We start from the raw sequence: 57271 nt of genomic DNA, 5'->3' as shown, positions 1-57271 counted from the left end.
TTTGATGATGAGGACATACCTTTGCGGACAGTAGTGTTAAATGTTCCATCCCGAAGCTCCATGCGCTTTTTGTTTGATAATTTAGATCCTGCACTAAATTATAATCCTGTGAAGAGTTCAGCTGAACAAGCCCGTGCAGCTGGTTATATGCCAAATGGGTCTTTCGTGAGGGTGAACTATCAACAACAAGGCGTGATTACTTCTTCGCCTGCCAACGGTATCATTAAAATTGTTTTGACCGACAAACAGCCACAAAATAAACAAAAAAGCAGAGCGCAAGTTCTTTTGTTTGATGGAAGCGGCAGGTTACAGACTTGTAAGAAATCGGAAATTTTGGATCCCAATAATAAGAAATGCACTTTTTTAGAGAAATGAAGATAATGAAAAAAACGGTCTTACAAAAAATCGGAAGGGTGGGGTAATGGTTACTCAAAAGCAAAAAGGTGCCACGCTGATAGAAGTGTTGATATCCATGTTGATGCTCGGCTTGGGTGTGCTGGTTTTGTTGGCAACACAGCTCAGAACAGTTTCAGGCGTGCGTGAAGCGGAAAATCAAACGATTGTTGCACAAGCCACTCAGAATCTGATTGAAGGTATGCTGATGAACCCTACATTGGAGGAGCGTACCTTAAATCGCACAAATAATGATATGGTGGGTGTTAGGTGGAATAGAAAACAATATGACATCTACCGCAGTAATATTGATGACGTAAATCCAGAAAACTGCACTCCTTTAAATATTGGTAATGATATTAATAAAACTCAATTAGCATTGCGACATATGTGTAATTTCAGACAAACACTAGCAAATAACTTACCTGATGCCGAATTTCGGATTCATATTTGTCGCGATAATAGCGACGGCGAACCTACGTTGGCAAATGGTAATGTAAATTGGAATTGTGCAGAAGCGGCTAGCGTCCCTGCATATACTGTGATTAAAGTTCTATGGCAGATGGATACTGAGAATCAGGCCACACAAACAGGCAGGGGTGTGAATGTTGTTGATGGAAGGGCTGTTTATACTTATCAGGCGCGCGTTACGGATTAAATGAAAATGAAAAATAAATTTTATATTGGCCGTTATGTAAAAAAAACAAAAGGATTTTCTATTATTGAATTTATGGTAGCCAGCCTGCTCAGTATGATTATCTTGATTGCGGTAGGAGCAGGTTACTTTGCGGCTCGTAAAGTTAATGACGTGGCTATTGCCCGTTTGAATGCACAACAAGATATTAGAAATGTTTCAAATATGGTGGTGCATGACGCGCGAATGGCAGGTGGTTTTGGTTGTTTTAATATTAATAGTTTGGATCAGGCTAGGAACATTACGGTGGTTACTGATGAAGAATCTAAAACCGATATCCGTAGATTGGTCGGATTTCAATTTTCAGATACTGTGGAGCTTTCCGAAGGGGTGAAAAGTATTGATAAGAATAGATTTTCGGCTGCAACCGGTATCAATAACTTTACAGCCCAATCAGATGCAGTGGTATTCCAATATGGTGAAGGTTCTCCAGCCGTTACCGAAGTGGGTACGAACACCATTACTATTAATGCAGCCAGTGATGTTGCTACTAATCACTTAGCAAATAATTCTTTTGTAGCTATCAGTACATGCAATACATTGGGTCGTTATTCCATTATTAGTAAAAATCAAAATGTATTGACATTAGATCAAGCACTGCATAATTCAATAATTTCTCCAGCTGTAAGGCATGAAGTTTCACTTGCTAAATATGTGGTTAATATTTATGTTGTAGGTACGCCTACCGGAAGAGAAAGGGGATTTTACCGTATTCGATTAGGTGTTGATGGAAAGTGGGAAACTCCTCAATTGTTATTATCAGGTATTGACCGTATGGATATTTTGTATGGTTATGTGCATAAATGTCAGGGAATTGATCCGGAGATTGACACAGATGTTGTTGCAGCCAGCGCACCCGAAACGTTTAGCTTTACCGACAAACCTGAAGCCACTCGATCTAATCGCCCGTTAGCGAGTATCCGTTTGGTATTAAACCGTAATAATATAGCGGCAGAAGGACAGCTTATGTCTAATGCTGCTTCACGAGAAATTGCGGGTAATGTACATATCTATAATATTGATGCGAACATTCGAGGAGGAAACCGATGCGCAGACCGTTAACCATAGTTCAGCCGACCGAACAAAAAGGTTTTTCCCTTTTTATGGTTTTGGTAATGATGTTTGTGATAGCTTTTTTAGTTATTGCGGCAACACAATCGTATAATACTGAGATGCGTATCAGCAGTAACGATTCAGATCGGAAACATGCATTTTCATTGGCAGAGGCTGCGCTAAGACAGGGGGAAACAGATATTGGCAGCTTTTCGGATGTTACGTTTAGTGCAGATTGTTCCGGAGGGTTATGTGCACAGGCTGATGTCAGTTCTCCAGAAAAAACCATTAATACATCGGAAGTAACTCTAAAGATTACAGCTTGTGAGAAAGAGTGCGCAGGGGTTAACGCGTGGGAACGTAAAGCAGATGACAAAAAGCTCTTGTTTGAAACTAAAATTAAAGATAAGTATAGAACATATGTTGTTTCAGAGGACTTAGCTGAAAAAAATCCACGTTATATTATCGAAGTATTAGGTTCAACGTCACAACCGGACGGTTCGATTCGCGTTATTTATCGTGTTACTGCCCGAGCTTGGGGGAAAAATGAAAATACTTCTGTAACTTTACAATCTTTTGTTGAAGGTGTATACAACAGTTAAATTATTTGCTCAATTTATCCTGTTCCCACTTTGGGATGTAAATACGATTAGGCTTGTTTTGGGCTAGGACGAAAGCAGCCTACTATACAAAATGACGACCAGTAATGCAATTAGGTATTATGATGATAAAAATAAAATCCCAAGGTTTTACTCTGATTGAAGTGTTGATGGCAGTAGCAATATTGGCGATATTGGTAGCGATTGCTATGCCTTCTTATATTCGTTATGTCGAACGGGGGAATGTTACTAACGCAAGAGCGGCGTTAATACAGGTTCAAAGCTTGATAAAAAAAGAAATGATCGCCCATCCAGGTTGGCAACAAGATGATGTTGCAGGATGGCTTGTAGATGCGCGGAGTACCGTAGATCGAACGGTAACAGATAAGTATGATATTGCTTCGGCTGAGAACCATATTGTGGCAATACCCAAAGCGGATACCGGATATAAATATTCAGTAAGAATTGATAGGTTTGGTAATACTTTATTTTGCCAAAGTTCGGAAGCAGCAAGAAGCGATGCCGTGGATCCAAGTAAATGTCGGGCTTCATTAGATGAGTTGTAGGTTGATTATCTTGATATCGCAAATAAACTGAAAAAATCGTCCTGTTATACTTGGCCTTACAGCGGATATCTTGAGTTCTGTTGATTTCAGGAGATGTCCGGTTAGCATGAGTATACTTGGAGCCATGATGAACTAGCGTTGTTGAAGCCTTAATATTGAAACAGCAATGCTTGTTTGAATCATTCAGACAGGCAGAGACCTTTGTAAAATTCCCCACCCAATCCCCTAAATTCCCTACCAAGACATTTAGGGGATTTTTCATAAGCACCTTCTTTCAGCAAACCGCACAAGCCATGATTGCCAAACACATCGATCGCTTCCCCTTATTGAAGCTCGAGCAAGTGATTGGTTGGAGGCCGATCGAGCATTACTTGAATCATCAAAAAACCCGCCACCTTCGAGAACGCCGCGGCTGTCCCGCCTATCCTCCGTTATCCATGTTCAAAGCCATCTACCCGGCCAATGGCACAGCCGGAGACCTTTGCAATAACATAAGTTACTACAATTTTATGCTCAATAAAATTCTCAAAATGAAAAATCTTGCTGATTTTGCCTACTTTTTACTCAAAATAAGAAAGGTTTAGTTAATTGAAAATTTTTCAACACATTTTTATGCGTCAAATTTCGTTAACAGACTATTTTTACAAAGGTTTTAGCCTGTCTGAAAACGTTTCAGACAGGCTTTGTATTGTAAAGATATGATTATGTCAATTTGAAATGGCTATGAAAGCAATTGATTTCAGATGATCTCTGCCTCAAACAACAATATTAACCAAGCGTCCGGGAACCACAATCACTTTCTTCGGCGTTTTACCTTCGGTAAATTTCTGTGCGCCTTGGCTGGCTAAAGCGGCGGCTTCAATTGCTTCTTTAGAGGCATCGGCGGGCACGGTTACTTTGTCGCGCAATTTGCCATTAACTTGAACCATAATTTCGATTTCTGATTTTACCAACGCAGATTCATCTACTTTAGGCCAAGCGACTTCCCATAGAGGGGTATCGTTGCGAAATTCTTGCCATAAAGCTTCGCAGATGTGCGGCACAATCGGCCACAGTAGGCGGGTAACGGCTTCCAATACTTCTTGCGCTACGGCACGGCCTTGTTCGCTTGAAGTGTCTGTTTTGTCGTATTGGTTGAGCAATTCCATCACGGCGGCGATGGCGGTGTTGAATTGTAGGCGGCGGCCGTAGTCGTCGCTGACTTTGGCGATGGTGGCGTGCAGTTTGTGGCGCAGGTCTTTCAACTCTTTGCCCAAGCTGTCGTGGCCGTCTGAAAAGGCTTTGACCGCGCCGCCTCGGTTGATGTATTCAAACACGGTGCGCCATAGGCGGCGCAGGAAGCGGTGCGCGCCTTCTACGCCGGCATCGCTCCATTCCAGCGATTGCTCGGGCGGCGAGGCGAACATCATAAACAGGCGGGCGGTATCGGCGCCGTAGGCATCGATTAGGTCTTGCGGGTCAACGCCGTTATTTTTCGACTTCGACATTTTTTCTACGCCGCCGATTACCACAGGCTGGCCGTCGGCTTTTAAGACGGCTGCGACGGGCCGGCCTTTGTCGTCGGTTTGCACTTCCACTTCGGCGGGGTTGAACCATTGTTTTTTACCGCTTTCCGTTTCGCGGTAGTAAGTGGCTTGCAGCACCATGCCTTGCGTGAGCAGATTGGCGAAGGGTTCTTTTACCGGCACGATGCCTTCTTCATTCATCAGTTTGGTGAAGAAGCGGGCGTATAAAAGGTGCAGAATGGCGTGTTCGATGCCACCGATGTATTGGTCGGCCTGCTGCCAGTATCGGGCGGCTTCGGGCGCAACCATGCCGTCTGAAAACTTGGGCGACATGTAACGGAACTGATACCAGCTCGATTCCATAAAGGTGTCCATGGTATCGGTTTCGCGTTTGGCCGGGCTGCCGCAGTGCGGGCAGGTGGTTTCGTAGAACTCGGGCATTTTGGCCAAAGGCGAACCGCTGCCGTCGGGCACAACATTTTCGGGCAGCACCACGGGCAACTGGTCGGCCGGTACGGGCACGTCGCCGCAGCTTTCGCAATGGATAATCGGGATCGGGCAGCCCCAGTAACGTTGGCGCGAGATGCCCCAGTCGCGCAGGCGGTATTGGGTTTTCGGCGCGCCGGCGTTTAGGGATTGCAGTTTGGCGGAAATGGCATCGAAGGCCGTCTGAAAATCCATGCCGTCGAATTCGCCACTGTTGATCAGTACGCCGTTTTCTTTGTCGGCATACCAATCCTGCCATTGCGTTGCGTCAAATTCGTTGTCGCCCACGGCAATCACTTGCTTAATCGGCAGCTTGTATTTGCCGGCGAACTCGAAATCGCGCTCGTCATGCGCGGGCACGGCCATTACCGCACCGTCGCCATAACCCCACAACACATAGTTGGCAATCCACACTTCCAGCTTGTCGCCATTGAGCGGATTAACCACATAGCGGCCTGTCGGCACGCCTTTTTTCTTCATCGTCGCCATATCGGCTTCTGCCACGCTGCCGGATTTGCATTCGGCGATAAACGCTTGCAGTTCGGGCTTGTCGGCCTCAGCTGCGGTTGCCAGCGGGTGCTCGGCGGCCACGGCAACGTAAGTCGCGCCCAACAAGGTGTCGGGGCGGGTGGTGTACACCTGCAAGTATTCGGCATAGTCGCCTTCCAAACCTTGTTTGCTGCCGCTATCCAGAGCAAAGCGTACTTGCACGCCGCGCGATTTGCCGATCCAGTTGCGCTGCATGGTTTTCACTTGTTCCGGCCAGTTCAGGCCGTCCAAATCATCGAGAAGCTGCTCGGCATAATCGGTGATTTTGAAGTAATACATCGGGATTTCGCGTTTTTCGATCAGCGCGCCCGAACGCCAGCCGCGCCCGTCGATCACTTGCTCGTTGGCCAAAACGGTTTGGTCGACCGGATCCCAGTTTACCGTGCCGTTTTTGCGGTAAATCACGCCTTTTTCAAACAGCTTGGTAAACAAGAGCTGCTCCCAGCGGTAATACTCGGGCGAGCAGGTGGCAAATTCGCGTTCCCAATCAAACGCAAAACCCAAGCTCTTGAGCTGGTTGCGCATGTAGGCGATGTTTTCGTAAGTCCATTTAGCGGGGGCGACTTGGCGGTCGATGGCGGCGTTTTCGGCGGGCATGCCGAAAGCGTCCCAGCCCATCGGTTGCAGCACGTTGAAGCCGTTGAGCAGTTTGTAGCGGCTCAATACGTCGCCGATGGTGTAGTTGCGTACGTGCCCCATATGCAGCTTGCCGCTGGGGTAGGGGAACATGGAGAGGCAGTAGTATTTGGGTTTGGACGTGTCTTCAATTACGTTGAAAAGCTGTGCGTTTTCCCATTTGCTTTGGGAGGCAGGTTCGATTTCGGAAGGGTTGTAATGTTCTTGCATGGCTCTATTCAGAAGCAGATAAAAATAACCCTTAATTATACTCTGTTATTGAGTAGAGTTGGGAAAACCTATGCCTGTCTGAAAATGAATATTGAGTTTTCTCAATTAATAATTATTATTAATTATATATAATTACATAAAGAGTATACTTAAACTCAATCTATCATAAAGTCTTCAAGCGATTGATTAATTATGCAAATAAGATGATATTGCTTGGACAATAATCAAGCTTCACTGTTTTTATTATGATTTTTTTTTATTTACATAGAGAGGATATTTTATGTCTGTCGTACCTTTATCGAGCCTCACTAAAGGTAGTCGGGTGCAAATTGATTCTATTGCGCCCAGTGAGGTTTTCGGCGAGCTGGATCCGTTGGTCAGCCGCCGTTTGGCTGATTTGGGATTTTCTTGTGGGATGCCGCTTGAGGTAATAGCAGTCGGTATATTGGGTAAAGGGCCTTATGCTGTGCGCTTGGGTAATCAATCGCAGTTTTCTTTGCGTCAGGCGGAAGCCAATAAAATTCTCTGTCGAGCTATATAACTAATAATATTTTCAGACAGGCATTCTTAGATTTTGTCCATCTTCGGCAAATGTTTTAAGAATGTTGAAATAAGAGGAATACACAAATGGATTTAAGTTATTTTGCACTGGTAGGCGCGCCTAATTGCGGCAAGACCGTTTTGTTTAATGGTTTGACAGGTTCAAATGCCAAAGTGGCCAATTACCCGGGTGTAACGGTTGACAGGCGCGAGGGTGTGTTTGTGGATGATAAATCCATCCATATTATTGATTTACCTGGCACTTACAGCCTGCGTACAACCAGTTTGGATGAAGCTGTTGCGCGTGATATGGTGCTGGGTAGGCTTGGTCAGCAAATGAGCGGGATTATTGCGGTTGCCGATGCCACCAATCTGCGTATGACTTTACGCATGATTCTGGAATTGAAAACTTTAGGGTTGCCGATGGCTGTGTCGCTGAATCTCAGTGATGTGGCACGTTCGCGCGGCTTGAAAATCAATGCGGCGAAGCTTAGTGAGTTACTGGGTGTGCCGGTGCTGGAAACGGTGGCGATTAGTAAAGAGGGAATACGCGGTGTGCGCGAGGCGGTACGTAATCTGCCTCATTACGGCAAACAGTTGAATGGAGAAGCTGCACTGAAAGCATTGGAAGCTTTAGACAGTAATCAATTATATGCCGAAGTGGAAAGTATTCTTGAGCAGGTGGTGGAAACGAAAATGACCCTGCCCGCGTGGCACAGGAGTTTGGACAATTTTGTGCTGCATCCTATTTGGGGCATGATTGTGCTGCTGGTTATTTTATTGCTGGTATTTCAGGCTGTTTATTCGTGGTCTGCACCTATTATGGATGCGATTGAAGGATTTTTCGGTTCTGTGGGCGAGTGGGTGGCAACGGTTGTGCCCGAAGGGATTTTGCAGGATTTGCTGGTAAACGGTGTGATTGCCGGTGTGGGCAGTGTATTGGTGTTTTTGCCGCAGATTACGATTTTGTTTGCTTTTATCCTGCTTTTGGAAGATTCGGGTTATTTGCCGCGCGCAGCATTTTTGTTGGATAACATGTTGGCAAAAACCGGTTTGTCGGGCAGGGCGTTTATTCCGCTGCTCTCCAGTTTTGCCTGTGCGGTGCCTGCCGTGATGTCGGCACGAACCATCCATGACCCGCGCGAGCGTTTGGTAACCATCGCGATTGCACCTATGCTTACTTGCTCTGCGCGTTTGCCGGTGTATGCGCTGATTATTGCAGCTTTGATACCGGAGAAGACGGTGTGGGGCGTGTTTAACTTACAGGGCTTGACACTGTTCGGGCTGTATGTAGCAGGTATTGTGTCGGCTGGATTAGCGGCATTTATGATGAAATGGTTTGCACGCCGCAAAGGCGGTATGCAGCAGTTTCCTTTGTTAATGGAATTGCCTACGTTCCGTATGCCGAATTTCAAACACATCATTGTCAGCTTGTGGGAGCGGGTGTGGGCGTTCCTGAAACGTGCCGGTACGATTATTTTTGCAGTGAGTGTGGTGTTGTGGTTTTTGGTAAGCTTTCCGGCTCCTCCGGAAGGTGTAACCGGAGCGGCGATCGATTACAGTTTTGCCGGTACTTTAGGCCGTTGGATTCAGCCGATATTCGAGCCTTTGGGCTTCACTTGGCAGATGTGTATTGCCATGATTCCGGGTATTGCAGCGCGTGAAGTTGTGGTGGCTGCCTTGGGTACAGTTTATGCCGTGGGTGCAAATGCATCAGAGGATGCCGTGCAAAATGCCTTGATTCCGATTGTGAATGAAAGTTGGGGTTTGCCGACAGCTTTCGCCTTCTTGGCCTGGTATGTTTATGCGCCGATGTGTGCGGCCACTTTGGCTGTGATTAAGCGTGAGACCAAATCGGCGAAACAAACTTGGATGATTACGGCTTATCTGTTTGCTTTGGCTTATGTGTTTGCCTTTATCGTGTATCAAATTAGTTCAAGGATACTGTGATGGAACAATATATTATTGTCGGTTTAATCGTGATTGTATGCGCAGCTTATCTGATGCGGAAATATGTGTTTAAGCCGAAATCGGATAAAGCGGGTGCTTGTGGCGGTTGTGACCGTTGCGGCGGTAAAAGTGGCGGTTGCCATTAGACTTTGAAGTGGCGGAAAGAGGGTGGAAACGCATTTTCCGCCGCCCCAAGCAAACATTTTTGTGGCATAATCCGCTTGTATTAGCTGTGACTTAACTTTCTACTGTTGTTAGTCGGCTTTAGCCCATAGAGAGGGATTTTCCGAAGCAATAAATCCAGTCCCAATATTATCTGCTGTGGTTTGCCGACGTGAATGAAAATGTGTTTCACAGCTATATTCTTCAGACAGGCATTTGGTTTGAATGCCTGTCTGAAAATGTGTTCAACTCTTGCCGCATGCCTGTCTGAAACCCTAACCATGTGTTTTGAAAATCAGTATATATGGTTAGTGTTTTAGCAGCGGCGGCCTTAATAATAAAAAGGAAACCAAATGTTTAATAAGCATGTTAAATCGTTCCAATACGGTAATCAGACCGTTACTTTGGAAACTGGTGAAGTAGCCCGCCAAGCTGCCGCCGCGGTAAAAGTGTCTATGGGCGACACTGTTGTGCTGGTGGCGGTAACCACTAATAAAGATGTAAAAGAAGGCCAGGATTTTTTCCCGCTGACCGTTGACTATCTCGAGCGTACTTACGCGGCCGGTAAAATTCCCGGCGGCTTTTTCAAACGCGAAGGCAAGCAAAGTGAGAAAGAAATTCTCACCAGCCGCCTGATCGACCGTCCGATTCGTCCGCTGTTTCCCGAAGGTTTTTACCACGATATCCAAATCGTAGCGATGGTGGTGTCTATCGATCCTGAAATCGATTCCGATATTCCAGCCATGATTGGCGCATCTGCCGCGCTGGTGTTGAGCGGTGTGCCGTTTGCAGGCCCGATTGGTGCTGCACGCGTAGGCTATGCCGACGGCCAATATTTGTTGAACCCGACCAAAACCGAGTTGGAAACATCGCAAATGGATTTGGTGGTGGCCGGTACCGCCAAAGCTGTTTTGATGGTGGAATCAGAGGCGCAAGTGCTGCCTGAAGATGTGATGTTGGGCGCGGTGGTTTACGGCCACGAACAAATGCAGGTTGTAATTGATGCCATCAACGAATTTGCCGATGAAGTGAACCCTGAAGTGTGGGATTGGAAAGCGCCGGAAGCCGACACCGAATTGGTTGCCAAAATCCGCGAGATTGCCGGCGGCACCATTGGTGAAGCATTTAAAATCCGTCAGAAGCAGGCGCGTACTGCCAAGCTGGATGAGGCTTGGAGCGCAGTGAAAGAATCTTTGATTACCGAAGAAACCGACACACTTACCGCCAACCAAATCAAAGGCATTTTCAAGCAACTGGAAGCAGATGTGGTTCGCGGTCAGATTCTGGACGGCCAACCGCGTATCGACGGCCGCGACACCCGCACCGTACGCCCGATTAATATTCAGACAGGCGTATTGCCGCGCACCCACGGTTCCGCACTGTTTACCCGTGGTGAAACCCAAGCTTTGGCAGTGGCGACTTTGGGTACTTCACGCGATGAGCAAATCATTGACGCCCTGAACGGCGAATACACCGACCGCTTCATGCTGCACTACAACTTCCCGCCATACTCTACCGGTGAGGTAGGCCGTATGGGCGCGCCGAAACGCCGTGAAATCGGCCATGGCCGTTTGGCCAAGCGTGCTTTGGTGGCTGTATTGCCAGAGCCTGAAGAATTCAGCTACACCATGCGCGTGGTATCCGAAATCACCGAGTCTAACGGTTCTTCTTCAATGGCTTCCGTGTGCGGCGGCTGTTTGAGCCTGTTGTCTGCCGGCGTGCCTTTGAAAGCACACGTTGCCGGTATCGCCATGGGCCTGATTTTGGAAGGCAACAAATTCGCCGTATTAACCGATATTTTGGGCGATGAAGACCACTTGGGCGATATGGACTTCAAAGTAGCCGGTACTACCGAAGGTGTAACTGCGCTGCAAATGGACATTAAAATTCAAGGCATTACCAAAGAAATTATGCAGATTGCCTTGGAGCAGGCCAAAGAAGCGCGTATGCACATCTTGGCGCAAATGAAAGAAGCTGTTGACGGCCCGCAAGAGCTGTCGCAACATGCTCCGCGCCTGTTCGCCATGAAAATCAATCCCGATAAAATCCGCGATGTCATCGGCAAAGGCGGCGAAACCATCCGCGCCATCACTGCTGAAACCGGTACCGAAATCAATATCGATGACGACGGCACCGTAACCATTGCCGCAGTTGCAGGGGAAGCGGGCGAAGCCGCCAAACGCCGTATCGAAGAGATTACCGCAGAAGTGGAAGTGGGCAAGGTATATGAAGGCACCGTGTTGAAAATCTTGGAAAACAACGTGGGTGCTATCGTATCCGTGCTTCCGGGCAAAGACGGCTTGGTGCATGTGAGCCAAATTGCACACGAACGCGTGAACAATGTGGCCGACTATTTGAAAGTAGGCCAAACCGTGAATGTGAAAGCGCTGGAAGTGGATGACCGCGGCCGCGTACGCCTATCTATCAAGGCATTATCGGAAGCACCGGCTCGCGAACCGCGTGAGCAACAGCCGAAAGATTAAATAATCTTAATGGTTAAATGCCTGTCTGAAACTTTTCAGACAGGCATTTTTACTGCGTACTGTTTTTTTAAGTTGATTATAGTGAATCAACTTAAAAATTGGTATGGCAACGAGCGCCGTTAATTTTTATATTCCCGTTATTTTAAGATTGCGCTTCATGGCCGCGCGGCCACTTACTTTCTTTGCTTCGCCAAAGAAAGTAAGCAAAGAAAGGCGACCGCGGTTGCCGGTTTGCTGCGCAAGCTGCCCCCACGGCGCCGGCGGGCAATCAGTAATAGCCAAGGTCGCTAATGATTTAAACGTATGATTTTTTAAGTTGATTGGCTACATATTCAAGCTTTTCTTTTGGTAACTCTGATAATTTGTTAAAATTCACTTTTGCTATTTTTACAAATAGCCGATATGTGTTAGGGAAAATGTATGAAAAAAATTGCAGTATTGGCCTTGGCGGCACTGGCTTTAGCAGCGTGTAATGGTGAAAAGAAACCGCCTGCGGCGCAGAAAAGTAGCGGAGCGGGCAAACCGGTTAAGCCTGTGGCGAAAGAAAGGCCGTTTTTTAACGAAGCTTCACCCAGCCTAGCGGAGGTGGGGTTTAATGCGAATACGAACGTGCAAAAATTTATTGAATATGAAGCGGGCAAACAGCGTTTGAGCAGGGAAGAGTTACAGAGCTTTTTTAACGCTGTTGTGCATCGCGGCAATATTATCAATATTATGAACCGGCCGGGCACGTCGCGCCCGTGGTATGAGTTTAAACAAGGCAATTCAGGCGCGGCAAAAATCAGCGGCGGGCAGAAGTTTTATGCGGCAAACCGTGGTGTGATTGATAAAATCGCGCGTGAATATGGCGTGCCTGCCGAGTTGATTGTGGCGATTGTGGGCATTGAAACCAATTATGGTGCGAACAAGGGCAATATCCGTGTGGCGGATGCTTTGGCTACGTTGGCTTTCGATTATCCGCGCCGCGGTGAATTTTTTCAAAAAGAGTTGGCCGAGTTTCTTGTGATGGCCAAAGAGGAGCAGCGTGATCCGTTGAGCTTTACGGGCAGCTTTGCAGGAGCGATGGGGATGCCGCAGTTTATGCCATCGAGCTTTCGCAAGTGGGCGGTGGATTATGATAAAGACGGCCACAAAGACATTTGGTATAACGTGGAAGATGTTGCCGCATCGGTTGCCAATTATATGAAGGTGCACGGCTGGAAGAGCGGCGGCAGAATGGTGGTGCCGGTTTCGCTAGAGATTAATCCGAAATTGCAGGCGGTGATTGATGAGAAAACGTCGCTGAAATATACGGTAGGCGAGTTGAAAAAAATGGGCGTAACGCCGCTGGAGCCGGTGGCTGATTCGGAAAAAGCGATGCTTTACCGCTTGGAAACCAGCCCGGGTGTGTTTGATTATTATATCGGCCTGAATAATTTTTATGCGGTTTGGCAATATAACCACAGCCGCATGTATGTCACTTCTGTTCGCGATATCGCCAATGCGCTGGGCGCAGGCGGTTTGTAGGCAACGGTTGATGTGAAAAGCCTGTCTGAAGAACACTTTCAGACAGGCTTGTTAAGTTGATTCATTGTAATAGAAATGCCTGTCTGAAAAATTTTTTCAGACAGGCATAGTTTGTTTCGGCTTATTGGATATGCGGTTACACGGTTTTCAGTAAGTTAACTGTGCATAACAGGAAGGCGGATTTTTACTAATAAGCCGCTGGGGTTGATGGCAGAATGATGAAGGCTGATGTTGCCGCCCTGACGCTCGACCAATGTTTTGGCAATGGATAAACCCAAGCCGGAGCCTTCTGTGTCGCTGCCGAGAATTCGGTAAAAGGGGTCGAATACCCGATTGCGTTCGGCAGGGGAGATGCCGGGGCCGCTGTCCTCCACTTCGAACACGCATTCCTGATTTTCTGTTCGTATGCGCAAATCGGCGCGTCCGCCGGGCGGTGTGTAGTTGATGGCATTGTCGGCGAAAGTTTTCAACAAGGTGTAAAGCTCGGTTTCGTTGCAGACAAGCATTACGTCTTCGTTGCCGTCGATGCCGAAATCAATGTTGCGTGCTTCGGCAAGCGGGTAGAGGTCTTGCACAATGCGTTCGCAGATTTTACGGGCGGAAAGTGTTTTGTTGAGTGCTTTATGATCGTCTTGCTGCGCCCTTGCCATGGCCAGCAGCTGTTCTAACAGGTGGCGGTTGCGGCGTATGCCTTCGCGTAGTGTTTTGAGCTGATCTGCGGTGTCGGGCGGTAAATCGCGTTGGGACAAACGTTCGGCCTGAAGCGACAGAGCAGTCATGGGAGAGCGTAATTCATGCGCAGCATCGGCGATAAACCTTTGTTGGCGTTGGATGCTTTCTTTGATTCGGTCAAACAGCCGGTTGATGGCTTGGATAAAACCTGTAATCTCAATCGGAATATTTTGTTCTGAAAGGGGGGAAAGGTCGTTGTCGCTACGCTGTGCAAGGCTTTCAGACAGGCTTTTAACCGGTTTCAGGCTGCTGCGCACGGCAATAAAGGTTAACAAAGCCATTATCGGAATCAGCAGCAGAATCGGCCAGATAACCAGGCTGGCGCTGGTTAATGCCGTGTCTTTGCGCAAGTCGTCTTCTTGTAATAAGGCCAGCCGTTGGCCGTTTTTGTGTTTGTGTATGTAAACGCGGTATTGTTCTTTGCGGTATTCGATATTGTGAAAGCCTTCGTTTAAGCCTGCGGATAAGGGAATATCACCCATGCGGGGCTGGTCTAAATTTTGAATGACGATTCTCACGTCGTCGTCGATATGATTATTGACAGGGTAATCTGATATGGCGGCAAAGGCGGCCGTTTGCTCCAATAATTCATCCTGCAGATCGCCTGCTTCGTAATAAACGGCAACAAATGCGGTAATGCCTGCTGCAACGGCAGCCAGCACCACGGTCGTGGTGAGCCAGAGAATCAGGCGCAGTTGCAGAGACGTGAATTGTTTCATTGTTTTGATATATCGAGCTGGGGTTATTTATCGGCGGCTTTGATGGCTTTAATCAGAGTTTGCCCTTGGGCGTTGCGGATTTCCAAGTGTTGGCCGCTGATTTGATAGGATGCGGTGTTTTCGAAGGCCGCAGACAGACTGTCGTCTAAGTTCATCAGAGAACTTTCGCAGGCTTTCAAGGTGGTTATGGTGTCGAACATTTTGAGTGTGCCTTTGTGCTCTCGGTATTTGCCGAACATGTTGTTGCAGCCGCCGCGTGTGTAAAACCTGTGTTCGTCGGATTGGAATTCAATTGTGGCTAGGTTTTCAGGGCTGACCTGCCCCACCTCTTGAATCTGCCAAACGCCTGTCAATCCGGTTGGCGGGGTGGATGTTGCGCAGGCAGACAGTAGTGTTGCAATTAATAGAGGTAGCGCTTTTTTCATCGGTTTTCCTTTCGGATGATTGGTTTCAGACAGGCATTGGCTGAAGCGGTTTAAGCGGGAGACTTGGGTACCAGCCAGCCGACGCCGCGCACATTTTTAATGCTGTCGGCACCCAGTTTTTTGCGTAGGGCATGAATCAGGTAGTCGATGGCGTTGCTTTCCACCTCTTCGCCCCAGCCGTAGATTTTATCTTCTAGGCTGGTGCGCGACAATATCATGCCCGGGTGCTGCATTAGTGCATAGAAAATGGCGAACTCGCGATTGCTCAGAATAACCGTTTCACCGGTTTCGATATGGCGCGCCTGATAAGTGGCGGGGTTGAGCGACCAAATGCCATTGTCCAGCTCGGTGTTGGCCGAGCCGCTTTGCCGCCGCAACACCGCACGCATACGGGCAAGCAGTTCGCTCATGTCGAAAGGTTTGATAACGTAGTCGTCGGCGCCGCCGTCAAGGCCGCGCAAGCGGCTGTCGATATCGTCGCGCGCGGTCAGAATAATTACCGGCACCTGATTATCCGAGGCGCGCAGTTCTGCCAACACTTCCAAGCCGTCTTTCTGTGGTAAGCCTAAGTCCAGCAGCACCAAATCATATTTTTGGGCATTAAGCGAACTTAATGCGAGCAGGCCGTTTTTTGCCCAGTCTACGGTATACCGTGCATCCCTCAGGCTGCCGGACACGGCTTCGCCGATCATGGCGTCGTCTTCAACCAGTAAAATGCGCATGGCTTAAAAACCTGCTTGGCGCTCTAAATGTTCAACCAATGCATCGTCAAGATTTAAAGCTTGTGAAAGTTGGGAGAGAAACACAATTTCTTTGCGAGCCAAATCACCGCATACCATACGGGCGGCCAGATAAGCTTCGGCAGCTAAAGCAGGATTGGCGCCGATATCGCGTGCAATATCGGCGGCGCTGGCAGGGCGGGTAACTTCGGTGGCAATCCATTGTTGGGTTTCGGCATCATCGCCTACTTCACTGTGAATCAGTTGGCGCTCTGCATCGTCGATCAGACCGTCGGCAGCGGCTGCAGCAATCATGGTGCGCAAAATAACGCGGCTTGCATTTTCAGCGGCGATGCCGGTTGGGGCGAAAGCAGTTTGATCTAGGGCAGGTGAACCGGTGCTTTGGGTGTTTTTATTGTTTTGCCAGCTTTGGTAGGCATGGTAGGCCAATGCGCCCAATGCAGCCATCGAGCCGGCCTGTACGAGGGTTTTTGTATTTTTCTTTTTCAGTAATGATGAAACCAGGCCGAGAGCGGCGGCGCTGCCTCCGATTTTCGCCAAAGCTCCTTTGTTGCCTGAAAGAATGTTGCCCGCCTGACCGGCATTTTTTTGTACGGAACCTAAAACTTGATTAAGCAGATTATTGAAATTCATCATATTTCCTTTTGTGAGATTGGGCAAAATGTATTGATTGAATTGAATATAGTGCCGATTGTTTAAATTACCATACTTTGAAGAAGAATCAGGCTTTCAGCTTGATGCCTGTCTGAACGGTATGTTCAGACAGGCGTTTTCTATAAAAAATACTATAGTAGGCGATGATTGCGGCAGCCAGTGAAACGGCAAATGCGCCTGCTATGTCTAAAGGCCAATGCACGCCGAGGTATATGCGTGCCCAAGCAATAGAAAGCGCGGAGGGCAGCCAAAATATGCCGAACAAGCGGGTTGCCGGCATGAAGCAGAGGGGTAATACGCCTGAGAACATGGCAGTAAGGTGTTTGCTGGGAAATGATGAAGAAGCGCCGTGTTCCAAGAAATTGGTGCCTAAGCCTAGCTCGAACGGGCGCGGATGGTAAAAGCCTTTGCGGATTAAATAGCTGATGCCGATGCCAAGCAGAATGCTGGCAAATACGCTTAAACAAACGCGTTTATTGCGGCGGTGTTTCCATGCAAGATAAATTGCCAGTGAGATAAAAAACATAACCACCAGATGTTCTGCAAGCCATATAGCCAGTTGGATACTGGTAGGGCTTGCATCATGGGGGGGCATTGAATAACAAGAAAACTTGCCGGTTGAAGGTATTCAGGCTTTCCAACATTCGGATTTAAATCCCATTTGATTGAATTGATATAAAGCAAACATAGCTCGCGATGATTATAGCGACGGAAAATTAGGATGGAATTAGGATGATCGGCAAGTGTGGTTTGCGTTGTATTGCCCGTATGGTTTGCGGTGTTATCCTTGTTATTGTGGTTAGGTTTTAAAATTATCAATGCCTGTCTGAATATCGTTTCAGACAGGCATTGGGGTTAAATAGTTCGCGTACGCTCAATTAACCAGGCTTTTGCTTCGCCTTCTGTTAACGGCTCGAGTTTTTCAAACACTGTGGCGTGATAGTTGTTTAACCAGGCGGTTTCTTCGTTTGTGAGCAGGCCGGTGTCGATTAAGCGAGTGTCTATCGGGCATAAGGTTACGGTTTCAAAGCAGAGGAAAGTGCCGAATTCGGTTTCCTGAGGTTGGGCGACGGGGCGGTTTACGATTAAGTTTTCGATGCGGATGCCCCATTTGCCCGATCGGTAGAGCCCCGGTTCGTTGGATGTGATCATGCCTGATTTCATGGCGGTTTCGAGCTGCGGCATGGCACGGTAGGAAATCATCTGCGGGCCTTCGTGCACATTGAGAAAGTAGCCTACGCCGTGGCCGGTGCCGTGGCCGAACTCGCATTGTGCCTGCCACAAAGGCATGCGGCACACTGCGTCGAGCAAGGGCGCGGGCAGGTTTTCGGGGAACACGGCACGGGCAAGGGCGATATGGGCTTTGAGCACTTGCGTGTAATCGCGTTTTTGTTCGCCGCTCGGTGTGCCGACGGGAACGACGCGGGTAATATCGGTAGTGCCGCCTTCATATTGTGCGCCCGAATCAATCAGCAAAAGTCCGTTGCCGCTGATTTGGCTGTGTGCTTCGGGCGTGGCGCTGTAATGCGGCAGGGCGCCGTTGGCGTTGAAACCGGCGATGGTGCCGAAGCTGGGTGAAATATAGCCGGGGCGTCGGCTGCGGTGGGCGGTCAGCATATCGCTGATGTCCAGCTCATTCATTGCTTCGCCGTTTGCCAGCTTGCGCTCGAACTCAGCGAAAAAGCCGCACAAGGCCACGCCGTCTTCTATCATGGCTTGGCGGATGTGTTCGATTTCACTGTCGGATTTGACTGATTTGAACAAAGTGCTCGGATTTGTGTGCTCAATCAGCTTCACGTTTTCAGACAGGCATGCCAAGCTGCTCACGGCCACTTTGGCCGGGCTCAGCAAAAGGCTGCCTGAAAGTTCGGCTATGGCTTGCGGTAATTCATGATAAGCGGCGGTGCGGATGTTTGCTGCTGCAAGCTGCTCACGCTCTGGCTTGCCGAGCTTGGTTTCGTCAACAAACAATACGGCTTGTTGTTCGTCAATCAGCAGATGCGCGAGAAACACGGGGTTGTAGGAAACGTCGTTGCCGCGTAGGTTGGTCAGCCAGGCGATGTCGTCCAGAGCGGAAATCAGATGGTGGATTGCGCCTTTTTCCTGCATAAACGCCCGTACGCGTGCCAGCTTTTCTCGGGCGGTTTCTGCAGTGTAGCGGGCTTGATGGATGTAGATTTTTTCACAGGGCAGGGCAGGCCTGTCTGAATAAAAATCGTTGATGATGTCTTGCCCTTCGCGCAGCGTAATCTTTTTATTGGCAAAAGCTGCTTGAAGACGGCGCTTTTCCGCCAACGAGAGCATATCGGCTGCAATGCCGACAGTGGCGCCGGCGGGTAGCTTTTCGGCCAGCCAGTCGATGTGATTGCCGTTTAACCCGATCTTCTCCAGATGAATCCCGCTGCCCGCAAGCTGTGTTTCGGCTTGCTCCCAATAACGGCTGTCGGCCCATAGTGCGGCATCATCGACGGTAACTGCCAGCGTGCCGGCAGAGCCGGTAAAACCGGAAAGCCAGGCGCGGGTTTGCCAGTGTTCGGGCAGGTATTCGGAAAGATGCGGATCGGCGGTGGGGATAATCCAGGCATCGAAGCCGTGTTGTTTCATGGCGTTGCGCAGTTGGGCCAAACGCTGGGCGGGAGTGGTCATAGAGTTTCCTTTGGTAAGAGCAAGTCTGTAATGCCTGTCTGAAAGGTTTTCAGACAGGCATTATATTTAAGTGAGCCGGAAATCTTAATTGTTTTTTTCTACCGGTGCGCCGCTTTCTTTCCAGGCGCCGAAGCCGCCTTCGATATGGGCGACGTTGGTCATGCCCATGTCTTGGAGGGTTTTGGTAGCCAGTGCGCTGCGCCAACCTGCGCCGCAAAACAGGATAAACTCGGTATCCTCATTGGCAAAAACCGGTTTGTGATAAGGTGAATCGGGGTCAACCCAAAATTCGAGCATGCCGCGCGGAGCATGGAAAGCGCCGGGTACGCGGCCGCCTTGTTCCAGCTCGCGGATGTCGCGGATGTCGATTAAGGTGGCCTTGCCTGCTTCGGCGCTGCGGCGCGCTTCGTCAACACTGTGGGTGGTGATTTGGCTCATGGCTTCTTCCACCAGTTTTTTAAATCCTTTAGTGATGGGCATTTTTTCTCCTTTGCATTGATAAAATTAGGCTGTCTGAAATGATTCAGACAGCCTAATTTAAGCAAATGCCGCTTTAAGATTCAACAGGAATAATGCCGATTTTCGCCTGCCATTTTTTCGGAGCAATGGCGTGAACCGATTGGCCGCTGCTGTCCACCGCTACGGTAACGGGCATGTCTTTCACTTCAAATTCGTAAATCGCTTCCATGCCCAAGTCTTCAAAGGCCACTACTTTGGCTTTTTTGATGGCTTTGGCCACCAGATAAGCGGATCCGCCTACCGCCATCAGATAAACGGCCTTGTTGTCGGCAATGGCTTTGCAGGCTTCTTCGCCGCGTTCCGATTTGCCGATCATGCCCAATAGGCCGGTGTGTTCCAGCATTTGGCGGGTGAATTTATCCATGCGGGTGGCGGTGGTGGGGCCGGCCGGGCCGACCACTTCGTCGCGCACGGGGTCAACCGGGCCGACGTAGTAAATCAGCTTGTTGGTAAAGTCTACCGGCAGTTTTTCGCCTTTATTGAGCATATCGACCATGCGTTTGTGGGCGGCATCGCGGCCGGTGTAGATTTTGCCGTTTAAGAGCAGCACGTCGCCCATTTTCCATGTGGCCACTTCTTCTTTGGTGAGCGTATCTACATTGACGCGTTTGCCATTTTCAGGGTTGTAGGTAATGTCGGGCCAATCTTCCAATGAAGGCGGTTCGAGGTGTACCGGGCCTGATCCGTCCAATTCAAATTCAACGTGGCGGGTGGCGGCACAGTTCGGAATCATGGCAACGGGCTTGGAAGCGGCATGAGTCGGATAATCCAGGATTTTTACGTCCAATACGGTGGTAAGCCCGCCCAAACCCTGCGCGCCGATTCCCAGTGCGTTCACTTTCTCAAACAATTCCAAACGCAAGGCTTCGGTGGTGGAGAGTTCTGCGCCGGAAGCGGCTTTTTCCTGTAATTCGTGAATATCGGCGTGGCTCATTAAAGATTCTTTGGCCAACAACATTGCTTTTTCAGGCGTGCCGCCGATGCCGATGCCCAAGATGCCTGGTGGGCACCAACCTGCGCCCATAGTGGGGATGGTTTTCAGCACCCAATCAACGATGGAATCGGAGGGGTTGAGCATGGCGAGTTTGGATTTGTTTTCCGAGCCGCCGCCTTTGGCCGCGCAGGTTACTTCCACTTTATCACCGGCCACGATTTCCATATGAATGACTGCGGGTGTGTTGTCTTTGGTGTTTTGGCGTTTGCCGGCAGGGTCGGCCAAAACGGAAGCGCGCAAAGTGTTGTCTGGGTGGGTGTAGGCGCGGCGCACGCCTTCGTTCACCATATCGGCTACGCTCATTTTCGCGTCCCACTGCACGTTCATGCCCACTTTTAAAAATACGGTGGCAATGCCGGTATCTTGGCAGATCGGGCGGTGGCCTTCGGCACACATGCGGCTGTTGACCAAAATCTGCGTCATCGCATCTTTGGCGGCAGGATTTTCCTCTTTTTGCCAGGCTTTGTATAAAGCCTGAATGTAATCAACGGGATGGTAATAGCTGATAAATTGGAAAGCATCGGCAATGCTTTGAATGAAATCTTCTTGTTTGATAACGGTCATTGATTGTGTTCCTTTGCGGTGGTTATTTGTTATTGCGATTTAATGTTTCAGACAGGCATTGCATGATGCGGGCAAAGCATGTTTGGCAGAGTATTATATTACATCATATTTCAGGTATTTGATAAGCGGATGCCTGTCTGAAACGGATTAATATTTCATATCGGGCATTCGTTTCTTTGCTATTGCTTTTCCGTTTTGGTTTACAATAACACTATTCGAGTAAACAAAATAATTAAACGTGAAAATTTTAATTCTTGGCAGCGGGCAAGTCGGTTCAACCATCGCCACCAATCTGGCGCAAGATAATGATGTAACCATTATTGATGTGGACGAACAGGCTCTGAAAAAGATAGGCAGCAAGCTGGATGTGCAAACCATCGTGGGCAACGGCGCTTCGCCGGTGGTGCTCGAAATGGCGGGCGCGGCGGATGCGGATTTGCTGCTGGCGGTAACGCGCAGCGATGAAACCAATCTTTTGGCCTGCAAAATCGCCGCGGATGTGTTCAATATCCCCGACCGGATCGCCCGTGTGCGCCAAAGCGATTATATGGAATACGCTTTGGATAAAGACGATCTGGAAAACAGCTTGCAGATTTTCGGTGTAACCGATTCTATCCACCCTGAAGAGCTGGTAACTGAGAGGCTGGTTGCTTTGCTCAGTTATAACAATGCCTTGCAGGTGCTCACGTTTGCCGATGAACGGGCAAAAATGTTGGTGGTGGAAGCGCATAACGGCGGCTTGCTGGTAAACAAGGAAATTTCCGAAATCAACAGCCACCTGTCGGAAGGTGTGGATTGCCAAATTTGTGCGATTTACCGCAACAACCGTTTAATTGTACCTTCGGCCAAAACCATCATTATTGAGGGCGATGAGGTGTGTTTTGTGGCAGACAGCCGTTATGTGAAAACCATTTTGCGCGAACTGCGGCCTTTGGCGCAGCCTACGCGAAGGGTGATGATTGCCGGCGGGGGCAATATCGGTTATCGGCTGGCCAAGCAGGTGGAAAATATTTACGATATCAAAATCATTGAAAACAGGGCAAAACGCGCCGAATGGCTGGCTGAAAATCTGGATAATGCTTTGGTGCTTTCGGGTTCTGCCACAGATGAAAATCTGCTGGCGCACGAATATATTGATGAGATTGATGTGTTCTGCGCATTAACCAATGATGATGAAAACAATATTATGTCGAGCCTTTTGGCAAAAGATTTGGGCGCGAGAAGGGTGCTGACCATCATTAACCGCTCGCGCTATGTGGATTTGCTCGAAGGCAACCAAATCGATACCGTGGTGTCGCCCAATCTGATTACCATCGGCCATATTCTGGCGCATATCCGCCGCGGCGACGTGGTGGCGGTGTATCCTTTGCGGCGCGGTTCGGCCGAGGCGATAGAAGTGGTGGTGCACGGCACGCCGGAAACTTCGGCGTTGGTCGGCAGGCGCGTTTCCGAGGTGAAATGGCCCAACGGCTGCCACTTTGCCGCTTTGGTGCGCGGCGACGAAGTAACCATGGGGCACAAAGAAGACGCGGTAATGGCCGATGGCGACCACATTATTTTCTTTGTATCCCGCCGCCGCGTATTACGTGAGCTGGAAAAGCTGATTCAGGTAAAAGTAGGCTTCTTCGGCTGATGTATCCGCATTTTCAGACAGGCATCGCATTCTAATTATTCTTTCAGACAGGCATCTGAACCATGCCTGTCTGAATACACCAACCACCATGCAAAACCGTAAAATTCTACCCATTATTCATGTGTTGTCGAAACTCGGCGTGTTTTACTCGCTGATTTTGATGATACCCACGCTGTTTTCCTATTTTTATGTGGACGGCACATTTTCGGCTTTTGCCAAAACCGCATTCGTTACGCTTATCGGTTCGGCGCTTGCCTGGATGGCAACTTTGAATTTCCAACGGGAAATGCGCCCGCGCGACGGCTTTACATTGGTGGTGATGCTTTGGATTGGTTTTGCCGCCATTTCAGCCATACCTTTTTATCTTTACCTGCCCGGCATGAGCTATAACGAAGCTTTTTTCGAAGCCATGTCGGGCTTGACTACTACCGGCGCAACCGTTATTTCCAGCCTGGATACGCTGGCACCGACTTTGAATTTCTGGCGCCACATGCTCAACTGGTTGGGCGGGATGGGGATTATCGTGTTGGCTGTGGCCGTATTGCCGATGTTGGGTTTGGGGGGAACCCAGCTTTTTAAGGCCGAGATTCCGGGCATAGACAAAGACAGTAAAATGGCGCCGCGCATTTCGCAAGTGGCGAAAAAATTGTGGATTTCGTATTCCGTGATTACCGTTTCCGCATTTTTTGCATTGCGCTGGGCGGGTATGAGCTGGTTTGACGCGCTGTGCCACGCTTTATCTGCCACATCTTTGGGCGGTTTTTCCACACACGACAGCAGCATTGCTTATTTTAATTCGGTGGCAATCGAAACCGTGTTAATCGTAGTAACCATTTTGGGCGGCATTAATTTTGCCTGCCATTTTGCCGTGGTACGCGAGCGTTCGCTCAAAAGCTATTGGAATAACCAAGAAAGCCGCGTCATGCTGGTGTTGATGGCTGTAAGCATCATCGCATCGAGCTTGTATTTGTGGTACAAAAATTATTATGCGAGTTTTGAAGAAGCATTTCGCTTTGTGAGTTTTAACTTTGTTTCCATCGGCCTGGCCAATGGTTATGCCAATTATGATTTTGCCAAATGGCCGCTGATTGTTTCGCTTTGGATGTTTTTTCTTTCCAATATTTTGGCCAACACCGGCTCTATGGGCGGCGGCGTTAAGATGGCGCGTGTGGTTGCTCTGGCAAAATTCAGCTTGCGTGAAATGCTGTTGCTGTTGCACCCGAATGCCGTGCGCACGGTAAAAGTGAACAAACGCCTGATTTCCGAACGCACGGCGCTGGCCGTGATGGCGTTTATTTTCGTTTATTTTATGACTGTGATTTTTTTCACATTTGCGCAAATGGTGGCAGGATTGGATTTCATTACCGCGTTTACCGCAACCATCGCCTGCATTACCAACGCCGGCCCTGGTTTGGGTAGTGTCGGCCCTGCGCACAATTATGCGGATTTAACCGTGGTGCAGAAATGGCTGTGTTGCATCGTGATGCTGCTCGGACGCTTGGAAATTTTTACCGTGTTTATTCTGTTTACACCGGCTTATTGGAAGAAATAAATCTGCTCTGTAGGGTTTGCTTAGATAAATGCCTGTCTGAAAATTTTTCAGACAGGCATTATTGTGCCGGTTTCAGGAATTTCCATACATTTATCCGGCAAGCTGGGGAAACAAAGCTTTCAAGCCCGCTACCACAATTTCCACAGACACCGCTGCCAGCAGCATGCCCATGATACGGTTGAGAATGGTTAAGCCGGTTTCTCCTAACAGGTTGCTGATTTTGCTGGCGGCTAGAAGAGTAATGAAACAGATAATACTAATAATTGCGCCGGCCGCAACAATAAACAAAGTATCGTGCAGGTTTTTTGCTGCCGAAGCGTAAATAACCACGGTAGAAATGCCGCCGGGACCAATCATCATAGGGATTGCCAGAGGCACTACGGCTACCGAGGCGGCACTTTGGGTGGGATGCTTGGGTTTGACGGTAATTTCATTACTGTCTTCTACACCGATTTCCGGTTTGGCCGGGTTGCTGCCGGCGCTCATCATGGAAATGGCGATTAAAAAGACTAAAAGCCCGCCACCTACTTGGAAAGCACCTGTGCTGATGCCGAAAAGGCGTAGAATCCAGTTGCCTGAAAAAGCGAAAACCGCAATAACGATAAATACGCTCAGTGATGCAATCTGCGCCACTTTTTTCCGCTCTCGCGTACTGTTATTGCGGGTCAGATCAAGAAAAATTGCCAGTGCGCTGAATGGGTTAATCAAAACCATAAAGGCGAGTATGAGTTTGCCGATTTCCATGCCCATTTTTAATGATTCCTAAATTGTTCCTTATTGTTTTCGGTTTGGCTTTGAGCCTGATCTTTGCGTTCTTTAGAAATACCCATCAGAATCGCTAAAATAATCATGACAGAAAGAGTGGCGGTGCCGCCGTAACTTACTAAAGGCAGCGGCACGCCGACTACGGGCAGAATGCCGCTAACCATGCCCATATTGACAAAGGCGTAACAAAAAAACGTCATCGTCAGCGCCGCTGCCAATGTGCGGCTGTAAAGAGAATCTGCTTGTGCGGCAATATAAAGCCCGCGGCCGAGTATCAGCAGATAAACCAAAAGCAGCAGCAAATTACCGACTAAACCGAATTCTTCACCATAAGCCGCTAAAATAAAATCGGTAGTGGCTTCGGGTATGTAGTCGAGATGGGTTTGGGAACCGTTTAGCCATCCTTTTCCCCATACGCCGCCGGAGCCGATGGCAATCATGGATTGCAATATATGGTAGCCGGCGCCGAGAGGGTCTTTGGTTGGGTCGAGCAGTGTTAAAATCCGGGTGCGCTGGTAATCGTGTAGGCCGTAATTCCAAATTAATGGGAGTGATGCGGCAAAACCGGCAAGCGCCAGCAAGATGATTTTCCAAGGCAGGCCGGCAAAGAAAATCACAAACATACCCGAGGCCATAATTAAAACGGCTGTACCTAAGTCCGGTTGTTTGAGAATCAGTGTAACGGGTACGGCGGTGATCAGAAGGGCGGCTAAATAATGAAACCAGCACAGCCTATCTTCATAACGTTGTAAAAACCATGCAATAGTCATAGGGAGGCCGATTTTCATAATTTCGGAAGGCTGTATGCGGGTAAAGCCCAAATCAAGCCAACGGGTGGAGCCGTTTACGGTAATGCCGAAAAGCTCCACGCCAACCAGCATCAGCACGCCGGCGATATAAATCGGTAAAGCAAATTTTGACAAGGTTTTAGGCTGCTGCCAAGCTATGATCCAAAGCAGGATAAAGCCGATAACGGTATGTACTGTTTTGTTTTCAAGTTGGCCGAAGGTCTGTCCGTCGGCCGAATAAAGCAGGAACATACTCATTATGTAAATGGCGAGCATGGCATACAGCAGCCAAGCATCTATCGGCTGCCAAATGAAGTGTAATGCTTTTTGCAGCTTGTTCTGCAATTCTCGGGTTGATTTTGCTTTGTTCATGGTAATGTTGATCCCGGATTATCTTCGGGAAAAATGCCTGTCTGAAAACCAGGCAGCGGTGCCAACGGTGTGGTTTGTGCTGGGCCGTTGATAGCCGGAGCAGATGCTGAAAGCTGATTGGTTACCGCGGCTTCGACAGTCGTTTGATTGCCTAAGCCATTCAGATTCAAAAGATAATAATCCATCAAACGGCGTACTAAAGGCGCAGCGTGCGCACCCCAGCCGCCATTCTCCAAAATCAAAGCAACGGCAATTTTAGGATTTTCTATCGGCGCAAATGCAATAAACCATGCGTGGTCGCGGTGTTGTTCGCGCAAAGCGGCGGCATTGTAGCGAGCTCCTTGTTTGATTTGCACAACTTGTGCAGTACCTGTTTTACCGGCGAGCGGATAAGGCGCGCCGCCGATGCGCCAAGCCGTGCCGCCAGGGCGCGTTACCTTTTGCATGGCCTGTTTCACATATTCAAAGTTTTCCTGCTTAAACGGAATCTGTCTGCTCGCCTGCGGCTCAATCACAAATTTTTCTTTGTTGGCATAATCCAGAATTTCTTTGACCAGATGCGGGCGGAACACTTTGCCGTTATTGGCTAATGAAGCTGTGGCATGGGCCAGCTGCAATGGGGTATAGGCGTTATATCCTTGGCCGATGCTGACCGATACCATTTCGCCGGGTCGCCACTTCCGTTCGGCGGCAGGCAGCTTGGCAAAGCGTTTTTCTTTCCATTCGGGGGAGGGCAGAATGCCTCGATATTCGTTTGGAATATCGATACCGGTTTGCTGGCCGAAACCGAATTCGGCTAAATATTTACCCAGTCTTTCGATACCTGTTTCATAGCCCAGTCGATAAAAAAAGGTGTCGGATGAAACCTGGATGGCTTTGCTTAAATTGGCGGAACCGTGGCCTCTGCGCACGGAATCGCGAAATACATGGCGGCTGCCCGGAATGCTCCATGCTCCGGGAGCCGGCACAACTGTGGTTTGCGTAATTTTCCCGCTTTCGAGTAAAGCCATGCCCATAAAAGGTTTGAAAGTAGAACCGGGCGGATACAGGCCTTGGGTAACGCGGTTAAGCAGCGGACGCTGCCAGTCTTCATTCAGCGCCTTCCAAGTGGCGGAATCAATACCATCGATAAACAGGTTGGGGTCAAACGAAGGCTTAGACACAAAAGCCAGTACGCCGCCGGTTTGCGGGTCAATTGCAATGGCGGCACCACGCCTGTCTGAAAAAATTTGGTCAACTTCTTGCTGGAGGCGGATATCCATAGCCAGTTTGAGGGTTAGGCCGTTTTTAGGTTCCACATTATTCAAAACACGCACAATATTGCCGTGGGCATCTTTTTCTACCCGTTGATAGCCGGGTGCGCCATGAAGCTGGTTTTCATAATAATTTTCCAAACCTGTTTTGCCGATATGCGTGCTGCCGCGATAGAGCGCCCGCCGGTTGTTTTCATCCAATTTTTCTTGGTCGCGATCGCTGATGCGGCCAATGTAGCCTAAGAAATGGGCGGTTAGTTTACCATAGGGGTACTCGCGAAATGTACGGGTGTTGATTTCAACACCCTGAAAACGTGAAAGGTGTGGCGCAAGGCGGGAAGCTTCGTCTACCGATAGTTTGAGCTTGAGCGGTACTTTTTCATAGGAGCGGTATTCAGCCCGAAATTTTTTGAAACGCGCCAAATCGTTTTCGGTGATGTCAACATAAGATTTGAGAGCTTCGATAGTGGTATCGATATGTTTGTTACCGATGGTTTTCGGATTTAATTCCAAAGAAAACACGGGATAGTTGCGTGCCAGAACCACACCGTTGGCATCCACGATTTCGCCACGTACAGGCGGGGTAGGAATCAGGGAAATGCGGTTGGAAGCTGCTTGAACCAAATATTCTTCATGCTTAAATATTTGAAGATAAACGAAATTGGCTGCCAATATGCAAAATGAAAGAACAATCACGCAGAAAGCAACCCCCAAGCGGCGGTTGAAATCTTTATTGGGCATGCGTGTTTCAGCTGCCTGTTGGGTAGCTGTTTTTTTCATTTCGTGAAGCGGTTAAAGAAATATTTCAAAATTTTATCAACTAAGGGCCAAAGCAACATGCCGCTTAATGCAGCAAGCATGCTTTCAAGGTGGACTAACTGCCGTTGATTGACTGCATGGATAAACAATAACAATGCGTGAATGAGCAACAAGATAACCAGCACGCCGATAAGTTGCCGCACAGGTGTATTAAGTTTGCCCATAAAGCCCGGCAGTTGGAGCAAAAAAATGCCTGTAACGTAGGCTAAAGCATATTGCCCCAGCGGTGTGGCTGTGCCGGCATCGACGGCGAGTCCGATTAAAAAAGCGGTAAATAGGCCGAATGTTTGGGGGCGGTAAAGCGCCAAAAAGATTAACACCAAAGCGCTGAACTTGGGCAGCCAGAAAAAAGTATCGGCAGGAAGCGGTATGAAATCCAACAATAATGCCCCTGCTAATGTTAAAACAACAGGTACGATCGGCAGGCGGGTTTGGGAAATACTGAGATTGCTCATGGTTGGTCAGTTGCGTCAGAGGCTGCCGGTTTTTGAGATAAAACCAAAAGGTATTTGCTGGATTGCAAACCGGAAGATGCTTCAAGTTTTGTTTGGTAATAAGGCGTTCCTGAAGCTTTGGAAGCTTCTTTTACCCGAGCTACGGGAATGCCGCCCGGATAAACACTGTCGATGCCGGAAGTGAGCAGGATGTCGCCTGCTTTTAGATCGGCATCAGTGGGAAAATAGCGGAGGGAAATGCGGTTGCCGTCACCGAAAGTCAGGCTGCGTACACCGGTGCGTGCCACGGCTACGGGCACAAGCAATTCATTAGCAGAGATCAGGCGCAAATCGGCGCTATAACGGCGGGCTTGAATGATTTGGCCTACCAGGCCCTTGCGGTCAATCACGGCATCTCCCGCGCGTATACCGCTTTCGCTGCCTTTGTCGATGACCAACAGGTCGGAAAACGGATTGCTGCCGTTTGATACCACTTCGGCAGCCACTGAATCAGTAAAGTTAATCTGCTTTAAATTCAAAACGTTTTTCAATTCGCCTAATTCTTTTTCCAATGCTTCGTTTCTATGTGAAGCTATCTGCAATTTGATATTTTCTGCTTGCAAAGCTTGGTTTTGGCTCTTCAACTCGGCTTGTGAGCGGGCCAACAGGCTGATGTGTTCATATAGCTCAACGGGCTTGGCAGCAATCCATTGCAGGGGGAAAGTAAAAGAAGCTGCAATGCTGCGAACATGCTGCACCGCTTCAAATTTCTGATCCAGCATCAAAAGCGCGATGCTGGTTAGGCAGAGTATGAAAAACTTGCCGACGGGCACGCGCTTGGGGCGGTCGAAGCTGAAAGACGGTTTTGCCATGATGTATAACAAAATTTTTTATTAAGGGATTTGTGACAAAATCGGATGTTGGGTTCCGATTAAATCCAATGCATAGCCTGTTCCACGTGCTACGCAACATAAAGGATTTTCTGCAATTATTACCGGCAAACCGGTAGCTTCTGATAATAGACGATCCATATTGCTCAAGAGCGCGCCGCCTCCGGCTAATACCAGCCCGCGGCTGATGATGTCTGAGGCAAGCTCGGGCGGGGTCAGTTCAAGAGAGGTGATAATAGCTTGAATGATTCTGTTTAGCGGATCTTTGAGTGCTTCAAACACTTCATTCGAATTGATGGAAAAAGTGCGGGGCGTACCTTTTGAAATGCTGCGTCCGGTAATAATCATACTTTCCACATTTTCAACCGGATAGGCGGTTCCGATGTTTAGTTTGATGTTTTCTGCAGTAACATCTCCGATGATGATGCCGAATTCGCGTCGTGCATATAGAATGATGGCTTCATCAAAAGCGTTGCCTGCGGTGCGGATTGAGTTGGCATAAACTACCTCGTTCATAGCCAAAATGCCGATTTCGGTTGTGCCGCCGCCAATGTCGACAATCATACAGCCGGCGGCTTCGTTTACAGGCAGGCCTGCGCCCAGAGCGGCAGCCATAGGCTCTTCAATCAAAAACACATCCGACGCGCCTGCGGCTTTGGCAGATTCGGCGATGGTTTTGCGTTCTACTTGGGTAGCACCGTAAGGCACGCAGATGACAACGCGGGAAGGGCGGCCTTCCGTGGCTTTGCGGATGAAATGTTTGAGCATTTTTCCGGTAAGTTCGAAATCGGCAATCACGCCGTCTTTCATCGGGCGAACAACGCGGATGGACGCAGGAGTGCGACCCAACATTTTCTTCGCTTCGGTGCCGATGGCAATGGTGGATTCCTGATGATGCTCATTTTCTTGAACCGCGATTATGGAAGGTTCGTTGAGTATCACGCCTTTGTCTTTGGCATAGATAAGCGTATTGGCCGTACCCAGATCGATAGCCAGGTCGTGGGACAAAAAACGGTTGAAAAAGCCAAACATGAAAAGCCTTTTGTCTAACTTGAGTTATATATTAAAAACATGATAAGGCATGGCGTTTTTACAGGTTTTACTATGTGATGCCTGTCTGAAAAACACCATGCCGGAGGACTGGTTTTCGTTTATAATCCGCAGTTCGCGTGCCTGATTTAGTTTAGAGCGCCGTGGTTAAAACGTGTATGCTGAATAATACCTCACTGAAGGTAATTTTGCTAATTATTATTTTTAAGGATTAACTTTAAATGGCCTTGACATTAGCTGATGTGGAAAAAATAGCCAAACTTTCCCGCCTGAGCCTTACAGAAGAAGAAAAAGCGCAAAATCTGCAAGAATTAAACGATATCTTTGCCATGGTTGAAAAAATGCAAACCGTTGACACAGAAGGCGTAGAACCAATGGCTCATCCGCACGAAGTGGCTTTGCGCCTGCGCGAAGATGCGGTTACCGAAACCGATCATGCTGCCGAATATCAGGCCGTTGCCCCGGAAGTGCGCAACCGCTTGTATATCGTGCCGCAAGTAATTGAAGAATAAAACTTGAGATAAATGCTTTTCAGACAGGCATATTCCATAGAGTTTACAAATGCCTGTCTGAAAAAGGTTTTAAATACATCTGACACAAGACAAGCAGATACCCATGACCCAATACACCGTAAAACAAGCCAGCGAACTGCTGCAAAGCAAAAAAATCTCCGCCACCGAGCTGGCGCAAGAATACCTGAACGCCATTGATGCCCGAAACCCCGCAATCAACGGCTACATCACTTTAGACAAAGACCTTACCCTAGCCGGAGCCAAAGCCGCAGACGTGCGCATCGCCGCCGGAAACGCAGGCATCCTCACCGGCGTACCGATTGCCTATAAAGACATCTTCTGCCAACAAGGTTGGAAAAGCGCGTGCTCCAGCAAAATGTTGGACAACTTCATTTCCCCCTATACCGCCACAGTCGTGCAAAACCTGCTCAACGAAGGCATGGTAACCCTCGGCCGCACCAATATGGACGAATTCGCCATGGGTTCGACCAACGAAACTTCGTTCTACGGTGCCACCAAAAACCCGTGGAACTTGGAAAACGTGCCCGGCGGCTCTTCCGGCGGTTCCGCAGCCGTGGTTGCAGCCCGTTTGGCACCGGCAGCTTTGGGTTCGGACACCGGCGGATCTATCCGACAACCGGCCTCACACTGCGGCATTACCGGCTTGAAACCCACTTACGGCGTGGTTTCCCGCTTCGGCATGGTGGCTTACGCCTCTAGTTTCGACCAAGCCGGCCCGATGGCTCAAACTGCCGAAGACTGTGCCATCCTGTTAAATGCCATGGCAAGCTTTGACGAGCGCGATTCCACCAGCTTGGAACGCGCCAAAGAAGACTACACTCGAGATCTGAACCAGCCCCTCAAAGGCTTAAAAGTCGGCCTGCCCAAAGAATATTTCGGCGAAGGCATGAGTGCAGACGTACAAAAAACCGTTCAGACGGCCATTGACTTGTTAAAAGCGCAAGGCGCGGAAATGGTGGAAGTAAGCCTGCCGCAAACCGAGCTTTCAATCCCCGCTTACTACGTGCTCGCCTCTGCCGAAGCCAGTACCAACCTGTCGCGCTACGACGGCGTGCGCTACGGTCACCGTGCAGAGCAGTTCGGCAATTTGGAAGAGTTGTACAGCAACACCCGCGCCGAAGGCTTCGGCAGCGAAGTGAAACGCCGCATCATGATCGGCACCTATGTGCTCAGCCACGGCTACTACGACGCTTACTACCTGAAAGCCCAAAAACTGCGCCGCTTGGTGTCCAACGATTTTCAGACGGCCTTACAGCAATGCGACATCATCCTCGCACCAACCGCACCAACCGCCGCGCCCAAATTAGGCAGCGACATTAACGACCCCGTGCAAATGTATCTGAGCGATATCTACACCATCGCCGTCAACCTCGCCGGCCTCCCAGCCATGACCCTGCCCGCAGGCTTCTCTTCACAGGGCCTGCCAATTGGCGTGCAATTGATTGGCAATTATTTTGCCGAAGCGAAATTATTGGGCGTGGCTCATCAGATGCAGTTGGAGAGTGATTGGCACAACAAAACGCCTGCCGGAGTTTGAAAAGGGCTACATGAAAATAATAAGGCCGTCTGAAAATGAATTTGCAATTCAATACCCTGTTAGTCGAAGGCTATAAAAGTGCATCTCAAATTGCCCGTGTGTTGTCGGAAAACTGGATGGCCGAAAATGTTTATTGCCCGAGTTGTGGTTGCAAGCCAATCAAAAAGGTAGAAAATAACAGACCTGTACAGGATTTTCTTTGCCATCAATGCGAAGAACAATTTGAATTGAAAAGCAAGAACGGCAAATCAGTAGGTAAAAAAATCAATGATGGCGCATATCAAACCATGATTAAGCGTATTCAGGCCGACGATAACCCGAATTTCTTTTTTCTGTCGTATAGAAAATCAGATTATTCCGTGCAGCAATTAATGCTTGTTCCCAAGCATTTTATTACTACCGATATGATTATCCGCCGTAAACCTTTACCTGAAACAGCCAAACGAGCAGGATGGGTAGGCTGCACTATCGACATCGGCAGGCTACCTGAAAGCGGCAAGATACTGTTGGTTCAAAAGCAGCAAATCATTGAGCCTGAAAAAGTACACGAGCAATGGCAGGCTAATTTGTTTTTAAGGCAGCAGCAATCTAAAAGTAAAGGCTGGCTCTTGGCAATAATGAAATGTATTGAAAAACTACCTGAACAATTTGAATTGAAACAGGTGTATGCGTTTGAACAGCAATTGGCTATCCAATTTCCTGAAAACAATCATATTAAAGACAAAATCCGCCAGCAACTGCAAATTTTGCGTGATCAAGGGTTAATTGAATTTTCGGCCCGTGGACGGTATAGGAAGGTAATAAGTTAAATGATAAAAAGCTTTCAGGTGGAAATTAAAGAAGAATTAAGCAGGGTGGTACATATAGAAGCTGAAAATCCTGATGAAGCGATTGATAAGGCAAGATTTTTATATAAAACTAAAGAAATTATGTTAGATGCTAGTGATTTTACTAAGGAAGCAGAATTCTCTCTTTTATCTAGTAAAGACAAGACTATTAATCAACCTGAGGTTGTATCGCATATTGCAAAGATTTTGAGCTATTTGGAAGTAGATGAACAGCGTGATTACGAACAATCACAATACCCCAAAAATCATATTTACCATTGCATTGCTTATTTAAATCAATACATTGAAACGATTTAAAGATAAATAATATCGAGTATTTTAAATAGAAAGACCCCTTATGACCTGGGAAACCGTAATCGGACTGGAAATCCACGTCCAATTAAATACCAAATCCAAAATTTTCAGCGGTGCTTCTACCGCTTTTGGTGCCGAGCCGAATGCGCACGCCAGTGTGGTGGAGTGTGCTTTGCCGGGCGTGTTGCCGGTGATGAACCGGGCGGTGGTGGAAAAAGCCATCAAGCTCGGCTTGGCTTTGGATGCGACGATCAACCGCAAAAACGTGTTCGACCGTAAAAATTACTTCTACCCCGATTTGCCCAAAGGCTATCAAATCAGCCAGTTGGACTTGCCGATTGTGGAGTACGGCAAGCTGGAAATTGTGGTGGGCGACGAAGTCAAAACCATCAATGTAACCCGCGCACATATGGAGGAAGATGCGGGCAAGTCGGTGCATGAAGGCTTGAGCGGTGCAACAGGCATCGACCTCAACCGTGCCGGCACGCCACTGCTGGAAGTGGTGTCCGAGCCGGAAATGCGTTCTGCCGCCGAGGCTGTGGCTTATGCCAAAGCTTTGCACGGTTTGGTCACTTGGCTGGATATTTGCGACGGCAATATGGCGGAAGGTTCGTTCCGTATCGATGCCAACGTATCGGTGCGTCCGAAAGGCGAGCAGGAATTCGGTACGCGTCGTGAAATCAAAAACTTAAACTCTTTCCGCTTCTTGGAGCAGGCGATTAATTATGAAGTGGAAAGCCAAATTGAGATTTTGGAAGACGGCGGCAAAGTTCAACAAGCGACGATGCTGTTCGACCCCGATAAAGGCGAAACCCGCGTGATGCGCCTGAAAGAAGATGCGCACGACTACCGCTATTTTCCCGACCCTGACTTGCTGCCGGTGATCATTTCCGACGAGCAAATGGAGCGCGCCCGCAGTGAAATGCCGGAGCTGCCGTCTGAAATGGCACAACGCTTTATCCGCGATTTCGGTGTAAGCGACTACGATGCCCGTTTGTTAACCGCCAGCCGCCCTCAAGCCGCTTTCTTTGAAACAGCCGCACAAGCCAGCGGACAAGGCAAACTGGTGGCAAACTGGATGAACGGCGAATTGGCGGCTACGCTGAACAAAGAAGGTTTAAGCCTGTCTGAAAGCCCGATTCAGGCCGACCGCTTGGCCGGATTGGTGGCGAAAATCGCTGACGGTACATTAAGCAACAAACTGGCCAAACAGGTATTTGAAGCAATGTGGGGCAGCGATTTGGATGCCGAAGCCATCATCGAACGTGACGGCTTGAAACAAATGACCGACACCTGTGCGATTGAGAAAATCATCGACGAAGTGTTGGCCAACAATGCCAAATCGGTGGAAGAATTCAAAGCCGGCAAGGAAAAAGCCTTTAATGCGCTGGTGGGTCAAGTAATGAAAGCCAGCAAAGGCAAAGCCAATCCGCAGCAGGTGCAGGAATTGCTGAAAGCAAAACTGGCTTGATTGTGTCGAGTTGCCGATAGAATGCCTGTCTGAAAATATTGTTTTCAGACAGGCATTATGCCATTGCTTGCTTGTATCGTTTTCAATAACATGGTTATCATCAATACTTAATAAGTTAACAGCAGGCTATTTGAAATGATGAAACAAGCTTTTATTCTAAGCGATTGCGAGCCGCCGGAGTGCGAAGAAAAGCCTTATGCCTTGCTCACGGCCAATGTTACCAGAGGCCATCATTTCATTGCGCAAACCGAGCAGCGGCAACATGCGTTTAACCACGATGTAAGCCCGCAAAATCAAAATGTTTACAGGCTGCCGCTTGCCATGTTTCAAAACCCTTATAAAGCTAAAGCGGAAAGCGTGAATATCGAAAACAATCTGGAAGTAAACAATCTTTATACTTTGTCTTTCGCGGGCGGCGACAGCCAATACAATCTGGAAAGCTGGTTCAGCCGCCACGAAAGCGGTTATGAAGAAGCCTGCAACGCTTTACGTGTTATCCGCAGCGGTAATCAAAAAGTGCCGAAAGCCTTATGGCGCATTTTGCGGCTGAAGCTGCTCGGTATTTTCCGCAATCCTTATAACCACAATATTTTGTTTGTACACAGTTTGCATCAGGCTGTGTTGGCACAGCTGCCTGAAGTCAGCACCGAGTTTGTTACCTTGATTGAGCGAAGGCCGCAGCAGCGTTTAAGGCGGATATTGAGCACCTTCGCTTTTTCTCCGGATGGCTACACGCGCTGGCTGGCGAATCTTTACGGAATGCTTAGCGATGGTGTGATGCAGCCATCTTTGTTTGAACGCTTGTTTACCAGTTTGTTTGCCGAACCGGATGCGGTAAAAATCGAAGTGTTCCGCTACAACGATAAATTTGATTGCTGCCTCTTTGCCGATACCGGGTTTTGCTTGCAGGCATCAAAAAGCCAATTGAGCGTGGGCGTGAGTATCGCAGCCGATATGTTTGCCATCGTGCATATCCAACGCGAGCGCTGGGAGAGCTTGAAAAACAATTTTGCCGAATGTACGCCTCAGCCGATCGATATGAACATGAAAATATTTGATGATGACCATCAGCAGCGCACTACTTACAACCGCCTGTGTATCAGAGAGGCTAGAGAAGCGGTATTCGGCAGAAGCAGGCGGCGGGAAGATTATTTTTGATTGGGTTATAACGCAGTATTTTTAGGTTTAAATAATGAATATGCCTGTTTGAAAAGTTTTTCAGATAGGCAGAGACCTTTGCAAAATAACTTTTTGTTTAGCAGTCGGACTTCAAACAGCGGATTTCGGCTGTTTTCTATTCCAATATTCCCTTTATTCTCCTCAAATACCCGATTAATCGGGTATCTGGGCTGCCTTTCAGGCAACAACAGGCGCACTTAGCCTGTTGGCTACTTTCAACAGGTTCAAACACATCGCTTGATCTGCACTTCCGTCAACGGCCGGTCGCGATGGGATTTGCACATCATGCCGTCCTACAGCCGACGTTCTTTCAGATGTTGCCGGTTTTCCATACTGTCGTAGCCTTTATCGGCATAAACAGTGGTGTCTTTGGCTAAGCCTTCCAATAAAGGCAGCAGGTGTTTGTACTCATGGGCATTGGCGTCAGTGTGTGCTTTTTCTACTTTTAAGCCCTTCTCAGTCAGTTGACGGTTAATAAGATCCAGTAGTTCGGCCAGGGTATTTCTTGTGCCGGCCGGTTGCGGTAGCGGTATAAGGAATTGTGATCGGAGACAGTTCGTCAAAACGGCAAAACAGGTAAAAATCCATGCGGGTAATGAGGCTGTGTTCGAGTTTGGGATCGGAAAGGCTGTGCCATTGGCCGGATAGAACGGCTTTGAACACGGATAACAGGGGATAGGCGGGACGGCTGCGGCGGTCTCGAAGAGGGCGGGTTTTTTGATAATTCAAGTAATGCTCGATCGGTCGCCAACCAATCACTTGCTCGAGCTTCAATAAGGGGAAGCGATCGATGTGTTTGGCAATCATGGCTTGTGCGGTTTGTTGAAAGAAGGTGCTCATGAAAAATCCCCTAAATGTCTTGGTAGGGAATTTAGGGGATTGGGGCAAATTTTGCAAAAGTCTCAGGCATTGCGTTTATGTGCGCATGGTTGTGAGCAACTATACATTCCGTGCAGCGGTCATTTCATAAGCCGTGTTGACTGCGGCAACCAGGCTGCCGGAGCGGGCTTTGCCTGTGCCCGCCAGCTCAAGGGCTGTGCCGTGGTCAACGGAGGTGCGGATAAACGGCAGGCCAAGGGTAATGTTGACGCTGCTGCCGAAGCCCGCGTATTTCAACACGGGTAAGCCCTGATCGTGATACATGGCGAGCACGGCATCGGCGTGTTCCAGCATGAAGGGTTGAAAAAGGGTGTCGGCAGGATAAGGGCCGCGGATATCGATACCTTCTGCACGCAGGGTTTCAAATGCGGGGATGATGATGTCGATTTCTTCGTGCCCCAAATGCCCGCCTTCTCCGGCGTGCGGGTTGAGGCCGGCGGCGAGGATGCTGGGTGCTTCAATGCCGAATTTATGTTGTAGATCGTGATGCAGCACGCGGACGATATTGTGCAACAGCGGCGCGTTGATGGCGGCGGCCACGTCTTTCAAGGGCAGGTGGGTAGTGGCCAGGGCAACACGCAAACCTCCGCCTGCCAGCATCATGACCACTTGTTTGGCTTCGGATTTTTCGGCCAGATATTCGGTGTGTCCGCTGAAGAATGAGCCGCCCGCATCGTTAATGATGCCCTTGTGCAGCGGCGCGGTAACCATGCCGGCAAATTGTTTGCGCTCTATGCCCTCATAAGCGGTGTCCAAAAGGTCAAGCACGTAAGGCGCGTTGGCAACATCCAGCTTGCCGGCTTCGCAAGGCGCGTTTAAAGGGATATGCCATACCTCCAGCACGCCTTTTTCAGGTAGGCTTTCCGGGTCGTATTGTTTGATTGTGACGGACTTTCCAAGCATTTGTGCACGTTGTTGCAGCAGATGGATGTCGCCCAAAATAACGCTGCGGCAGGGTAGGCCGGCGTGTGCCAAATCAAGGCAGATGTCGGGGCCGATACCGGCTGGTTCGCCCGAGGTAATGGCTAATGTGGGTTGCATGGCGGGGTATTCCTAAGGGAAACGTTAAAACAGACTATATCATTAATTGCTTGGCAATGCCTGTCTGAAAAAAGGTTTCAGACAGGCATTTTACTGCTGACAGAAATTGTCATAAAAAGCTGTTATACTGAACTATACTATAAGAATATTACTGACTGGATTGAGGAGTAGCAAATGCAATTAACCCTTTATACCCATCCCATGTCGCGCGGACGCATAGCCCGCTGGATGCTGGAAGAAACCGGTCTGCCCTATGAAACCGTGTTAGTCGAATACGGCACCAGTATGAAATCGCCTGAATACCGCGCCATTAATCCGATGGGCAAAGTGCCTGCGCTAAAGCACGGCGATGTGGTGGTAACAGAAACGGCAGCGATCTGCATGTATCTTGCCGATTTGGTGCCGGAAAAGAAACTTGCGCCGCCGGTAGGCAGCCCCGAACGTGGTGCTTATTACCGCTGGATCAGCTTTATGGCGCCGCTGGAACAATTGATGAGTGCCAAAACAAGTGGTGCGCCTTTGCCTAAGCCTGAAAATGCAGGTTTCGGCACGGAAGCTGAGTTGCTTGATACTTTGGAAACCGCGCTGAAAGACAGGGAATATTTAGCAGGTGACACGTTTACCGCGGCTGATCTTTTGGTGGCTGCTTATGTGGGCTGGTATGTACAATTTAAGTTGCTGGAACCGCGCCCGGCTTTTGTGCAGTTTGCAGAACGCCACCGAAAACGCGCGGCGGCCTTGCGGGCCGATGAAATTGATGAAGAGCTGTTGGCCCGGCAGGGAAAATAAAAGCACAGTGGGGCAACTTAAAAAACGGTATGGCAGCGCGCTCTGTTGTTAAGATGGCGCTTAAGGGCTGCGCGGCTATTTATTTTTGCTTCGCCAAAGCAAATAAACCAAGAAAGGCGAACACGGTTGCCGGTTTGCTATGCCAGGGGTCTGTGAAGCAGCAGCCGATATCTGCGAACGGTTTAAGCGTATTTGTTTCAAATTGATTCAATATCGTAAATCATGCCTGTCTGAAACCTTTTTCAGACAGGCATGGTTGCTTTGGTCGGTATGGCTTTATTTATGAATCTGCAAGGCGGAAACTTTGATTTCCACTTTCCATTCCGGTTTGGCCAGTTTGGCTTCTACGCAGGCGCGGGCGGGGGTGTGGTGGGGATCTACCCAAGCATCCCAGGCAATATTTACGGCGTCGTAATCAGCCATATCAGGCAGGAAAATGGTGGCTTCGAGAATATGGTTTTTATCCGATCCGCAGCGTGCGAGCCAGTGGTCGATTTGCTCGAGCACGTTGCGGGTTTGTTCGGTGGCGTCTGCTTCCGTGTTTTCAGGTACCATGCCCGCAAGGAATACGAAACCGTTGGCAACAGTGGCTTCTGAGAGGCGGGGGGTTTGGCCGAAGTATTGAATGGTCATATTTCTTCCTTTGGGTGAGAATGGTTATTGAATGGAAAGCTATGTTAACATAAGGCAGATTATCGTTTTTAAAAATTTTGCCATGACCAAGCCTGATTATCCTGTTACACCCGCTGTGCGCTTTTTACGCGAGCATAATATTTATTTTGAACCTAAGCTTTATGATTATGTCGAACACGGTGGCACGGCCCATTCGGCCGCGTGTTTAGGTGTTGCCGAGCATGCGGTGGTAAAAACCATTGTGCTGCAAAACGAAGAGAAAAAAGGCCTGATTGTGCTGATGCACGGCGACAAACAGATTTCCACCCGCAATCTGGCGCGCACGCTCGGTATGAAACACATTGATCCCGCCGATCCGAAGCAGGCCAATAAGTGGACGGGCTTTTGGGTGGGCGGCACCAGCCCTTTCGGCACCAAAACCGCATTACCGGTTTATGTGGAAGAAAGTATCTGGGCTTTAGATACAATTTATATCAACGGCGGCAAGCGCGGTTTTCTTGTGGCCGTTTCTCCTCAGGCTTTGCGAAGTCTGAACCCTGTCAGCGTGAATGTAGCGGTTGACCATTAAGATAAATTGGAGAGGAATATGGACGAGATGAAAAATCAAAATCACAACGAAGAGCAGAATATCGAGGTTGAAAAAAACGACCAACAGGCTGCGCCTGAGCGTTTTACAGGCTCAATACACTCGCCGGCGGTTTCCGAAAATATGCGCAATTATGCTTTGGCGGTTTATATACTTTATGCAGCTTCGATCTTGGTAGGTATTACGGCTATCGTGGGCGTGATTATTGCTTATATCAAGCGTGATGAAATGGCCGGAACGATTTATTACGACCATATGCAGTATCTGATTAAAACATTTTGGATTGCGCTGGCCGGTAGCATAATCGGCTGGATTACATCGTTTATCGGCATCGGTTTGATTGTGTTGTTTATCGTCGGCCTGTGGTTTATTTACCGTGTGGTGGTCGGTTTCATCAAGTTTAACGACAATAAACCGGTATCGGCGGAAGGCTGGTTGTGACAACTGCTTTTTAAGATTCCGGCGGATGATGTTGTGAATCCGTATAGTTATAATACAGCCGGGCGGTAAGCCCGGTTTTGTTGTGGGCATGAATGCCTGTCTGAAAGCTTTTGGCGGAAATTGAAAAAATGGTTTTTCTCATCAGCAGTATTCTGTGCAGCGTGGCCGTGTCGGTTTTGTTGAAAATGGCGCGTACTAAAAAAATCGACATTGAGCAGGCGGTGGCTATGAATTATTTGGTGGCGATTGCGCTGTGTATGATTTTTCTCAAACCTGATTTGAGCACTTGGCGCAGCTTTTTGCCGACTTGGTGGGTGTTTGGTGCACTGGGCGTGTTGTTGCCCACGGTTTTTGTAATTATGGGGCGTTCGGTCGAACGGGCGGGGATTGTGAAATCGGATGCGGCGCAAAGGTTATCGTTGTTTCTGCCGATTTGCGCATCGTTTCTGATCTTTGGTGAAACACTCTCGCAAGGGCGGGCGGTTGGGCTGGCGCTGGCGTTTACGGCTTTGTTCTGCCTTTTATGGAAATCCGGCGGCGGAAAAAAATCGGGCGGGGTGCTGGCAAACGTGGGCTTACTTCTCGGCGTGTGGGCGGGTTACGGTGTGATTGATATTCTGTTTAAACAGGTGGCTAAAAGCGGCACGGCGTTTTCCGGCAATCTTTTGGTGGCTTTCTGTTTGGCGGGGATACTGATGTTTGGCTATCTGTTTGCCAAAGGCATGAAATGGACGGCTGCCGGCATCCTAGGCGGCATGGTATTGGGGTGCTTGAATTTCGCCAATATCTTTACTTATGTGCGTGCCCATCAGGTAATGAGCGAAAGCCCGACTTTGGTGTTTGCCGGTATGAATATCGGGGTGATTGTGTTGGGCACACTGGTGGGTGCGCTGGCATTTAAGGAAAAAATCAGCAGTATCAACGCGGCGGGTATCGTGGTGGCCGTGTGCGCAATTGCTTGTTTGTTTTATTGGCCGCAAATCAGTGGTACTTTGGGGCTGTAAGATGAGGCGGATGCAATGCCTGTCTGAATATTTTCAGACAGGCATTGTTCTATTGAAACAATCAATAAGATGATAATATCTGATTTTGTGTTTCAAAGATAAAAAGGGGAAACGTGCGCTTTGTTGAACGCTGTCTGCCTGCGTGGGTGGTTGGAGTTGCAGCTTCTTTTGCGCTGCCGGCCTTGCCCGCTTGGTATGTTGTGGCTATGGCAGGTTTCGGTTTGCTGTTTGCTGCGCGGCGTAGTGCCGTGGCGGCTGTGTTGCTGGTGGCACTGTTGGGCGCGGTTTACGGCACATGGCGTACGGAGCTTGTGCTGGCAAACCAATGGCCGGTCGGGCAGGTTGAGGCAAGTATGCTGACGTTTAAGGTAACGGGCTTGCCGCAGAGGGAAGAACGGCGGGTACGTTTTGAAGCTCAAGTGCAAGATTTGTCCGGACGGCAACGGCGGGTTCAGCTTTCCGATTATTCGTTTCGCGACTGGCCGATAGGCAGTGTGTGGCGGGCGAAAGTGCGAGTGAGGGCGCCTGTGGGCGAGGTAAATCTACGCGGATTTAATCGGGAGGCATGGGCTCTGGCTAATGGTTTGAGCGGTATGGGAACAGTTGGGAAAGAGCGTGAGCGTATCGGGCAGGAACAAGGGGGCGGTTTGCTGCGGCTGCGCGCTGCTGTTAGCGGCAATTGGCAGCAGGTGCAGGGATTTGAGCACGGTGTGGCATTGATGCGGGCTTTGAGTATAGGCGAACAAGGTGCGCTGCCGAATGAGGCTTGGCAAGCGTTCCGACCGTTGGGCTTGACGCATTTGGTCAGCATATCCGGCCTGCATGTCAGCATGGTGGGGTTGCTGGCGGCATTGCTGGCGCGGATGGTGTTGCGCTGTTTGCCGTTTTCATTTAAACGCCCGCGCACGGTGATGCTGCTTGTTGGTTTGTCGGCGGCATTCGCTTATGCGTTGCTGGCAGGGTTTGGTGTGCCGACGCAGCGCACGGTGCTGATGTTGGCGGCATTTGCCTGGATTTGGCATTCGAGGAAAGGGCAGTCGGTTTGGTTTGCCTGGTGGGCGGCGCTTGCTGCGGTGTTGTTGTTTGACCCGCTGGCCGTGCTGGGCGTGGGCACATGGCTTTCGTTTGGTTTGGTAGCCGCTTTGTTGTGGGTGAGTGCTTGGCGGCTGGAAGAAAAAGGACTATTCGTGTTTTGGCGCGGCCAGTACGCGTTGTTGCTGGTATCTTTGGTGGCGCTGGGATTTATGTTTGCGGCGTTGCCCTTAATCAGCCCTTTGGTAAATTTGATTGCCGTACCGTGGTTTTCATGGGTGTTGGTGCCGTTGGCATTGGCGGCTTCTGCTTTTCCTGTTGAGCCTTTGCAAATGCTGGCAGCAGGTGCGGGCGAATATACGATGCGGGTATTGTTTTGGCTGGGAAGCCGGGCGACCGAGTGGAGTGTGGCAGCGGCGCCGGTAAGTTTGTTGTGGTTGGCTGTTGCTGCGGTGTTGGTGGCTTTGTTGCCGCGCGGGTTGGGGCTGAAACCGTGGGCGTTTGTCGTGTTGGCAGGTTTTACTTTCTACCGCCAGCCCGCCGTGCCGCAACAGGCTTTGAAGATTATGGTGTGGGATGTCGGACAGGGGTTGGCAGTGAGTTTTCATACTGCCTCTAAAACGCTGTTGTTTGATACGGGCACGGAAGCAGCGGCGCAAACGCAGTTGATACCGAGCTTGCGCACAATGGGCGTGCATAAGCTGGATGCGGCGGTGTTTTCTCATCATGATAACGATCACGACGGCGGCGCAATGCTTATCAGACAGGCATTCAGCCCAGCAACCCTGTGGGCGGGGCAACCTGAATTTTACCCAAATGCGCTGTCTTGCCATGAGGCGGAAGCATGGGATTGGGACGGTGTGCATTTTGAATTTTTAAGCCTGTCTGAAAAAGCGGGTGATGACAATGAACAAAGTTGTGTATTGCGCGTAGTGGCGGCTGAAAAAGCGCTGCTGGTTACAGGTGATTTGAGCCAGCGGGGTGAGCAGGCATTAATCTCGCGTTACGGCAGCGGACTATACAGCCAAGTGTTGATACTCGGCCATCACGGCAGCAATAGCGCTTCTTCCGGGGCATTTTTAAACGCGGTTGCCCCGCAATATGCTATTGCCTCCAGCGGTTTTGCCAATGCTTACGGGCATCCGGCAAAAGCGGTAAAAACACGTTTGCGTGCACATGGCATCCAACTTTTACGCACCGATTTGCAAGGCGTCCGGCAAGTTGTTTTTGAGACGGCAGGGGCTTTATCGCTGGGAGCTGAGCAGTATGAGAACAAAGCATATTGGCAGAAAAAGCCTTTTGGGAAAGAAGCCGGGCAAAACGGATCAATGCCGTAGCAGCGGCAGGCATTTCACGATGCTGGATAGTTCTTTGATAAAAACCATTGGTTTCAGATGGTTGGTGTAAGTATAATCCTGTCGAAATCGTGATAGTTAAATTAGTGTAACCTTTTAGAGATGAAATAAATGAACAATTATCAACTGAAAATCACACGCGAAGACAATAGTTCGGAGATAATTTATGCGGATGCTGCTTTGCCTGTACAAGTGGAGGCGCATAGCGGTGAGGTTTTTGCTGTGTATGATGCGGAAGGTAATTTGGTTGATGTGATTGCCAAGCAGGAAGGCGAAGATTTGCTTCTGCTGCCGAAAAACAGTGAGCAGCCGGTGGCGGAAATCAAGGGATATTACCGATATAATGCGGACTTCGTAAACGGCGAAACAACGGTAGCGCCGTTGCAGGGGAAGCCGATGCTGGCGGAAGAAGTGGGTATAGGAACCAAAGCGGCAATTGGTGCAGGTGTGTTGCTGGGTATCGGTGCTATCGCGGCTGCGGCGGGCAGCTCGGGCGGAGGAGGTTCTTCTTCTAATGAAAACCGAGGCCGGAAAATCACTTTAAAGCTTGATAAGATTACCGGCGACGGTGTGTTGAACGTTACCGAAGCGCAGGCTCCGGTTACGATCAGTGGTTCTGCACAAGGTGCTGCTGCCGGAGATGAAGTGCAGATTAATGTGAATGGTAAAACGTATCAGGCATCAGTTGCGCCCAACGGAACATTCAGTGTGAAAGTCAACGCTTCCGATCTGGTTGGCAGCAGCAAGTATGTGGTGACTGCGTCGGCAAATGGCGGTGAATCGGTGAGTCAGAGCTACAAACTGCAAAACGAGGTGGCCGCACAAATCCGCTTGAATTCCGTGGTGGCGAAAAGCGATGTGGTCGGAGAGAGCGGGGCAGACGACATTGTTACGCTTGGCGGCAAGGTTTCAAGTGAACATGCTGCGCTTCAGCAATATATTCAAAACGGCTGGATTAGCGCTTTGGAAATCGGCATCGGCAGCCAGATTTACCGTGCAAGCGTCAATAGTGCAGACGGTTCGTTCAGTTTCAAGGCCAATCTGAATGACTTGGCCAAAGCGGAAGGCGAGCGTGTTTGGGTGAAATATACCGAAGGCGCGTTTTCGTTTGTTACTGAACGCGGTAACGGTGAGTACGAGCTTCATCACGGCTTTCCTCGGGATGCGGATTTATCTGGTTTGAGCGTTGATTTTACTGACGGTTTGCTGCTGAAAGATAAAAACGGCAATTACAGCGTGGATGCCGCTGCCGGCAATGCACTGGTAACAGAAATCAACGGTTCGGTAAGCGGGGCCGGCAAAATCGGTGATAAGGTTATCGTTACCGTAAATGGTACCGAATACAGCACTTCGGTAGGTAAGGGCAAAACCTTCAGCGTGAAAGTGAAAAACAGCGACCTTTATGCCGATACCGACCACACCTTGAGCGCCGTGTTGAACACTAAAAATGCGGAAGGCGAAACCATTTCTGTTTCAGACAGGGATACTTATGCCGTAAAAGAAACGCCTGATGGCGGCGATATAGGCGAATCGGGCAACAAAAATCTGCCCTATTTTATCCGCGCATTGGGCGACGGCAGTTTTCAGGATAAAGGCCTCTCTTTCGGTTATCTTGATAATACGTCCAACTGGCGCGGCCCGGGCAGTGCTTTGACCGTTCATTACGCGTTTGATCCCGAAAGCAAAATTGACCGCAGAACAGGGGAGAAGCTCAATGGCGGTATGCCGTTTAGTGAGAATCAGAAAAACGACATTCGGGCTTTGTTTGAAAGCTATACCAAATATACCGGTATCACATTAATCGAAACCGATGATGTCGAATCGGCGGATATGGTGCTTTATCTTGACGATATGACTTCAGCCGAAAAAAACTCGGGGGATAACCATGATACCGCGGGCTATGCTTATCCGGGCGGTGACGTACATTTATCAACCCAATTGTTTTCAGAGGATGATGCGTTTAGCCACTATAACGGCGCCCTTACGCTGTTACATGAAGTGATGCACAGTTTTGGTTTCGAGCACCCTTTCAATGAAGACAGCGGCAACAATCCCGACAGTAAAAGCAATTTGAATAAAAGCGAAGATTTGGCGGCGGAAGAAGACGAGTTCAGTTATACCCTGATGTCTTATACACCCGGAGACAGCGTAGGTACGCTTGATTTACGCGTTTTCGATTTGGCAGCGCTGCATTATAACTTTGGCGTTAATCCTGGCCAGAGAAGCGGTAACGACATCTACACTTTCTCCAGCTTCAACCGCACTAGCGACGGTGGCGTGTATATCTGGGATGGCAAAGGCACCGATACATTCGATGCTTCAGACGCATGGGCGGGTGTGACTGCCAGCCTGGAGCCCGGTTCGTGGAACTATATCGGCGAAAAAAGCCGCTACTTTATTCATCAGGGGTACGAGCTGGTTAATGTGCCTCAGGCATTCGGCCTGGGAAACAGCAAAGTTTGGTCTGAAGCTGCGGGTGATTATGTAAAAGAAACCGTGAAGAGCATCTATACTGTCGGGCAGGCTTTTATCGGCTACGGCACACAGATTGAAAATCTGATTGGTTCGCGCTACAGCGATCAGTTGACTGGAAATGAGGCGGATAACCTGATTGAGGGCGGCGCAGGCAACGATACCATCAACGGCGGCGCAGGCAACGACATTCTCGACGGCGGAGCGGGCAACGACACGCTGACGGGTGGTGCAGGCAATGATATTTATTACGTTGACAGCGTGTATGACCGCATAGTCGAAGCGGCAAACGAAGGCGACGACAGCGTGATGAGTACAAACAACTTTGAGCTTGCCGAGCATCTCGAAAGCCTTACTTTGCTGGGAGAGACCGCTATCAGGGGCACGGGGAACGACGGCGACAACCGGGTTGTCGGCAACAGTGCCGATAATGTGCTCAACGGCAAAGCAGGTAATGATGTGATTGTGGGCGGCAAAGGCAGCGACACGCTTACCGGCGGAGCGGGTGCCGACACATTTGTGTTTAATACTCCGCTTGACGGTTCGATTGATACCATCACCGATTTTCAGTCCGGTACCGACAAAATCGGCTTAAGCAGCCTTGTATTCGGCATGGATAACATTACCGATGCCATGCTGGCATTCGGCGCTGACAAAGCCACGGCGGGAACACGTTTGGTTTATGATAAAGGTACACTTTATTATGATGCCGACGGAGCGGGAAGCGGCGGTGCAGTTGCGTTTGCCAAGCTTGCATTGGATAGCGAACAATCGGCACAAAACATCTTTGTGGTTGTATGAGCATGTATCTAAAAAATGCCTGTCTGAAAACTTTCAGACAGGCATTTTTTAGTGCCGAAAACTAATACTTTAGTATTAACCGACAAGTAGTATAAAAAGCATATTTACCGCATGCTATAAACACCTTCGCTTATGAAACCGATATCAAAAAAGGAAAGAATATGAATCTTCGCAAAACATTATTTACACTGGCGCTAACTGCCGCTATGCCGGCTGCGTTTGCAGCTGAAATCACCGTATCGGCTGCTGCCAGCCTGAGCGATGCTTTTAAAGAAATCGCCGCTCAATACGAAAAACAATATCCCGATGCCAAAATCAAACTGAACACCGCCGCTTCAGGCGCTTTGTTGCAGCAAGCGGCTAAAGGCGCGCCGGTTGATGTATTGGCATTTGCCGATCAGAAAACCATGGATATGGCTGGCGAGCAAAACCTGATTGAGCCGGCCACGCGCAAAAACTTTGCACGCAATACCCTGGTGGTTGTGGCGCCCGGCGACAGCAAGCTGACAGTTAAAGGCTTGAAAGATTTGGAGCAAAGCAGTGTGAAACGTATCGCCGTGGGCAACCCGGACAGCGTGCCCGCAGGCCGCTATGCTAAAGCCGCTTTGGAAAAAGCCGGTGTTTGGGCTTCGATTACCCCGAAAATCATCAACACCCAAAACGTACGCCAGGCGCTTGATTATGTAGCGCGCGGCGAAGTGGAAGCCGGTTTTGTGTACAACACCGATGCGCAGATTCAGAAAGACAAAGTGAAAGTGTTGTGGACTGTGCCGCTGGATAAGCCGGTGACTTACCCGATTGCCGTAGCGAAAGACAGCAAGCAACACGCCGAAGCCAAGCGCTTTGCCGATTATATTCTTTCGACTAAAGGGCAAGCAGTATTGCAAAAATACGGCTTCACCAAACCTTAATCTCGGTAATTTTCAGACAGGCATTGTGTTTGCAGGCACAATGCCTGTCTGAAATTTATAGAGATTGTAGCCATGGTGAATCAACTTAAAAAGAATATATTTGTCATGCTCGGGTTTGGCCTGAGTGAAATCCAAAACCGGCCTTGCTTTCCCTGAAAAGCCCGCTTTGTTCGGCTACACCGGAGGGCGGGGCGATATAGCCAATAAACTTAACTTTGCTACGGCGTTGCTGCGCCTTGTCGTACCACTCGTACTGTCTGCGGCTTACTGCCTTGCATTAAAAAAAGTTTATTGATTATAGCAATCGTGATTTCAGACCGCTCAAATATGTTTATTTTTAAGTTTTTCGATTATAAAACCTATGCCTGTCTGAAAACGTTTAACTTACCCTATGACCGAACCCATCCTCATAACCCTTTACCTTTCCTTGAAAGTAGCCGGACTGGCTACGTTGCTTAATATTATTGTCGGCACTGCGGCGGGCTTTGCTTTGGCGCGCCTAAAATTTTTCGGACGAGATTTTTTGGATACGGTGCTCACTTTGCCGATGGTCATGCCGCCAACCGTGCTCGGTTATTACCTGCTCGTGTTGCTTGGGCGTAAAGGCCCTTTGGGAAGTTGGCTGCAAGAGCATTTCGGTATCACGCTGATTTTTACTTGGCAGGGTGCTGTGATTGCCGCCATGGTGGTGACCTTTCCGCTTATTTTCAAACCCGCAAGGGCGGCATTTGAAAATGTGAATCCGCAGCTCGAGCAGGCCGCCCGTTCACTTGGCTTGGGCGCCACCGCCGTGTTTTTCCGAGTAAGCCTGCCTTTGGCCTGGCGCGGCATTTTGGCCGGTGTATTACTGGCGTTTGCACGCGCTTTGGGCGAGTTTGGTGCCACGTTGATGGTGGCGGGCAGCATTCCTAATGAAACGCAAACCCTTTCCATTGCTGTTTACGAAGCGGTTCAGGCGGGCAATGATTCGCTTGCGAACAGTTTGGTATTGCTGATTTCAGTGGTGTGTGTGGTAATTCTGTTGGCCATCGGCCGTGTGGCGGGCGGTAAGGAAAGGAAAGCGTAATGCTGTTTGATTTCTCTTTGCAGAAAAAATTTGCCGCATTTGAATTAGACGTTTCGTTGCAGTCGGATTCAGCGAATATCGCCATTCTCGGCGCGTCGGGCTCCGGCAAAACGCTGACGCTCAATATGCTCGCAGGTTTGTTAAAAGCCGATTCGGGTTATATCCGTATTCAAGGCGAGCAGTGGTTTGACGGCAAACGGCATCTGCCGCCTCAAGAGCGGCAGGTAGGGTTGGTGTTTCAGGATTACGCTTTATTTCCACATTTAACGGTGGCGCAAAACATTGCGTTCGGCCTCAATAAAGGGCTTGCCAACCCCAAACAGAAACATGCCCAAGAGCAGGCTGCTTCGTGGCTGGAGAGAATGCAGCTTTCCCATGTGGCCGCGCATTATCCCAGTGAAATTTCCGGAGGTCAGAAGCAGCGCACCGCTTTAGCGCGCGCTTTGGCAAACCGGCCGAAGCTTTTGTTGCTCGACGAGCCTTTCTCCGCACTTGATACGGATCTGCGCGGACAAATGCGGCAGGAAGTGGGCGCACTCGCCAGAGAGCAAGGCGTACCGCTGATTCTGATTACGCACGATAGGCAGGATGCCGAGGCTTTGGCCGATCAAATATGGCGGATGGAAGCCGGTAGGCTGACGCGTGTAAACTGAATGCCTGTCTGAAAAGATATTTTGAGTTGGACTAAACAAAAAAACGCATCCTGTATGAGAGGATGCGTTTTCATCATGAAATGCTGCTTACATAGCGTTGCAAGAAGTCTCTACTTTATTGCCGTAAGGATCGGCAAAGCTGAAGAATGCTTCGCCGCCTTTCGCATGCCATTGGGCGCCGCTGCCGAACAGGCCTTTATCGGCGGTATAAAGTTCGCCTGAAGCAGAACGGGTTTGAGTCAATACGGCTTGTTTGCCTTCCATTGCCAATTCAATTTTGTTATTGCCCAACTGGCGGGTTTGAACAGTTAAGCCGTTGTCGCAACTAAATTGTTTTGTAGAACCGCTTTGAGCATGGCTGTGACCGTGATCATGATGACCGTGGTCGTGGCTGTGAGTTTGGTTAGAAACAGGTGCCACACAGGCAGCCAAAGCTAAAACAGCAGCAACAGACAGTAAAGATTTTATTTTCATGTTTATTCTCTCCAAAAATGGATAATGACCAGCCGCACCATGCCGCTGGCAGATTTCCATACTATGGCTAGTAGCGGAAATAGGCAAACCTGTTTAACTCGAATTTACGTCATGCTGCTGAAAGTTCGCAGAGGTTATGTCTTTTAAATACATTAATTATAGTGATGACGGTTTGTTTGAGCTTTAATAGATTTTGAAGTGGGCTTGTATGCCGCTTTTTTAAAGAAGCGTAATGCCTGTCTGAAAACATGTTAAGATATTCGATCTGTTAATAGTGTTCAATATACAAATGAATCAACGCGATATGCTTGGATCGGGCTGGATGGTGGTGGCGGCAGCGCTTTTCACGCTGATGAATTTATGGATTAAGGAAGCCGGACAATATGGTTTCGGCACGGGAGAGCTGGTGTTTTGGCGTATGGCGTTTGCGGCTGTAGTGTTGGGTGTGATGGCCAAGGCACAAGGCAAAAAATTTACCACACCACACCTCAAAGCGCATCTGAACCGCAGCATTTCGGGCACTTTGGGTATGTTTTGCATTTTTTATGCGGTAATACACCTGCCGCTGGCCACGGGGGTAACGCTGAGTTATACCTCGTCGATTTTTTTAGCTTTGCTGTCGTTTTTGGTGCTGAAAGAAAAAATTCCGGCTTACACGCAGCTGATGTTGGCCTTAGGCTTTGTAGGTGTAGTATTGCTACTGAATCCTTCCTTTAAGAGCGGGCAGGAAGTTGCAGCCTTGGTGGGTTTGCTGGGCGGCTTATTGGCAGGATGGGCATATTTGCAGGTGCGCGAGCTTTCTTTATTGGGAGAACCGGCCTGGCGGGTGGTGTTTTATCTTTCGCTGGTTGGCACAGTGATGGGCGGGGCGTGGGCAACGGTTTCCGGCTGGCATATGCCTTCGGGATTGGCATGGCTCTATCTTTTAGGTATAGGTGCTTCGGCGATGGGCGCGCAGCTTGCGATGACGCATGCTTATAAAGTGGGGCGGAAATTCACGGTAGCGGCGCTGGCGTATCTGACGGTGGTGTTTTCCACGCTGGTGGGCATTTTTTGGCTGGGTGATAAAATCGGCTGGCAAGAATGGCTGGGGATGGTTATTATAGTGTTGAGCGGCGTGTTGAGTGCGCTGAAAAAATAGCGGCATGCCGAAGCGGTTTCAGACAGGCATTGCGATGTTCGGTAAATACAAAAAGATAAGGAGAACAAAATGATTTCGATCCGAGAACAAGACTACGGCTTGGACATTGCGCTTTACAATGAGTTTACGCTGGAAGATTTCCGTAGCTTTGAAGAAGCCGCGCTGAGTACGGTTAAACGTATCCACCGTCCGGATTTGCTGCTGGATTTGTCTATGCTTAAAGATTTTACAATCGATATGGCAATCGAGCAGCTTAAGTTTTTGCGCGAGCATGAAGATGAATTCGGCCGTATTGCGATTGTAGTAGATGATGTATGGATTCGCTTAGGCACGCACATTTCCAGCCTGCTCACCAATCAGCGTCCTAAATATTTCGACGATGTGGCCTCTGCTCAGGCGTGGTTGAAGTCGGATGCTTGAGGTTTTGTTTGTTTGAATCCGGTGCTTAGGCTTACGGGCGTTTGAGAATGGCTGAATAAAATGCCTGTCTGAAAATATGTTCAGACAGGCATTTTTTACGGACAAGATGACCGGTTAGCCCAATACTTCTTGTGTTTTCAACACGTCTTCCAGTGTCATACCGGTTTCAAAGTTTTGGAATGTAATGGTGTTTTTATAAGTGTGACCGTCTTTCACGCCGGTAAAGGTCAGCGTGTGGGTGGCATCATTCCAAGAAGCGTTTTTATCGTTCAAGGCTTCGGTAAACACCAGTTTGTCTTTAGCTAGGTTGAAATCCTTTATAACGTCACGACCGCTGTTGCTGTTGGTTACAAATACATATTTGTCATAACCTTCGCCGCTGTCGAGGATGTCATTGCCTGCGCCGCCGATCAGAATATCGCTGCCGACCTCTCCGCGCAGGATGTCGTTACCGCCGTTGCCGCTGCTGTCGAGCAGGCTAGACCAGTTGCCGGCGATAAAGCTGCGCACGGCATCATCGCTGTTGTTGTCCAGATTTTGTTCTACATAAGCACGCAGGGCTTCGTAGGCAGTGCTGCCGTCGGGTGCAGTGAAGTTGAGCTTTTCGGTGCTGATGTTGTCGCCGAAGAGAATGTCGTGACCGTTGTTGCCTTCAATGGTGTCATTGGTGGCTTTTACGGTATATACAACGGTGTCATCTCCAGTGCCCTTGTTGAAAGTGTTGCGCGTATCGCCGATTAATACGTCATTAACCAAGCGACCTTGCAGTTCGTTGTTGGCACCGTTGGCGTTGTCCGCTACGATAAGGCTCTCGGTATAAGCGTTACCGCTGGTGTCGTTCACGCGGATGGATAATACCGAATAGTCGGTGTCCGTGCCGTTAGCTACATGGTAGGTAATGTCAGGCACACGGCCGCTAAAGCCTTCAACCGGTTTGAACACATATTGGCCGTTAAATTGCATTTGGATTGTGCCCACACCGTCGATGGTTAACACTTCGCCCGCAGCCGCATCCTTACCGTTGGCGCTGAAGCCCAGAATGCCGGGATCTTTGCTGCCTTTTTCAATAAAATAATCGGTTAACACGTTGCCGCTCAGGCTTTCCTGACCTTTGCGCATAAATGCGTTTTCATCCTGATCGATAACCACCGCTCCGCCGCCGTATTTGCGGCCTGTGCTGATGGTGTAGACATCTTTCCCCTGATTATCGTCGGCATCGGTGGATTTAAAAGTAAACGTGTGTTGGCCGGCATTTAAGTCTTTTAGGGATAAGGTGAAATTGCCATTTTCATCAACATCGTTGATGTTGTAGTTTTCACGGTCTACCTTAACACGCACATTTTTGCTGCCGGGTTCTACTTTGCCTTTGATATCAATGTCGCGGGAATAGCTGTGCCAGTTGCCGTTATAATCTGAGTTCATCACGGCATCTTCGGAAATGACCTGCATACTTTGGTTGTTGCCGTCCACCGTGCCGGCGATGCGGGTTACGGTTACATTGCCTGAGGCAGATGCCGCTTGCAGCTCGAAGCTTACATCACCACTCATTTCGGTGAGGCCGTGGGCAGTGAAAGTACCGTCTTCTTTAATCTGGCTTTTATCAACGGTGGTAAAATATTCCCTTACTGCGGTTTGGCCGTTGGTTTCTTTGGCTGTGCGGTAAGTATAGATTTTCACTTCGGTACTGGCCGGATCAACCTGACCTTTGAATGTGATGGATTGCTTATTGGTACTGAAGCTGCCTTGCTCATTTGCTTTGCGGCTGTCGTAGCCGTTTACTTCAAACCATTGTGTAACGCTCATAATTAACCTCTCTGTTTATTTATCGGCCGGTTGGAATTTTTAACTGGCCGTGATTGTTATTGAAATTATTATAGGGATTGTTTTTATTAAATTGATGGAACGGCGGGCTGTTTCATCCGAGGATGCCTGCCTGAAAATAGTAAAAACATTTATATCAAAGCCAAAAAGGTTAATTCAATTATTATGAATAACCGGCGCTTATCGGAATGTGTTTGATGATGCTATTCGATTATACCAAGTAAATAAATATAAATTAAACAAAAAAAATACGGAAATAATCCATTTTTATAAAACATAACACAAAATAAAACTATTATCCTTAAAGTTATTTTTAATGTTTTATTTGATTGATAGATAGTTTTATGTGTTATTATTTTATTTGCGTTTGATATTTTGGGTGATTTAATCGTTAAGGGTTGAATTAATAATATTCAGACAGGCATTGTTATACAAGTATGTTGCTGTATATAACGGAATGCCTGTCTGAATATAGATTGGGGTGGGATAAGTTTTACATGGGGTGAACAACTTATTCGGTTTTAATCGCTGCTTTCGGCATTTTGTTTATGTTCCAATGTGTTACTGCCCAATCCAGCAATTCGCGCGGGTGAACTTTTGCGGGCGCGGCAGGCAGATTCAGATAAGCCATTACCTGTCGCAGTAAATCTTCACGTTTTTGCGTGTCCAGAGCCGGTGCAAGTGTTTGCTTCGACCATTTCTGGCCAAAAGAGTTCACCAGTAGCGGAAGATGGGCATAATGTGGTGTGTTGAAGGCCAAGCAGCGTTGCAGCCAAATCTGGCGCGGGGTGGAAACCAGTAAATCCTGCCCGCGTACGATGTGTGTGATGCCTTGTTCGGCATCGTCCACCACCGCTGCCAGCTGATATGCCCAGAAACCATCTGCACGCAATAGCACAAAATCGCCGATATCGCGCGCCAGATTCTGCGCATAATGCCCAACCACCGCATCATCAAACCCGACGGTTTCATCCGGCACACGCAGGCGCCAGGCGGGTGTTTTTGCGTTTGGCGGCGGCGTGTAGCCCTGTACCGCGCAATGCCCATCGTACACAAAACCGTCTGCGCCCGAAGCTGCCGCTGCCTGCCAGCGTTTGCGGCTGCAATAGCAGGGATACACCAGATCCCGTTGTTTTAAATTTGCCAGCGCTGCTTCATACAAGTCATGACGACGGCTCTGGTAGACTACCTCGCCGTCCCATTCAAAGCCAAACGCTTCCAGTGTGTGCAAAATATCGTCCGCCGCGCCTGCCATTTCGCGCGGCGGATCCAAATCTTCCATGCGCACCAGCCACTTGCCGCCTTGCGATTTGGCGTCGGCATAAGAAGCCAGTGCGGTAAGCAGCGAGCCGATATGGAGCAGGCCGGTAGGGCTGGGGGCGAAACGTCCGATATACATGATTTGAGTGGTGTCGAAAGTGGAAAATATTTCAGACAGGCATTTTTGCCGCGATATGCCTGTCTGAAAAAACGATAAGGCATTCTACTCCATTTCGGCGCGTCCGAAATAGCACCTAAATGCTATAATGCCTGTCTGAAAAAACAATCTGAATGACCATGCAAGCCGATTTCTCCAAGCCCGTGCTCGCTATTGATACCAGCACATCCTCTTTATCCCTTGCCCTGAGCGCCAATGGCCAAACATTCCTGTTTCACCAAGAAGCGGGCAATCGCCAGTCCGATCTGATTTTGCCGAAAATCGGCGAATTGCTCGGGCAGGCAGGCATTGCAGCTGCCGACTTGGCCGCGATTGTTTATGCGCAAGGCCCGGGTGCGTTTACCGGCTTGCGTATCGGTGCGGCGGTGGGGCAAGGTTTGGCTGCGCCTTACGGCACATTATTGATTGGCATTCCCTGTTTGGATGCCGTTGCTTACCGGATTCCTGATGCAGAATGCGTATTGGCCGCCACCGACGCGCGCATGGGTGAAGTGTTTTACGCATGGTTTGATACGAAACACCACCGCCGCCTGAGCGATTATCAAGTAGGTAAAGCAGCAGACATTGCCTTGCCTGCTAATGCCCAAACCCCGCAAGGCATCGGCAATGCTTTTGCCTTGCCCGAACCGCCGCCGTTTGACGGCGCGCCCGAGATGCCCACTGCCGAAACCTATTTAAACTTGGCGCAAAGCGGCCGGTATCCCGCCACCGACGCAGCGGCTGCCGAGCTGCTCTATGTGCGCAACAAAATTGCGCTCACTGCCAAAGAGCAGGCCGAGCGCAAAGCGCAGGGATAAGCCGTGAATATCCGCCCCGCTACCGCCGCAGATTGCCGCGCGCTCGCTGCCATCGACAGCGTGTGCAATCCTTCGCCGTGGTCTGAAGCGCAGTTTGCCGGTGCGCTCGCCAATCAACACGAAACCGTGCTGCTGGCAGAGCATCAAGGCGCTGTGTTGGGTTTTATCGTGTGGCACACGCTGTTTGAAACCTCCGAGCTGCACCTGATTGCCACCGTGCCGGAGCACCGGGGCCGCGGCATTGCATCTGCCATGATGGCGAAATGGTTTCAGACAGGCATTGAAGAAGGTGCAACGCATTATTATTTGGAGGTGCGCGCAAGCAACGTAAACGCGCAAGCTTTATATTTGAAACACGGTTTTACGCACACAGGCCGCCGCCGCGATTATTATTCCCTACCCGGAAACCGGCGCGAAGACGCCCTGATTATGGAGAAAACATGCTGAGCAGCCGCTATCTTCACCTGCACGAAGCGCTCGGATTAGGCCCTATGTGGCTGAAACGCGGCACCGTTGTGCTGCCTGCCGAATCCGAACCAGCGGGCGTGGTTGAAGCTGTCGAAGCAGCGGCTTTACCGCAGTTTCAAAAACAGGCGGCTGCGCCGGAAAATACGGTGGCCAAACCGGTCCAGCAAGCCGCCCGGCCTACGCCGCACGAACCCGCCGCACCGCGTCGTGTCGCGCCGACCGCACCGATTTCAGGTGCACATGCCGCCACGTTGGCTTCATTGGGCTTGAAAACCCTGCGCCAGAAAGAATGGGAAGCAGAAGCCG

The 57271-nt window shown here is 49.2% G+C and carries 53 protein-coding genes and 2 pseudogenes (2 of these 55 only partly in view); 34 read left to right on the top strand and 21 right to left on the bottom strand.

The window, feature by feature from the left end; translation table 11 throughout:
- The 6 genes and pseudogenes from AKG09_RS07825 to AKG09_RS07800 all read left to right on the top strand — a co-directional run.
- Positions 1 to 375, top strand: the 3' portion of a protein-coding gene (locus AKG09_RS07825; RefSeq protein ID WP_054618883.1) for a GspH/FimT family pseudopilin. It extends 303 nt beyond the left edge of the window; only the last 375 of its 678 coding nucleotides appear in the window; its start codon lies off the left edge, out of view; the stop codon is at positions 373 to 375.
- A gap of 46 nt (positions 376 to 421) precedes the next feature.
- Entirely contained in the window at positions 422 to 1051 is a 630-nt protein-coding gene (pilV, locus tag AKG09_RS07820; RefSeq protein WP_054618882.1) for a type IV pilus modification protein PilV, read from the top strand.
- A gap of 6 nt (positions 1052 to 1057) precedes the next feature.
- Positions 1058 to 2149 (top strand): PilW family protein, encoded by a 1092-nt coding sequence (locus tag AKG09_RS07815; protein WP_156320821.1) that lies wholly within the window; start codon positions 1058 to 1060, stop codon positions 2147 to 2149.
- Positions 2134 to 2742, top strand: coding sequence for a PilX N-terminal domain-containing pilus assembly protein (locus AKG09_RS07810; protein ID WP_054618880.1), 609 nt, complete (start codon positions 2134 to 2136; stop codon positions 2740 to 2742). Before AKG09_RS07815 ends, AKG09_RS07810 begins: the two co-directional genes overlap by 16 nt.
- A gap of 104 nt (positions 2743 to 2846) precedes the next feature.
- The gene (locus tag AKG09_RS07805) at positions 2847 to 3305 is read left to right on the top strand and encodes a type IV pilin protein (RefSeq protein WP_054618879.1); all 459 of its coding nucleotides are present in this window, start codon (positions 2847 to 2849) and stop codon (positions 3303 to 3305) included.
- A gap of 260 nt (positions 3306 to 3565) precedes the next feature.
- Positions 3566 to 3777: pseudogene (locus AKG09_RS07800) on the top strand (IS5/IS1182 family transposase); the annotation flags it as partial.
- A 283-nt stretch (positions 3778 to 4060) separates the two neighbouring features.
- On the opposite strand, the gene leuS reads toward AKG09_RS07800, so the two are convergent.
- Positions 4061 to 6691 (bottom strand): leucine--tRNA ligase, encoded by a 2631-nt coding sequence (gene leuS, locus AKG09_RS07795; RefSeq protein ID WP_054618878.1) that lies wholly within the window; start codon positions 6689 to 6691, stop codon positions 4061 to 4063.
- Between the two features lie 280 nt (positions 6692 to 6971).
- Here leuS and AKG09_RS07790 point away from each other — a divergent pair, with 280 nt between their 5' ends.
- The 5 genes from AKG09_RS07790 to mltB all read left to right on the top strand — a co-directional run bounded on the left by AKG09_RS07790 (position 6972) and on the right by mltB (position 13332).
- Positions 6972 to 7232: a FeoA family protein gene (locus AKG09_RS07790; RefSeq protein ID WP_054618877.1), complete on the top strand. Its 261-nt coding sequence runs from the start codon at positions 6972 to 6974 to the stop codon at positions 7230 to 7232.
- Positions 7233 to 7318: 86 nt separating this feature from the next.
- Positions 7319 to 9181 carry a ferrous iron transporter B gene (locus tag AKG09_RS07785; protein ID WP_054618876.1) on the top strand — a complete coding sequence of 621 codons (1863 nt, stop codon included), beginning with the start codon at positions 7319 to 7321 and terminating at the stop codon, positions 9179 to 9181.
- Positions 9181 to 9327, top strand: coding sequence for a FeoB-associated Cys-rich membrane protein (locus AKG09_RS11685; protein WP_082391887.1), 147 nt, complete (start codon positions 9181 to 9183; stop codon positions 9325 to 9327). Before AKG09_RS07785 ends, AKG09_RS11685 begins: the two co-directional genes overlap by 1 nt.
- A 369-nt stretch (positions 9328 to 9696) precedes the next feature.
- Positions 9697 to 11826, top strand: a complete 2130-nt coding sequence (gene pnp / locus AKG09_RS07780; protein WP_054618875.1) for a polyribonucleotide nucleotidyltransferase — start codon at positions 9697 to 9699, stop codon at positions 11824 to 11826.
- A gap of 420 nt (positions 11827 to 12246) precedes the next feature.
- Positions 12247 to 13332, top strand: a complete 1086-nt coding sequence (gene mltB, locus AKG09_RS07775; RefSeq protein ID WP_054618874.1) for a lytic murein transglycosylase B — start codon at positions 12247 to 12249, stop codon at positions 13330 to 13332.
- A gap of 155 nt (positions 13333 to 13487) precedes the next feature.
- Here the strand turns inward: mltB and AKG09_RS07770 are convergent, their stop codons facing one another.
- From AKG09_RS07770 to AKG09_RS07735, 8 genes are all read right to left on the bottom strand, one after another.
- A complete protein-coding gene (locus tag AKG09_RS07770) occupies positions 13488 to 14783 on the bottom strand; it encodes an ATP-binding protein (RefSeq protein WP_082391884.1) in 1296 nt (431 codons plus the stop codon).
- A 23-nt stretch (positions 14784 to 14806) separates the two neighbouring features.
- Positions 14807 to 15208 carry an META domain-containing protein gene (locus tag AKG09_RS07765; RefSeq protein ID WP_054618873.1) on the bottom strand — a complete coding sequence of 134 codons (402 nt, stop codon included), beginning with the start codon at positions 15206 to 15208 and terminating at the stop codon, positions 14807 to 14809.
- A 50-nt stretch (positions 15209 to 15258) separates the two neighbouring features.
- On the bottom strand, positions 15259 to 15930 hold the full coding sequence (locus tag AKG09_RS07760) for a response regulator transcription factor (protein WP_054618872.1): 672 nt from the start codon (positions 15928 to 15930) through the stop codon (positions 15259 to 15261).
- Positions 15931 to 15933: 3 nt separating this feature from the next.
- Positions 15934 to 16581: a tellurite resistance TerB family protein gene (locus AKG09_RS07755; RefSeq protein ID WP_054618871.1), complete on the bottom strand. Its 648-nt coding sequence runs from the start codon at positions 16579 to 16581 to the stop codon at positions 15934 to 15936.
- Positions 16582 to 16669: 88 nt separating this feature from the next.
- The gene (locus AKG09_RS07750) at positions 16670 to 17197 is read right to left on the bottom strand and encodes an undecaprenyl-diphosphatase (protein ID WP_054618870.1); all 528 of its coding nucleotides are present in this window, start codon (positions 17195 to 17197) and stop codon (positions 16670 to 16672) included.
- A gap of 260 nt (positions 17198 to 17457) precedes the next feature.
- A complete protein-coding gene (locus tag AKG09_RS07745) occupies positions 17458 to 19248 on the bottom strand; it encodes an aminopeptidase P family protein (RefSeq protein WP_054618869.1) in 1791 nt (596 codons plus the stop codon).
- 84 nt (positions 19249 to 19332) lie between these two features.
- Positions 19333 to 19728 carry a rhodanese-like domain-containing protein gene (locus tag AKG09_RS07740; protein ID WP_054618868.1) on the bottom strand — a complete coding sequence of 132 codons (396 nt, stop codon included), beginning with the start codon at positions 19726 to 19728 and terminating at the stop codon, positions 19333 to 19335.
- 73 nt (positions 19729 to 19801) lie between these two features.
- Entirely contained in the window at positions 19802 to 21325 is a 1524-nt protein-coding gene (locus AKG09_RS07735; RefSeq protein ID WP_054618867.1) for a fumarate hydratase, read from the bottom strand.
- Positions 21326 to 21563: 238 nt separating this feature from the next.
- Here AKG09_RS07735 and trkA point away from each other — a divergent pair, with 238 nt between their 5' ends.
- Complete coding sequence (gene trkA, locus AKG09_RS07730; protein WP_054618866.1) at positions 21564 to 22958, top strand: Trk system potassium transporter TrkA; 1395 nt, start codon at positions 21564 to 21566, stop codon at positions 22956 to 22958.
- A gap of 88 nt (positions 22959 to 23046) precedes the next feature.
- Positions 23047 to 24510, top strand: coding sequence for a TrkH family potassium uptake protein (locus AKG09_RS07725; RefSeq protein WP_054618865.1), 1464 nt, complete (start codon positions 23047 to 23049; stop codon positions 24508 to 24510).
- 90 nt (positions 24511 to 24600) lie between these two features.
- Here AKG09_RS07725 and AKG09_RS07720 read toward each other — a convergent pair whose 3' ends face one another.
- From AKG09_RS07720 to AKG09_RS07695, 6 genes are read right to left on the bottom strand one after another with little or no spacing between them, the layout of a single operon-like run.
- Positions 24601 to 25260, bottom strand: coding sequence for a MarC family protein (locus tag AKG09_RS07720; RefSeq protein WP_054618864.1), 660 nt, complete (start codon positions 25258 to 25260; stop codon positions 24601 to 24603).
- A gap of 2 nt (positions 25261 to 25262) precedes the next feature.
- Positions 25263 to 26435: a rod shape-determining protein RodA gene (rodA, locus tag AKG09_RS07715; RefSeq protein WP_054618863.1), complete on the bottom strand. Its 1173-nt coding sequence runs from the start codon at positions 26433 to 26435 to the stop codon at positions 25263 to 25265.
- Positions 26432 to 28468 carry a penicillin-binding protein 2 gene (gene mrdA / locus AKG09_RS07710; RefSeq protein ID WP_054618862.1) on the bottom strand — a complete coding sequence of 679 codons (2037 nt, stop codon included), beginning with the start codon at positions 28466 to 28468 and terminating at the stop codon, positions 26432 to 26434. The genes rodA and mrdA overlap by 4 nt, the downstream gene beginning before the upstream one ends.
- Positions 28465 to 28962: a rod shape-determining protein MreD gene (mreD, locus tag AKG09_RS07705; protein WP_054618861.1), complete on the bottom strand. Its 498-nt coding sequence runs from the start codon at positions 28960 to 28962 to the stop codon at positions 28465 to 28467. The genes mrdA and mreD overlap by 4 nt, the downstream gene beginning before the upstream one ends.
- The gene (gene mreC / locus AKG09_RS07700) at positions 28959 to 29813 is read right to left on the bottom strand and encodes a rod shape-determining protein MreC (RefSeq protein ID WP_054618860.1); all 855 of its coding nucleotides are present in this window, start codon (positions 29811 to 29813) and stop codon (positions 28959 to 28961) included. The genes mreD and mreC overlap by 4 nt, the downstream gene beginning before the upstream one ends.
- Before the next feature lie 21 nt (positions 29814 to 29834).
- On the bottom strand, positions 29835 to 30863 hold the full coding sequence (locus AKG09_RS07695; protein ID WP_054618859.1) for a rod shape-determining protein: 1029 nt from the start codon (positions 30861 to 30863) through the stop codon (positions 29835 to 29837).
- Between the two features lie 239 nt (positions 30864 to 31102).
- Between AKG09_RS07695 and gatC the strand changes: the two genes are divergently transcribed.
- From gatC to AKG09_RS07665, 6 genes are all read left to right on the top strand, one after another.
- On the top strand, positions 31103 to 31393 hold the full coding sequence (gene gatC, locus AKG09_RS07690; protein WP_054618858.1) for an Asp-tRNA(Asn)/Glu-tRNA(Gln) amidotransferase subunit GatC: 291 nt from the start codon (positions 31103 to 31105) through the stop codon (positions 31391 to 31393).
- Between the two features lie 103 nt (positions 31394 to 31496).
- On the top strand, positions 31497 to 32951 hold the full coding sequence (gatA, locus tag AKG09_RS07685; RefSeq protein WP_054618857.1) for an Asp-tRNA(Asn)/Glu-tRNA(Gln) amidotransferase subunit GatA: 1455 nt from the start codon (positions 31497 to 31499) through the stop codon (positions 32949 to 32951).
- Positions 32952 to 32986: 35 nt separating this feature from the next.
- Complete coding sequence (locus tag AKG09_RS07680) at positions 32987 to 33760, top strand: DpnI domain-containing protein (RefSeq protein ID WP_054618856.1); 774 nt, start codon at positions 32987 to 32989, stop codon at positions 33758 to 33760.
- Positions 33761 to 34096 carry a DpnD/PcfM family protein gene (locus AKG09_RS07675; RefSeq protein ID WP_054618855.1) on the top strand — a complete coding sequence of 112 codons (336 nt, stop codon included), beginning with the start codon at positions 33761 to 33763 and terminating at the stop codon, positions 34094 to 34096. It abuts the gene before it with no gap.
- Between the two features lie 40 nt (positions 34097 to 34136).
- On the top strand, positions 34137 to 35564 hold the full coding sequence (gene gatB / locus AKG09_RS07670) for an Asp-tRNA(Asn)/Glu-tRNA(Gln) amidotransferase subunit GatB (RefSeq protein ID WP_054618854.1): 1428 nt from the start codon (positions 34137 to 34139) through the stop codon (positions 35562 to 35564).
- Between the two features lie 135 nt (positions 35565 to 35699).
- A complete protein-coding gene (locus tag AKG09_RS07665) occupies positions 35700 to 36722 on the top strand; it encodes a hypothetical protein (RefSeq protein WP_054618853.1) in 1023 nt (340 codons plus the stop codon).
- A gap of 254 nt (positions 36723 to 36976) precedes the next feature.
- Here the strand turns inward: AKG09_RS07665 and AKG09_RS11680 are convergent.
- Both AKG09_RS11680 and pdxA read right to left on the bottom strand, forming a co-directional pair.
- Positions 36977 to 37583, bottom strand: a pseudogene (locus AKG09_RS11680) (transposase); the annotation flags it as partial.
- A 99-nt stretch (positions 37584 to 37682) separates the two neighbouring features.
- Positions 37683 to 38663, bottom strand: coding sequence for a 4-hydroxythreonine-4-phosphate dehydrogenase PdxA (pdxA, locus tag AKG09_RS07650; protein WP_054618852.1), 981 nt, complete (start codon positions 38661 to 38663; stop codon positions 37683 to 37685).
- Between the two features lie 174 nt (positions 38664 to 38837).
- Here pdxA and AKG09_RS07645 point away from each other — a divergent pair, with 174 nt between their 5' ends.
- Positions 38838 to 39452: a glutathione S-transferase family protein gene (locus tag AKG09_RS07645; protein ID WP_054618851.1), complete on the top strand. Its 615-nt coding sequence runs from the start codon at positions 38838 to 38840 to the stop codon at positions 39450 to 39452.
- Positions 39453 to 39728: 276 nt separating this feature from the next.
- Here the strand turns inward: AKG09_RS07645 and AKG09_RS07640 are convergent, their stop codons facing one another.
- A complete protein-coding gene (locus AKG09_RS07640; RefSeq protein ID WP_054618850.1) occupies positions 39729 to 40085 on the bottom strand; it encodes a RidA family protein in 357 nt (118 codons plus the stop codon).
- Positions 40086 to 40167: 82 nt separating this feature from the next.
- On the opposite strand from AKG09_RS07640, the gene ybaK reads away from it, so the two are divergent.
- The 9 genes from ybaK to AKG09_RS07600 all read left to right on the top strand — a co-directional run bounded on the left by ybaK (position 40168) and on the right by AKG09_RS07600 (position 50406).
- Positions 40168 to 40653 carry a Cys-tRNA(Pro) deacylase gene (gene ybaK / locus AKG09_RS07635; protein ID WP_054618919.1) on the top strand — a complete coding sequence of 162 codons (486 nt, stop codon included), beginning with the start codon at positions 40168 to 40170 and terminating at the stop codon, positions 40651 to 40653.
- A gap of 27 nt (positions 40654 to 40680) precedes the next feature.
- Complete coding sequence (locus AKG09_RS07630) at positions 40681 to 41112, top strand: hypothetical protein (RefSeq protein WP_231623915.1); 432 nt, start codon at positions 40681 to 40683, stop codon at positions 41110 to 41112.
- Between the two features lie 128 nt (positions 41113 to 41240).
- A complete protein-coding gene (locus AKG09_RS07625) occupies positions 41241 to 42116 on the top strand; it encodes a DMT family transporter (protein WP_054618917.1) in 876 nt (291 codons plus the stop codon).
- A gap of 113 nt (positions 42117 to 42229) precedes the next feature.
- Positions 42230 to 44485: a DNA internalization-related competence protein ComEC/Rec2 gene (locus AKG09_RS07620; RefSeq protein ID WP_156320820.1), complete on the top strand. Its 2256-nt coding sequence runs from the start codon at positions 42230 to 42232 to the stop codon at positions 44483 to 44485.
- Between the two features lie 129 nt (positions 44486 to 44614).
- Positions 44615 to 47776, top strand: a complete 3162-nt coding sequence (locus AKG09_RS07615) for an Ig-like domain-containing protein (protein ID WP_054618848.1) — start codon at positions 44615 to 44617, stop codon at positions 47774 to 47776.
- 161 nt (positions 47777 to 47937) lie between these two features.
- Positions 47938 to 48687 (top strand): molybdate ABC transporter substrate-binding protein, encoded by a 750-nt coding sequence (gene modA / locus AKG09_RS07610; RefSeq protein WP_054618847.1) that lies wholly within the window; start codon positions 47938 to 47940, stop codon positions 48685 to 48687.
- A gap of 124 nt (positions 48688 to 48811) precedes the next feature.
- On the top strand, positions 48812 to 48982 hold the full coding sequence (locus AKG09_RS11920; protein ID WP_156320819.1) for a hypothetical protein: 171 nt from the start codon (positions 48812 to 48814) through the stop codon (positions 48980 to 48982).
- A gap of 96 nt (positions 48983 to 49078) precedes the next feature.
- Positions 49079 to 49753: a molybdate ABC transporter permease subunit gene (gene modB, locus AKG09_RS07605; RefSeq protein ID WP_054618846.1), complete on the top strand. Its 675-nt coding sequence runs from the start codon at positions 49079 to 49081 to the stop codon at positions 49751 to 49753.
- Positions 49753 to 50406: a sulfate/molybdate ABC transporter ATP-binding protein gene (locus AKG09_RS07600; protein ID WP_054618845.1), complete on the top strand. Its 654-nt coding sequence runs from the start codon at positions 49753 to 49755 to the stop codon at positions 50404 to 50406. The genes modB and AKG09_RS07600 overlap by 1 nt, the downstream gene beginning before the upstream one ends.
- Positions 50407 to 50493: 87 nt before the next feature.
- On the opposite strand, the gene AKG09_RS07595 is transcribed toward AKG09_RS07600, so the two are convergent.
- Complete coding sequence (locus AKG09_RS07595) at positions 50494 to 50880, bottom strand: MliC family protein (RefSeq protein WP_054618844.1); 387 nt, start codon at positions 50878 to 50880, stop codon at positions 50494 to 50496.
- 289 nt (positions 50881 to 51169) lie between these two features.
- Here AKG09_RS07595 and AKG09_RS07590 point away from each other — a divergent pair, with 289 nt between their 5' ends.
- Positions 51170 to 52021, top strand: coding sequence for a DMT family transporter (locus AKG09_RS07590; protein WP_054618843.1), 852 nt, complete (start codon positions 51170 to 51172; stop codon positions 52019 to 52021).
- A 69-nt stretch (positions 52022 to 52090) separates the two neighbouring features.
- Positions 52091 to 52441 carry an STAS/SEC14 domain-containing protein gene (locus AKG09_RS07585; RefSeq protein ID WP_054618842.1) on the top strand — a complete coding sequence of 117 codons (351 nt, stop codon included), beginning with the start codon at positions 52091 to 52093 and terminating at the stop codon, positions 52439 to 52441.
- Positions 52442 to 52555: 114 nt separating this feature from the next.
- Here the strand turns inward: AKG09_RS07585 and AKG09_RS07580 are convergent, their stop codons facing one another.
- Both AKG09_RS07580 and gluQRS read right to left on the bottom strand, forming a co-directional pair.
- On the bottom strand, positions 52556 to 54244 hold the full coding sequence (locus AKG09_RS07580) for a calcium-binding protein (protein WP_054618841.1): 1689 nt from the start codon (positions 54242 to 54244) through the stop codon (positions 52556 to 52558).
- A 529-nt stretch (positions 54245 to 54773) separates the two neighbouring features.
- Positions 54774 to 55661 (bottom strand): tRNA glutamyl-Q(34) synthetase GluQRS, encoded by an 888-nt coding sequence (gene gluQRS / locus AKG09_RS07575; protein ID WP_054618840.1) that lies wholly within the window; start codon positions 55659 to 55661, stop codon positions 54774 to 54776.
- Between the two features lie 158 nt (positions 55662 to 55819).
- On the opposite strand from gluQRS, the gene tsaB reads away from it, so the two are divergent.
- The 3 genes in view from tsaB to AKG09_RS12195 are tightly spaced (at most 3 nt apart) and all read left to right on the top strand, a layout consistent with a single transcriptional unit that may run on beyond the window.
- A complete protein-coding gene (tsaB, locus tag AKG09_RS07570; RefSeq protein ID WP_054618916.1) occupies positions 55820 to 56497 on the top strand; it encodes a tRNA (adenosine(37)-N6)-threonylcarbamoyltransferase complex dimerization subunit type 1 TsaB in 678 nt (225 codons plus the stop codon).
- Positions 56498 to 56500: 3 nt separating this feature from the next.
- A complete protein-coding gene (gene rimI / locus AKG09_RS07565; RefSeq protein ID WP_054618839.1) occupies positions 56501 to 56944 on the top strand; it encodes a ribosomal protein S18-alanine N-acetyltransferase in 444 nt (147 codons plus the stop codon).
- Positions 56938 to 57271, top strand: partial view of a uracil-DNA glycosylase family protein gene (locus AKG09_RS12195; protein ID WP_054618838.1) — the 5' end (the start) only. It continues 515 nt past the right edge of the window; 334 of the gene's 849 nt are visible here — the first part of the coding sequence; its start codon is at positions 56938 to 56940; its stop codon lies off the right edge, out of view. Before rimI ends, AKG09_RS12195 begins: the two co-directional genes overlap by 7 nt.

It is taken from the genome of Neisseria sp. 83E34 (assembly GCF_001308015.1).
Lineage (GTDB): Bacteria > Pseudomonadota > Gammaproteobacteria > Burkholderiales > Neisseriaceae > Neisseria.
Note: the sequence above shows the minus strand (reverse complement) of the source record. Positions and strands in the feature narration are given on the sequence as shown.

What these genes read in the sequence shown, in the direction of transcription:
- AKG09_RS07770 (WP_082391884.1), bottom strand. Translation starts at nt 14,783, where the DNA reads ATGAAACAATTCACGTCTCTGCAACTGCGCCTGATTCTCTGGCTCACC.
- tsaB (WP_054618916.1), top strand. Translation starts at nt 55,820, where the DNA reads ATGCAAGCCGATTTCTCCAAGCCCGTGCTCGCTATTGATACCAGCACA.
- pilV (WP_054618882.1), top strand. Translation starts at nt 422, where the DNA reads ATGGTTACTCAAAAGCAAAAAGGTGCCACGCTGATAGAAGTGTTGATA.
- AKG09_RS07580 (WP_054618841.1), bottom strand. Translation starts at nt 54,244, where the DNA reads ATGAGCGTTACACAATGGTTTGAAGTAAACGGCTACGACAGCCGCAAA.
- AKG09_RS07590 (WP_054618843.1), top strand. Translation starts at nt 51,170, where the DNA reads ATGAATCAACGCGATATGCTTGGATCGGGCTGGATGGTGGTGGCGGCA.
- AKG09_RS07600 (WP_054618845.1), top strand. Translation starts at nt 49,753, where the DNA reads ATGCTGTTTGATTTCTCTTTGCAGAAAAAATTTGCCGCATTTGAATTA.
- gatC (WP_054618858.1), top strand. Translation starts at nt 31,103, where the DNA reads ATGGCCTTGACATTAGCTGATGTGGAAAAAATAGCCAAACTTTCCCGC.
- AKG09_RS07675 (WP_054618855.1), top strand. Translation starts at nt 33,761, where the DNA reads ATGATAAAAAGCTTTCAGGTGGAAATTAAAGAAGAATTAAGCAGGGTG.
- pdxA (WP_054618852.1), bottom strand. Translation starts at nt 38,663, where the DNA reads ATGCAACCCACATTAGCCATTACCTCGGGCGAACCAGCCGGTATCGGC.
- AKG09_RS07695 (WP_054618859.1), bottom strand. Translation starts at nt 30,863, where the DNA reads ATGTTTGGCTTTTTCAACCGTTTTTTGTCCCACGACCTGGCTATCGAT.
- AKG09_RS07665 (WP_054618853.1), top strand. Translation starts at nt 35,700, where the DNA reads ATGATGAAACAAGCTTTTATTCTAAGCGATTGCGAGCCGCCGGAGTGC.
- mreC (WP_054618860.1), bottom strand. Translation starts at nt 29,813, where the DNA reads ATGGCAAAACCGTCTTTCAGCTTCGACCGCCCCAAGCGCGTGCCCGTC.
- pnp (WP_054618875.1), top strand. Translation starts at nt 9,697, where the DNA reads ATGTTTAATAAGCATGTTAAATCGTTCCAATACGGTAATCAGACCGTT.
- AKG09_RS07630 (WP_231623915.1), top strand. Translation starts at nt 40,681, where the DNA reads ATGAAAAATCAAAATCACAACGAAGAGCAGAATATCGAGGTTGAAAAA.
- AKG09_RS07805 (WP_054618879.1), top strand. Translation starts at nt 2,847, where the DNA reads ATGCAATTAGGTATTATGATGATAAAAATAAAATCCCAAGGTTTTACT.
- AKG09_RS07585 (WP_054618842.1), top strand. Translation starts at nt 52,091, where the DNA reads ATGATTTCGATCCGAGAACAAGACTACGGCTTGGACATTGCGCTTTAC.
- mltB (WP_054618874.1), top strand. Translation starts at nt 12,247, where the DNA reads ATGAAAAAAATTGCAGTATTGGCCTTGGCGGCACTGGCTTTAGCAGCG.
- AKG09_RS07745 (WP_054618869.1), bottom strand. Translation starts at nt 19,248, where the DNA reads ATGACCACTCCCGCCCAGCGTTTGGCCCAACTGCGCAACGCCATGAAA.
- AKG09_RS07760 (WP_054618872.1), bottom strand. Translation starts at nt 15,930, where the DNA reads ATGCGCATTTTACTGGTTGAAGACGACGCCATGATCGGCGAAGCCGTG.
- AKG09_RS07640 (WP_054618850.1), bottom strand. Translation starts at nt 40,085, where the DNA reads ATGACCATTCAATACTTCGGCCAAACCCCCCGCCTCTCAGAAGCCACT.
- AKG09_RS07735 (WP_054618867.1), bottom strand. Translation starts at nt 21,325, where the DNA reads ATGACCGTTATCAAACAAGAAGATTTCATTCAAAGCATTGCCGATGCT.
- AKG09_RS07765 (WP_054618873.1), bottom strand. Translation starts at nt 15,208, where the DNA reads ATGAAAAAAGCGCTACCTCTATTAATTGCAACACTACTGTCTGCCTGC.
- AKG09_RS07615 (WP_054618848.1), top strand. Translation starts at nt 44,615, where the DNA reads ATGAACAATTATCAACTGAAAATCACACGCGAAGACAATAGTTCGGAG.
- AKG09_RS07725 (WP_054618865.1), top strand. Translation starts at nt 23,047, where the DNA reads ATGCAAAACCGTAAAATTCTACCCATTATTCATGTGTTGTCGAAACTC.
- modB (WP_054618846.1), top strand. Translation starts at nt 49,079, where the DNA reads ATGACCGAACCCATCCTCATAACCCTTTACCTTTCCTTGAAAGTAGCC.
- AKG09_RS07750 (WP_054618870.1), bottom strand. Translation starts at nt 17,197, where the DNA reads ATGCCCCCCCATGATGCAAGCCCTACCAGTATCCAACTGGCTATATGG.
- AKG09_RS11685 (WP_082391887.1), top strand. Translation starts at nt 9,181, where the DNA reads ATGGAACAATATATTATTGTCGGTTTAATCGTGATTGTATGCGCAGCT.
- rodA (WP_054618863.1), bottom strand. Translation starts at nt 26,435, where the DNA reads ATGAACAAAGCAAAATCAACCCGAGAATTGCAGAACAAGCTGCAAAAA.
- AKG09_RS07720 (WP_054618864.1), bottom strand. Translation starts at nt 25,260, where the DNA reads ATGGGCATGGAAATCGGCAAACTCATACTCGCCTTTATGGTTTTGATT.
- AKG09_RS07680 (WP_054618856.1), top strand. Translation starts at nt 32,987, where the DNA reads ATGAATTTGCAATTCAATACCCTGTTAGTCGAAGGCTATAAAAGTGCA.
- mrdA (WP_054618862.1), bottom strand. Translation starts at nt 28,468, where the DNA reads ATGAAAAAAACAGCTACCCAACAGGCAGCTGAAACACGCATGCCCAAT.
- AKG09_RS07625 (WP_054618917.1), top strand. Translation starts at nt 41,241, where the DNA reads ATGGTTTTTCTCATCAGCAGTATTCTGTGCAGCGTGGCCGTGTCGGTT.
- AKG09_RS07740 (WP_054618868.1), bottom strand. Translation starts at nt 19,728, where the DNA reads ATGCCCATCACTAAAGGATTTAAAAAACTGGTGGAAGAAGCCATGAGC.
- AKG09_RS07810 (WP_054618880.1), top strand. Translation starts at nt 2,134, where the DNA reads ATGCGCAGACCGTTAACCATAGTTCAGCCGACCGAACAAAAAGGTTTT.
- gluQRS (WP_054618840.1), bottom strand. Translation starts at nt 55,661, where the DNA reads ATGTATATCGGACGTTTCGCCCCCAGCCCTACCGGCCTGCTCCATATC.
- AKG09_RS07815 (WP_156320821.1), top strand. Translation starts at nt 1,058, where the DNA reads ATGAAAAATAAATTTTATATTGGCCGTTATGTAAAAAAAACAAAAGGA.
- modA (WP_054618847.1), top strand. Translation starts at nt 47,938, where the DNA reads ATGAATCTTCGCAAAACATTATTTACACTGGCGCTAACTGCCGCTATG.
- AKG09_RS07755 (WP_054618871.1), bottom strand. Translation starts at nt 16,581, where the DNA reads ATGAATTTCAATAATCTGCTTAATCAAGTTTTAGGTTCCGTACAAAAA.
- ybaK (WP_054618919.1), top strand. Translation starts at nt 40,168, where the DNA reads ATGACCAAGCCTGATTATCCTGTTACACCCGCTGTGCGCTTTTTACGC.
- AKG09_RS07595 (WP_054618844.1), bottom strand. Translation starts at nt 50,880, where the DNA reads ATGAAAATAAAATCTTTACTGTCTGTTGCTGCTGTTTTAGCTTTGGCT.
- AKG09_RS07645 (WP_054618851.1), top strand. Translation starts at nt 38,838, where the DNA reads ATGCAATTAACCCTTTATACCCATCCCATGTCGCGCGGACGCATAGCC.
- leuS (WP_054618878.1), bottom strand. Translation starts at nt 6,691, where the DNA reads ATGCAAGAACATTACAACCCTTCCGAAATCGAACCTGCCTCCCAAAGC.
- gatA (WP_054618857.1), top strand. Translation starts at nt 31,497, where the DNA reads ATGACCCAATACACCGTAAAACAAGCCAGCGAACTGCTGCAAAGCAAA.
- AKG09_RS07785 (WP_054618876.1), top strand. Translation starts at nt 7,319, where the DNA reads ATGGATTTAAGTTATTTTGCACTGGTAGGCGCGCCTAATTGCGGCAAG.
- AKG09_RS07790 (WP_054618877.1), top strand. Translation starts at nt 6,972, where the DNA reads ATGTCTGTCGTACCTTTATCGAGCCTCACTAAAGGTAGTCGGGTGCAA.
- mreD (WP_054618861.1), bottom strand. Translation starts at nt 28,962, where the DNA reads ATGAGCAATCTCAGTATTTCCCAAACCCGCCTGCCGATCGTACCTGTT.
- gatB (WP_054618854.1), top strand. Translation starts at nt 34,137, where the DNA reads ATGACCTGGGAAACCGTAATCGGACTGGAAATCCACGTCCAATTAAAT.